Origin of the sequence: Tamlana sp. s12 (genome assembly GCF_016767215.1) — a bacterium.
GTDB classification, from domain to species: domain Bacteria; phylum Bacteroidota; class Bacteroidia; order Flavobacteriales; family Flavobacteriaceae; genus Pseudotamlana; species Pseudotamlana agarivorans.
Genome location: NZ_CP068547.1, coordinates 230,685 through 288,355 on the forward strand (window position 1 = coordinate 230,685; position 57,671 = coordinate 288,355).

Below are 57,671 nucleotides of genomic sequence, written 5' to 3' on the forward strand. Positions count from 1 at the left end.
TATAAAAATATTTGAAGAAAAAGGCTTTCCTACGAAAAAGGAAGAAGCTTGGAAATACACCTCTTTAAATAAATTATTAAAAGAAGATTATAGCGTTTTCCCAAAGCAAGAAAATGCCATAGATTATAAAGATGTTAAAAAATATTTCATCCACGAAATCGACACATATCATGTGGTTTTCATCGATGGAAAATATTCTTCACATTTATCGAACACCACACATGATGGTATCGATGTGTGTTTAATGTCTTCTGCTTTAACAAATCCGAAATACCGCTTAATTATTGAAAACCATTTCAATAAAGCAGCGACTACCGATAGTTTACCATCGTTAAACACGGCGTTTTCACAAGAAGGTGTTTATGTACACATTCCTAAAAATAAAATTGCCGATAAACCAATTCAGTTTATCAATTTTTCAACAGGTAACGAATCGGCTACATTACTTCAGCCTCGTAATTTAATTGTTGCTGAAGAGAATGCGCATGTTCAAATTATCGAGCGTCACCAAAGTTTAACAGAAAACCCTGTTTTAACCAATAGTGTAACCGAAATTTTCACTAAAAAACGTGCTATTGTCGATTATTACAAAATTCAAAATGATGCCGAAAATGCCTCACTAATTGACAATACCTTCATTAAGCAACAACGTGAAAGTATTGCTTCGGTACATACATTCTCATTTGGTGGAAAATTAACTAGAAACAATCTTAATTTCTTCCAAGAAGGAGAACGCATCGATTCTATATTAAAAGGTGTCACTATTCTTGGCGACAAACAACATGTCGATCACAATACTTTGGTACACCATATCGAACCTAATTGTGAGAGTCATCAAGATTACAAAGGTATTTTTGGGGATAGCTCTACAGGGGTTTTCAACGGAAAAATTATTGTAGAAAAAGAAGCCCAAAAAACCAACGCTTTCCAAGCAAACAACAATATTTTAGTAAGCGATAAAGCAACGATCAATACCAAACCACAATTGGAGATTTTTGCCGACGACGTAAAATGTTCTCACGGTTGTACCATTGGTCAGCTAGACGAAAGCGCCATGTTTTACATGCAATCGCGTGGTATTCCTAAAAAAGAAGCTAAGGCACTTTTAATGTATGCCTTTAGTAATAACGTGTTAAGTTCGGTTAAAATACCTGAAATTAAACAACGTATCAATAAAATTATAGCTAACAAATTGGGGGTTAGCATAGGTTTCGACCTTTAATTTCTCTTAAACAAATTATTTTTTGAGCTCCTTCCCGCTTTCGGTTAAAGTCCCAAAAGCGGGATCCAAGGACTCTCTGAGAGGAGCTTCAACAAACGCCTCAATCGGGGCCCAGACCAAACAAGCCATGATCAACGTAGAAGACATCAGAAAAGATTTTCCCATTCTTTCTCGCAAAGTAAATGGCAAACCTTTAGTATATTTTGATAATGCAGCAACATCACAAACCCCAAAACAGGTTATTGATGTTATTGTAGATTACTATTCAAATTACAATGCCAATATTCACCGCGGTGTTCATACTTTAAGTCAGGAGGCCACCGATTTATACGAACAAGCCCGTTATAAAATACAAGCGCATTTTAATGCCAAGTTTTCGCATGAAATTATTTTCACTTCGGGAACTACGCATGGCATCAATTTAGTCGCAAACGGATTTTCATCACTTCTAAAAAAAGGTGATGATATTATTGTATCGGCCTTAGAGCATCACTCTAATATTGTGCCTTGGCAAATGCTTTGTGAGCGTACTGGCGCCACTTTAAAAGTTATTCCTATGAATGACGATGGCGAATTGGTGATGAGTGAGTTTGATAAACTCCTTTCTGCAAATACGAAACTTGTTTTTACAAATCACGTTTCAAACGCGTTAGGCACCGTAAATCCTATTGAATACATTATTGAAAAAGCCCATGAGGTTGGAGCAGCCGTTCTTATTGACGGTGCACAATCTGCGCCACATATTAAACCTGATGTTCAAAAATTAGACGTCGATTTTTATGTGGTTTCTGCTCATAAAATGTGTGGTCCTACCGGCGTTGGCGCTTTATATGGTAAAGAAGCTTGGCTAAAAAAACTACCGCCATATCAAGGTGGTGGTGAAATGATTGCCGAAGTTACTTTTGAAAAAACCACCTATGCCGAATTGCCTCATAAGTTTGAAGCTGGTACACCTAATATTGCCGGTGGTATTGTTTTTGGAGCAGCTATCGATTATATGAACAACATCGGTTTTGAAGCCATAGCAAATTATGAAAATGAGCTACTGGAATACGCTACTGAAAAACTTTTAAACATTGAAGGTTTAAAAATTTATGGAACTTCAAAACATAAAACCTCGGTAATTTCATTCAACTTAGAAGGCATTCACCCTTACGATGTAGGTACTATTTTAGACAAACTAGGAATTGCCGTTAGAACAGGTCACCATTGTGCACAGCCTATCATGGATTACTACAAAATTCCAGGAACCGTTAGAGCTTCTTTAGCTTTTTATAATACTAAAGCGGAAATAGATAGTCTTGTGGAAGGTGTTAAAAAAGCAAAAATGATGTTGGCTTAAGGAAAACACCTTCAGTTTACTTTATTTTATGTGACTGCTCGTTATATGTCATACCATTACTTTTGAAGTCAATCTGAACCTCCTGAAATAAAAGTTTCAATAATTTATTTTAACTTCGCTAACAAACCCTTGTTAAGTTTTTGATTATGAAACTCGTAAGCATTCTTATTATAGTCTTAATGTCATTAAAAACCTGTGGTTCATTAAACACTACTAAAGCAAAAACTCAAGGTGGTGTTTCTAAAGAACAGCAAGCGACTTCCGAAGACTTAATTACTTTTGAATATCTGGCAACCACAAGAAATTCATACTATAAAATTAGAGTTATTGAAAACCTCATAGTCGTTAGCAAAAAGCGAGGAAAACCTGGACCACCTGTCATGCTTCCACAACCAGAATGGGAACGGTTACTTGAACTTCTAGATGCCATTCCACTAAGCGAAATTCCGAAATTAAAAGCACCAAGTAAAAATTATGCCTTTGACGGTGCAGCACAAACCACACTAAAAGTCACCGTTAACGAACACACCTACCAAACCCAAGCCTTCGACGAAGGCAATCCGCCAGAAGCCATTAAGGCACTAGTAAAAGAAATTACAGATCTGGCTACTAATATGGAATAAGGAAAGAGAAACCAATCGAGGTGACTTAAAAAAAATAAAAACACAAGAATCTGATATTTCAGCGGTATTTTAAAACCTTAATTTATCTAATAACTGTATATATTGTATTTTTGCTTAAAATTTGAGATTAATGAGTATAGAAGAGATACAAAATGAAATCATAGATGAATTCTCAATGTTTGAAGATTGGGAAGAACGCTACCAATATATGATTGATTTAGGGAAAGATTTACCCCTTATCGACGACCAATACAAAACGGACAGCAACATCATTAAAGGTTGCCAAAGTAAAGTTTGGGTACATGCCGAAATGCAAGACGATAAATTGGTGTTTACTGCCGATAGTGATGCCATCATCACCAAAGGTATTATTGCGATTCTGATTCGTACTTTTTCTAATCAGCATCCTAAAGATATCATTCATTCAGAAACTGATTTTATTGATAAAATCGGCCTTAAAGAACATTTATCGCCAACCCGAGCAAATGGTCTAATCAGTATGATAAAGCAATTAAAAATGTATGCTATTGCTTATCAGACCCAGTTGAAATAAAATAGATTTCCGCCTGCGCGGAAATCAAAATAAAATTATACGATTATGAGTGAAAATATAGATACCGCCGAACTCGGCGAAAAAATTGTAAATGTTTTAAAAACTATTTACGACCCTGAAATTCCAGTAGACATTTACGAATTAGGATTAATCTACGACGTTTTTGTGAATGAAGACAATGATGTTAAGATCTTAATGACCTTAACAACACCTAATTGTCCTGTTGCCGAAACCCTTCCTTTAGAGGTAGAAGAAAAAGTAAAGTCACTTGACGAAGTTAAAGATGCCGAAGTTGAAATTACTTTCGATCCACCTTGGACTCAAGAACTGATGAGCGAAGAGGCGAAATTGGAATTGGGTATGCTTTAGAATTAATTAATAGTTAAAAATTAAAAGTTAACAATTAATCCTCCTGTTTCTTCCACAAAATATCACTTAACAGTATATTCAAAAACAAACATTTATATGGCTGATGAAATCATCAATCGCGTGGCGAATAGCAAATTAATCACGATTAACTTAGAGGATTATTACCCTAAAGAAAATCGTGTATTATTTGACATTAAAGATTGGCTTTACGAAGGATTTGTGCTTCGTGAAAAAGATTTTAGAGACCAGGTTGCCAGCTTCGATTGGAGTCAATTTCAAGACCAATATATTGCCCTAACCTGTAGTTCGGATGCCATCATTCCAGGATGGGCCTATATGTTGCTTAGTATTCAATTGCAACCTTTTGCCAAAAAAATTGTAGTTGGTAGTTTGGACAACCTTGAAACGTCCATATACCAAGACGTAATAAACCAATTAGATGTTTCTGAATTTGAAGGAAAACCTATTATTATAAAAGGTTGTTCCAATAAACCTGTGCCGCAAAACGCCTACATCATGCTTGCTAACAAATTGCAGTCTGTTGCTAAATCCATTATGTATGGCGAAGCTTGTTCGTCGGTACCCTTATACAAAAACAAATAACCCTTAATATTAACAAACATTACAAATCAATCCATTTTATTAAAAACTTAAAAACTATGAAAAAAACGCTACTAATTTGTGCCTTATTTATGGGTTTTATTTCCTTAAACGCACAAACTAAAGAAGAATTAGAAGCCTTAAAATCTCAAAAAGAAGATTCTATTAGCGCACTACAATCGGAAGTTGATGCCCTTAAAAAACAAATTGATAAATTCCCAGGATGGAGCTATGGTGCATTTGGTACTATTGGTGCTAATTTATCTGAATTTAGTAATTGGTACGCTCAAGGTACGCCAAACAATTCAGCGGGTAACGTAACCATTACTGTTAATCCTTATGCTAAATTAAACAGAGAAAAATATTTCTGGTATAACACGGCTAACATTAACTTAAGCTGGGTGAAATTTGATGATAAAGACGACCCAATAGACGATGATGATTTTAGACAAGCGACCGATGTTTTTACTATCACCTCGCTTTATGGTTATAAAATTAGCAAGACACTTGCAGCCTCTACTTTAGGCGAATATAGAACCACCCTATTAAACAACTTTAACGATCCTGGGTACTTAGATTTAGGTATTGGTATTACATGGACTCCAATTTCAGATTTAGTCGTAGTGGTACACCCTTTAAACTACAACATTGTATTTAGTGATGAGAAAACTATTTTCGATTCTTCTTTAGGTGCTAAAATAGTAGCAAACTATGCTAAATCTATTGGAAAATTAAAGATAAACTCAAACTTATCGATGTTTCAATCTTACAAAAGCTCGAACTTATCTAACTGGACATGGACTAACGCTTTTGGATATGAGGTTTGGAAAGGAATTGGTTTAGGTTTTGAGTTTGGTTTAAGAGACAACAAACAAGAGGCTTTAAACTATGCTATTAATACTGAAGGCGATACAAACGCTACGTTTGACAACGTTGACAACGACTTACAAACCTATTGGACCTTTGGTTTAAGCTATGCATTTTAACACCATTACCCTATAATACTTAACTAAAGCGCCTTAATCGGCGCTTTTACTTTTTCCTTAATTTTAAACAATAACACGTATGAAAAAATCATTACATATTTTTTGTTTTTTAGTTTTGAGTAATCTTGCCATTCATGCTCAAAAAACCCCGACAGTTAAAGACACTATTATTATCCCCGAAGGCTGGACTAGCGTTGGTAAAATAAATTTACTTGTCAACCAATCGGCATTTTCAAACTGGCAACCTGGTGGCGATAACAACTTGGCTGCAAACCTATCTGTAAACTATGATTTCAACTATGATAAAGGCCCTTGGTCATGGGATAATAAAATCTTAGCGAGTTACGGACTTAACATTAACGAAGATGACGGCAGACGTAAAACAGATGACCGTTTAGAGCTTAACTCGGTTGTAGGAAGGGCTATGAAAAAAAAATACTGGAACTTTTCCTTCTATATGAACTTTAAAACCCAGTTTACCGATGGCTACGATTATAACGACGATTTTATGGGTGACAATGAATTGTACCCAACATCTGGATTTTTCAAGCCAGCTTATTGGAGTTTTGGTCCTGGTTTTCTTTGGAAAAAAAGCAACAACTTAAATGTGAATATTGCACCACTTTCATCTAGGTTCACTTTCATTACCGATGAAATATTTACCATTAACGACGATGACGAAAACAACGTTTTTTACGAGTCTAGTAATGATGTAGAAACTTTTGGTGTGCCGCCTGGAAAGAATCTATTATATGAGTTTGGTCTTAACATTAGAGCCTATTACAAGCTTGACATTATGAAAAATATATCAATGGAAAACACTTTAAGTTTGTACTCCGATTACCTTCATAAACCCTTGAATACCGATATCGATTATACTTTGAATGTGGTAATGAAAATAAACGACGTATTTTCAACCAATTTCACTTTCCAAACTGTTTATGATGACGATGCCTTTGAAGGATTTCAAATTCGTGAAGTTTTCGGACTTGGTATAAACGTTAATTTTTAACGTATAAACCACATCTGTTCAAAAAAAGAGGTCTTAAAAGTTAATTTTACGTCAATCTGAATTTATTTCAGATTCTCATAATCATTGAAGTTCAATATCATGAGATTCTGTGTCGAGCACAGAATGACGCTTGTTTTAACTTTTAAGACCTTTTTAATTTCAACTTACCCATAAGAGCTAATCGCCCTTAAACTTTTTCTTTTTATTCTTACTCTTAAACAAACGTTTAAAAAATCCATCGCGCTTTTCTGGTTCGCAATTTAAATCTGAAATAACTTGTTGAGATGACACTTCAAAATGAGCTTTGGTAATTTCCGCGAAAGCGTTATCGGCATTTAAAGCTTTATAAAACTCACCAAAAATGGGTAAAGCCGAGTTAGCGCCCTGCCCCATCCCCGTGGTTTTAAATCCGATGCTGTGATTATCATTCCCCACCCAAGTCACGGTAACTAACTTTGGTGTAATGCCTACAAACCAACCATCTTTATTATTTTGGGTGGTTCCTGTTTTACCTGCAATCTCATTTTTTAAACCGTAACTACTTCTTAATCGCTTTGCGGTACCGTGATTTACGGTGGCCTTCATCATGTGAAGCATCACTTGCCTAGTATAATCACTAAAGGCTTCCTCTTCGGCAATTTCTGGTTCAAAAGAAGCGATAACATTGCCATGATGATCTTCAATTTTAGTGATATAATACGGTTTGGCTACATGACTGTTATTTACAAAACTGGTGTAAGCACCCGTCAATTCTTTTAAATTGATTTGGGCCACACCAAGAGCCAAGGAAGGTTCATTAGGTAATTCCTTGGTGATGCCCATGCGCTTGGCTTGTTCGATAACCTTAGAAATACCAACCTTATTCAGCACCTTAACTGCAATGGTGTTTACCGAATGACTTAAAGCTTTTTCTAAAGAATAATTCTCATAAACATCCTCTTCGCTGCTACCAGAATTACTTGGTGTCCAGTTTTTATAATTGGTATAAGTCACTTCTGCCAATGAGAAATATTCACAAGGATCCATACCATTTTGAATGGCTGCCGTATACACAAAAGGTTTAAAAGTTGACCCCACTTGGCGTTCACTTTGCGAAACATGATCGTACTTAAAAAAGCGGTAATCTACACCTCCAATATAAGTTCGTACCGCTCCAGTTTTAGGGTCGACGGCCAACATGCCTGTGTTTAAAAATTTTAAAAACTGACTAATACTATCTCTTACACTCAAATTTTGAATGGTGTCACCTGCCCAAGAAAACAATTCAACATCGCGTTTTACAGCCAAGGAATCCTGAATTTGAGCATCCGATAAACCTTGCTCCTTATACAGCTTATATTTGGGTAATTTTTTAACCTCTGCATCAATTAATTTGGAGTTTGTCCAAGGTCCTGCTTTTCCATAAGAAGCCTCAAAATCCTTTTGAAGTTTAGCCATATGCGTTTTCATGGCTTCTTCCGCAAGCTGCTGCATTTTTAAATCTAAGGTGGTATATACTTTTAAACCATCTTTATATAAATCGTAAGCATCGCCATTTGAATTTTTAAGAGTATCCAAAATAGCTGATAATTCTTTTTTTACCTGCTCTCTAAAATAAGGTGCCACACCTTGGTCATGATTAAACGAGCGGTAATTTAACACCACAGGCGTTTCAGTAATAACTTCTAACGAATCGGCCGATAAGTAGCCATACTTTTCCATTTGAGAAAGTACCACATCGCGACGTTCCTGGCTGCGATCTAAATGTAATCTAGGGTTATAATAGGTATTTGCTTTTAAACTTCCTATTAAGGTTGCCGCCTCAGAAATGCTTAACTCCTTTGTTGATTTATTAAAGAATTTTTGAGAAGCACTTTCAATACCATAAGTATTATCTGAAAAAGGAACCGTATTGAAGTAAAGGGTTAGGATTTCATTTTTAGTATAAATTTCTTCCAAACGCTTGGCAATGATACTTTCTTTGAATTTATTGACTACAATTCCAAAAAACCAGTAGTCGTCTCTTCCGAAAAGGTTTTTAGCCAACTGAAGTGTGATGGTACTTCCGCCTCCAGACGATTTGTCTTGAAGCAAAATACTTTTCACGAAAACACGTAGTAAACTGACATTATCGATGCCGTCGTGATTAAAAAAACGCACATCTTCGGTAGCCACTAAAGCATCTATTAAATGCTTGGGGAAATCTTCAAACTCTAAAGGCTGCCTATCGTAGATATAATATTTACCAATAAGCTCACCGTCTTTATCTAAAACTTCTGTAGATTCTTCCTGAATGATAAAACTTAAATCTTGCGTGGTTGGCACCTTTCCGAAAAGTCCGAGATAAATACTAAAGTACAAACCCACAAAAAATAAAAAAACAGCCACTACTAAAAGTAGCAACCGTTTTATCCATTTATTCTGTAATATCTTTTTAATACTATGTTTCATAAATATCCAAGATACAAAAGGTTATTAATCTTCTTCCTCATAATCGGGGTAAAGAAAGTGGTTATAAGGAAAACGAGTCACATGAATGTCTCGTACTTCATCATACACCCGTTTTTTAAATTCTTCTAAATTTTTCTTGTTGAGCGCAGAAATAAACAAGGCATTATTGCCTACTTTACTCATCCAAGTACTTTTCCACTCTTCTAAAGAATAATGTTTTTCGGTGCGTTCGGTTGCTAAATCATCCTCGTCGATAGGTTCTTGTTGATACGCATCAATTTTATTAAAAACCATAATGGTTGGTTTATCGCTGCTATCAATTTCCCCTAAAATCTTTTCAACCGAGGCGATGTGCTCTTCAAAATTAGGATGTGAAATATCAACTACATGTAATAATAAATCGGCTTCTCGAACCTCATCAAGGGTACTTTTAAAACTATCTACCAACTGGGTAGGCAATTTTCTAATAAACCCTACCGTATCACTAAGTAGAAAAGGTAGGTTTTGAATCACTACTTTTCTAACGGTGGTATCCAAAGTGGCGAAGAGTTTGTTTTCGGCAAACACGTCACTTTTACTAATCACATTCATGAGGGTTGACTTCCCAACGTTGGTATACCCTACAAGTGCCACACGAACCATTTTACCACGGTTACCGCGTTGTACAGCCATTTGCTTATCGATGGTTTTGATACGCGATTTTAACAAGGCTATTTTATCACGAACAATACGTCTATCGGTCTCGATCTCGGTTTCACCAGGTCCGCGCATACCAATCCCCCCTTTTTGACGCTCAAGGTGGGTCCACATACCACGTAAACGCGGTAGTAAATATTCACATTGCGCCAATTCTACCTGCGTTCTCGCATAACTGGTTTGGGCACGTTGCGCGAAAATATCTAATATTAAATTGGTTCTATCTAAAACCTTAACATTTAGAATTTTACTAATATTACGCTCTTGTGCTGCCGATAACTCGTCATCAAAAATAGCTGTACTAATATTGTTCGCTTCAATGAACTCGCGCACATCTTCCATTTTCCCAGTTCCAATAAAAGTTTTAGAGTTTGGCATCTCCATTTTCTGGGTAAAACGCTTCACCGCATAGCCACCAGCGGTAAACGTTAAAAACTCCAATTCATCTAAATATTCTTTAGATTTTTCTTCATCTTGATCTTTAGTAATGATACCGATTAATACGGCTCTTTCTAAAGCGACATCCTTCTTTTCTATCATATAAATAAATATATTATACAAAGTTACACAATTGCTACCATTATAATTAAAAAAGAATTTTAGACTTACAGATATTATTAAACCTCAATTTTAAACTATAAGTCTTATTTTTGAAATTATGACAAATACCTTTGACGATATTCCAGTGCGCCACGATTTACAAGCCGTTGCTTTTTATAATCTTGAAAATTTATTCGATTTAATACATGATACTCACATTCATGATGAAGATTTTCTACCAACTTCAGCAAAACGATGGACGCATAAACGGTATGAAAATAAATTGCGGAAATTAGGTTATGCCATTTCGAATATAGGCCGAAGAGAAACAGGGAAAAACCCTGCTATTGTTGGGGTAGCTGAAATTGAAAACAAAAAGGTTTTAAACGATTTATTACAGTCGAAACACTTAGTGCATTTAAACTACAATTATGTGCACTACAACTCCTTGGACGAGCGCGGCATTGATGTGGCCTTGTTATACGACCAGGATGTTTTTAGTGTTACCCACTCCGAACCGTTTAGAATAGAACTTTTCCACGACAGTGGTTTACCCGATTACACCCGCGATATCTTACTGGTTTCTGGACTTTTAGACGGTGAAGAGATACATGTTATTGTAAACCATTGGCCATCGCGTCGTGAAGGGGAAGTCTTATCTGAACCGAAACGATTAGCCACATCGGTAAAAGTTAGCGAGATCATTTCAGGATTAAAAGCTGTTAACGAAGATGCTAAAATCATTGTTATGGGCGATTTTAATGAAGACTCCAACAACCCTGGTATTCGAGAATTGGTTAAAACCTCGAGTTTATTTAATCTTATGGAAACCTTGCGTTCCTACAACCGTGGCTCGACCTACTATAACAGAAAATGGGATTTGTTCGATCAAATATTAATCTCTACAAACTTTTTTAAAGTTTCTGAAAACAACTTTGAGTTTAGCAAAGCCAATATTTTTGATGAAGACTTCCTAAAAACCTTTAGCGGCCCCTACAAAGGCACACCTTACAGAACGTACATCGGTAAACGCTATAATGGCGGTTATAGCGATCACTTTCCGGTGTATGCTATTTTTAAGAAGTAACTGATTTATATTTAGTTTCAACTTTTTGTGTTGATAGAGAAAGTTCAACGAGAAACGAAAACCATGAATGAAGACGTTAAAAAATATCTAGATCGCCAAAAAACCTGGCAAAAGGCGCTAATAAAACTTAGAGACCTCATATTAGATTGTGAACTTGAAGAAACCTTCAAATGGAAGCACCCGTGCTATACGTATAACAAGAATAATGTGGTGCTTATTCATGAGTTTAAAGACTATTGTGGCCTCTCTTTTTTTAAAGGCGTGCTTCTAGAAGATCCTGAAAAACTTCTCATCCAGCAAACCGAAAACATGCAAACGGCTAGACAAATGCGGTTTACGAGTGTTGAAGAAATAACAGCGCTTGAACCGGTTATAAAACAATATGTAAAGGAAGCCATTGCCAAATCGGGACAAAAAATTGAAATGAAAAAAACTTCCGATTATACGGTACCTGCCGAATTGGAAGCCATTTTTAAAGACCATGCCCATTTTAAAAAGGCATTTTATAAATTAACTCCAGGGCGTCAACGTGGTTATCTATTACATTTTGACAAACCAAAACAGTCTAAAACCAAAACAACGCGTATTGAAAAAAATATGGCTCGCATCCTCGATGGCTACGGACTAACCGATTGCACTTGTGGGTTATCCAAACGTAAACCTACTTGCGATGGGTCGCATAAACAATTGGAAGACTCGAAATAATCATTATAAACACATCAGCAACCTTCTTTGTAAAAACTCGGACGTTATACATTAATCAAAAAAAAACGGCTAGAACCTAGGTTCTAGCCGTTTTTTAAATTAAAATATAGAATTTATCCTAAATTATGGATTATAAGTTAGTGACAAGAAATAAGTTTGTCCTATGTTCCCTGCTCCGATAACTTGAATATATTCCTCTCCAAATAAATTATTTGCAGAAGCTTTTACCATAGATTTAATCGCAGGTATGCGGTAGCTAATTTGAGCATCAAAAACCACGCGTTCTGGAATTGTTCCGAAAGCAAACGGTGATACCCATTCGTACTCAGAATTCCATCTTAGATTCGTGTTAAATCCAAAATTGCTAAATAACTTTTCAGATCCAAAAGTTAATTTTGCAGCATGTTCTGGAGTGTTAAATTCTGGAACGAAATCTGGATCAATCGTTTGGTCATAATCTAAAAGTTTTGTGTAATTGTAGGCACCGCTAACAAAGAATGTTTTAAAATCTCTTTCAACACCAAAACCTAAACCAATAGTTTCAATTGGTACTTCAGCATTAGTATACACTTGGTGCACTAAAAATTGTTGAGATAAAATGGCAGCTCCAATACCACCATACTCAGGTGCTATAGAGGCATCCATAAAGTAAGGTGTAACAACCTTTTTGGTATAAATAAAATCGGTGTATTTGTTATAATAACCATTTAAATCGAAAGTGAATCTACCAATTCCAGCTCTATATCCAAGTTCGAAAGATTCTACTTTTTCTGCTTTTACAGCTTCAACCTTTTTAATTTCTAATAAATCAATAGCAGGTTGCGGATTAGATGAACTAAACGTATTCGCAAATTTTTGAACCGATCCTACAGAGAAAGAACTCCCATAAATGTAATCACCTGTAATATCTACAGTTTGCTGGTCTGGCCCTAAAATAGGGTTAGTAAAGTTAATAACTTGCGAGTAATTCTCTAAATTGTCCTTTGCAGAACCAACTAAAGCAATAAATCCATAATTGGCACCATTATATAAGTCACTAGACGTCGGGTTTCTAAAACCTGTTTGGAAAGACGCTCTAAGGTTACGTGTTTTACGCTTACCTAAAGCGTAGTTAACAGATAATCTTGGTGAAAAACTCCCCTCTAAATCTGTTAATTTATCATACCTAACCGATCCAGTTAATTTTAAACGATCATCTAATAATTTCTTTTGTAGTTGTCCATAAACACCATATACGTCGTAATCAATTTTTCCGTTAGCATCGTTAAACACAGTTCCTTTAGAGTTTAAGCCATACTTTTTGAAAGTTCCTCCTAATTGAAATTCTGCAAATTTTATAATATCCTGGAAATTGTAGTTAATATCACTTTGCAATGTGTATGAATTATCTTGAAATCTCGAACCATTGGTTAAATCATTACTTGTAGTAACGGTATTAAAAGCATTGTTAAAAGCAGCGGTTCCTGGATCGAAACGTGGCTGACCACCGATAGAATTAGGTAAATTGCCATTGTAACCTTCTACAGTACTATAATCGGCAAACTCACGAGCCATTGTTAACAACGTGTTATTGTCAAAAGTTGGATTATCGTTTCTAAACGTCGATAAAGCATTATCGTAGTCTGTAAACCATTCATTATTATTTTTAGCACTTTTGCTCACGTTAATTGCGGTTCTTACCATATCGTAAGAATCTCCAGCATCATCAACCGTATAATAAGCTCTAAAAGTTAAATTACTTGATGTATAAGACAATCCTGTTTGTAATACTAAGAAGTTTTTAAGGGTTGCACGGGTGTTAGTACCACTAAAGTTTGTAGTACCATAAGAGATTTTTTGTTGTATTTTGATTTCAGAATCTAGAGTAGGTTTGATATGAAAAGACAAGTCCCCATTGAAGTTCTCAATCTTTCCGTCATTTAAATCGGCGTCATTATACCCTGTTCTACTTACAGGTCCACCTGCAGCAGCACTATTACCTGTTATTTCATCACCATATATATTTACGGCATCGAAATATTGAACTGGAGGCAAGCCTATGTCAACTATATTCTTACTATTCTTGTCATTCGCTATCCAATCGGAACCTTCAATGTAGCTTATATTCAATTTTAAGGCTACTTTATCGGTCATTTTATATGCCCATCGTAGTCCAAAATCATTAAAATCATTAACTCCAGCTGCCTCTTGGCTAGTGTATCCATGCGTATAGTATACAGATATTCCTGGTTTTTCAAACGGACTTTTACTATTAATAAACATAATACCGTTGAAGGCATTTGCTCCATATAAGGCCGATGATGCTCCTGGTAAAATTTCGATATTATCCACATCCAATTGATTTACCCCTAAGGAGTTTCCTATAGAAGCATTAAATACAGGAATTGTAAATTCTGCACCGTCTGCAATTTGTAAAAATCGTGTGTTAGTACCTTGGGCAAATCCACGTGTGTTAATGGTTTTACTTACTAAGTTGTTACTATTAAGTTGTACTTCCTTTACATTTACAAGTTCATCATAAAAGTTAGGGCTTGTTCCATTGATAATGGATTTTTCAGAAAAAGTTTCAATCGTTACCGGAGTTTCAATCTTTTTTTCTGTAGATCTAGAAGCCGCTACTACGACTTGAGTTAAATCGGTAATTTTCTCCTTATTCATTTGCACAAGCAAATTGATTCCGTTTGCTGGTTCGAATAAGGTTTTCGTTAATGTAATATATTCAATATAACTAAAAGTTACATCAACAGGGTAGCTGCCTTGATATGGAATATTAAATTCCCCAGTAAAATCTGATGAAGCTTCTATGCTGTTGTTAATTTTAATTTCTACACCAATTAATGGTGTTCCATCATCCCCTATAATTTTTCCTTTGATATAATTTTGAGAGAAGGTTGAGAGACTAACTAGTAGTAGTAATATAGTTGTTAATTTGATTTTCATGATAATTGCTTGTTGATTAATAGGTTTCTTTGTTTAAGGTCCAATCAAAGCTAGAATAGGTTAATTTGGTTTGTTCTGTAATTTGTTTGTTTTCTAAATAGTTGTTAATAAAAGTTATAAGGTTTTTAAATTCTGAAGCATGCCATTTAAAAATTGGAGAAATGATAGCCTCGTTAGTAGTGTTTGAGAAATAGTTTTTACTAGTATCGTTCACAAAAGCTTTAACAGCAGTTTCTAATTGCAATTCTAAATTTTCGGCTGTATATGGCTCTCTGTTTAGTGAAGGAGCAGACACACAAGTATTATTTAACGTAAAATAAATTCTAGGATCCTCTAAGCCTTTCATGATGGTGTTTTCAATATAATCTAGTGATACCTTTTTACCTTCAACACTAATAAAATCGACTTGGAAAGGCTTGTCAATATATTTAATAGACTTCAATGGGTAGTAGCTAGACACTAACTTTAGCACATTGATGTTGTATACGTTAATCCAATAGGCTTTTACTTCATTACTCGACCAAGTACTGGTTGGTGAAATTTTAGAAAGCCCCATTACAATGTCATCAAGTGATTCCTTATTTCTAACTAACTTGTCATAGTTTACAAAACCTTCTTCCGACACGTGTTTTTTCAGAAAGGTCTTTAAATCTGAATTATCTATCGTCTGGGAATACCCCCAACACGTACAGATAAGAAATAAGATACTGGTTAATTTAATTTTAAAGTTCATAATTTTTGATTTGGTTTTTGCTATATAATTTCTAATTTTAAGATTTATTAAACACGTATTATCGCAGTGTGCTATAGGATTTTTCACTACAAAAAATACTGGGCGAAAATATCTATTCTATGCACGCATAACAATTGGAAAGTCATTTCTACGAAATATTTATTTTAACACTATTTAAATTATCAAGTAGAAAAAATGAAGTGCTAATTAATAGGAGTAATTCACAAAAACCCTACTTTATTTAGTCTATCATAAAACGCAGCAAACCCTTAACAGACATAAGGTCGCTGTAATTTCATACAATTAAAATTTAAAAAAGATAGCTTAAGCGCATTATCCGCTGTTATACTTAAACGTTATTATTTTTAAAGGAGGTTTTTGAAGTAAAAATGACGTACCAAAGCCTATTTTATTTACTAAAGCAAATCTATTTGTGAGTTTCTAACATCATAACACTTTTGAATAACTAACTAATTATTCGTAAATGTTACTTCATTTATCATCAGCACATGAAATTATTAAATAAACACTTTTGAAATTCATAATTTCCAGCATCTCATGTGGCATCAAGGATAATTTCTGACTTGAGAATTATTAGTAGAATTCTATATACATTTTCTAAACGGCTTTAGAAAGTACAAAGGCAAGCGCTAACACCACAACGGGCAAAAACCACAGCACCCAAATGTTATAATCTAGCTTTTTATTTTTAAGCATTTTAACATTACGTATTTTTCGTTTTCTACCGCCGTACTGCATCCAATTTTTAAAATAAATAAAGATAACAACCAACACGAATAATATCCATGCTTTTGATGACGACATGGTTTGCACATTCATTTGCTTAAAAAATCCTGCAAAGAAAACGCCTAACAGTAATAGCAAACTACATTGCAGAAATGACACGTAAAACGTAGCAATCTCATTGGCTTTTTTACTTTTTTCAGCTTTGTAGTATTGAAAAAAATGAGAGAATAATTTATCGAATGTGGTCATGTTGATTTTTAAAAGTTTTCAAAGTTAAAAACTATTCGATATAATCAATACGAATATCGTCTAATTCGTAAACCCCATCGAAAGATTCTTGTCCGCCACCCGTATATTTAAAAGCGATATGCATTACGCCTGTGGCACAAGACAAATCGACCACACCAGAATTAAACCACGGCACAAAGGAATCGGAATTTTTTTATGATTTCTACGGCATTAATTAAATTGAAATTACTCTTTGTTTTCTTTATTTAAAACATAACTTAAGCATTGTTTTTCTTTCGCTTCAACATGTCCATCCCATGATATCGTACCTCTACCAGCTCCCTTAAAATGATATTTACCAGGTTTAACTTCTACTATTATTGCTCCTTCTTCACCACACTGTGGTTGACTTTCAAACTGTACCCCTAATTCTCCAAGATAAACTTTTTCAAACCATATCTTAATAGTTTTGGCCTTTTTAGAGTCAGACCAAAAAGTTATAAATCCTGATTCCATAGGTTTATCAACCGTTGTAGGCTTAGCTAAGTCATTCATAAAATAGAGTTCTAAAGTATCTGTATTCCCATTAAAGTCCAGAGTTATTAAAGATTTTCCCTTATTTATGGGTGACAACAAATGAAAAGGTCGAGATAATTTTATCCAATTCCCTACAACAAACTCCTTAATTTGATTACCTTCTATAAAAACTTTCGCTGGTGAGCAATAACTGTGATTATCTGTTGCCATAACTAAATGCCACCCATCAATGATATGATCTGGATATTGAGTGGAATTGTCATAAGTATTTTTAATGATAGCTAATTGAGATTTAGCTTTTGAAATAGCTTCCTCTCGTTTTTTTCGATTTTCCCAACTATTTCTAAAGGCAGATATCTCATTCGCAATGAACGTTAATCCTAAATTATTATTAGAATAGTTAACAGTTTGATTATACTGAATATAGTTTTGAGCAATAGTTGAAGTTGAAACTAATATTAAAAGTAATCTTAAGTATTTCATCATAAAATTTGGTATGGCTTGTTATTTAAATAAGTTATTATCTAATTATAAAAGTCCTCAAAGTTAAAAACTATTCGATATAATCAATACGAATATCGTCTAATTCGTAAACCCCATCAAAAGATTCTTGTCCGCCACCCGTATATTTAAAAGCGATATGCATCACGCCAGTACCACAAGACAAATCGACCACACCAGAATTAAACCACGGCACAAACGAATCGGAATTTTTTACCACGTAAGCAGCCGATAACACAGCCCAAGTAGCTTGAAGCACACCTGCTTCGGTACCGTCCCAATCGTTGCTGTATAGGACTTCCATAAAACTACTATCGGCTAAACTGTTTGAAGTTTTAAAACGTAAAGTTTCACCAACTTGCTCATCTAAATTTATAGGCGGTGTAATGAGCCAACCAATATTACTCGTATCACCAGAACTAGCACTTTGAAACCTTGCCGAACGCCCTAAGGATGCATTTGATGAAGTTGACGAATAAGCTTCCCAGGCTTGAGTACCTGCTTCAATATAATTGGTCCACTCCGCGATTTCTATAGGCTTATTGTTTTTCTGTGCCTCAAAATCTTCGACAAGTAAATTTCCAGAGCCGAAAGATTCGGCAAGTCCGCAATGAAGTTCTAATGGGTCACAACGTTCGGAGTTACTTAAAAGGACATCAGCAGAACTGTTTACAACTAACACATTAAAATCATCGCCATAATCCCGACTATAAATACCAGAAACACTTCCTTTTCCTTCCGGAACAATTAGTGATTTAAAATCGGCATAGGTACTGGTTTGCATCATTACTGAAACACCAGAGTCGCAGGACTCCAAAACGCGAAAACCATCAAATTCATCATAAGCTTCACTGGAAAAACTTGCACCTAATTCGAAGCGATTCAACTGCATATGTTCTAACTGAATGAGGGTGTTTTCATCTTTAGATGTTAAATCTTGTAATTGCACCACCTTAGGCTGTATCTCTGCAATTTCAGGACTTCTACTAATAATGGAAGGGATTTCGGAAGCCTGAATTTGCCCAACACGAACGCCATCACCTTTTCCAATACATAACACACCACTGTTCTCACCTACGATTAAACCGTTCATTTTTATATAAACTTTTTGTCCGAATTGAAAGGTTTCATACAAATTACTCTTATTTAAAAGCAGGCAAAACCCGAGTCTCGGATCAGCATCGGGATCACTTCCATCAGTTTTATTCTGAATGATGAGTTCTTCAAAAAAATTTCCTGATTTATCGGAAGACACCACATATCCTTCAATAAACAAATCGGTTTCAGATTTTATAACGACAGTTGAATTTCCACCGTTTATCGCCTGCTCGTAAAGTGATTTTATTGTTTTAAAAGTCGTCTTGTTTTCAGAAGGTATTTGAGGTTCCTTAATTGAAGTTTCAGGAAGTTCGTAATCATCTGTTTTTACACAGGATTGGAGCAAACCAATACACAATAAAAGTAGTAATACGAATCTAAGGCTGTTTATTATCTTCATAAAAAATCTGTATTAAAAACTAACATTCAGGTTTAAAAAATAGGTTGTCCCACGACCATACCAATATTTCGGTCCGAATACAGGGGTTGCTAGAGCTTTGTCATCTCGAAGCTCACGGTAATTGGCATTTCTGCCTTGTTCAAAACCACCAGTTTTATAACTAGTATTTAGCAAATTATTAACGCTTGCAAATAACCCCACATAGTGCTTACCCAGTTTCCAAGATTTTCCACCAACCAAATTCACCACCATATAATCATCAAACCGCTCTTGTTTGAGCAATTCCCTAGCGATATCTTCATCGTAATCATTAAAGACTTGACCGTCGTAATCAGTATTAAAATTGTAAGATCGAGTTAGCGGACTCACATCCAAAAACGTATTAGAGAAAAAATTTGCCGTAGCCCCGAACCACCAGTAATTGGGATCTCGATATTCGAAGCCGATGGAATACGCGTTTTGAGGTCCAGAGGCTAATCGATAATTTTTAAGTTTTGTTTCTCCAAAATACTTCGAGCCATTGACAAATCCAGCAGTTATAGCTTCAGCATCAGGTTCTGTTGTTAGTAATAGATTGGGATTGTTAGCATAAGTGAACTGCCCAAGCGAGGCTACACCTTTAAGTTTTAAGGTTGAAGTGACTTGGGCTTCAATACCTAGCTCGGCTCCAAGATGCTTCTTTTCAATATCTTGTAAAATCTCCTGAACAAAAACGGCATGATCCCCGCCAACGCCATCAGCAAAATAAAAAGCAATATCGTTAGCACGACCTATTTTTGTAAAATACCCCGTAAATTTAGCCTTAACTATCGAAGAGCGAAAATGATAACTAGCATCAACCGACCGGATGTTTTCAGTTGAAATTTGAGGTACGGTATTATGATTTTCTCTAGCATTGGAAAAGGTATTTTGAATGCTTGGAGCTCGTGTTAAAACTCCTAAATTGCCATCAAAAAGATGTTTCCCCGAAAATTTATATGTGAATCCGCCTTTAAAACCAAATCCTGTAAAATTCATTTTTTCCCCTTTGCCTAAAGAGGTATCTGGAAATCCGCCATTTTGATACAAACCTTCACGTTGGTATTGGGTTTGACTGAACTGTCCTGACAAATAAAAATCGATTTTGCTATACCTAAACTGCGCTTGAGCAAAAGCATTCAATGCCATAGATAAAAGGCGATAATAGTATTTAAATTTGTCTCCCTCTGTTACGAGACGATTAGGATGCTGCAAATCATTTTGCGCCTCATGACTAATAGAAGCAAAAGCATCGACATCTAAATAATGCGAAGCACCTAAAAGATCCAGTACATTAGCAAAATTTTCTGAATTCAACCCACTATAATTAACCGCCGCATTAAGGGTCGCATTATTATTTATAGCCGTATTCAAAATTGAATTTATAGTAAACTGCCTATCATCTACACGGTCTTCATACAAAGCATAAATCGCATGACCTCCTTGTGTGGCATGGGATATATTAGCCTCATACATATCGCTCCAATGTATTTGCCCATCATTTTGAAACGCTTTTAAGGCTTGATAGGCATACTCTAAATGGTCGGGATCATTCCGCTCAAAGTAACTTGGGAGTTTTTGGTAGTACGTCGGACTCGGATTAGAACCTCCTCCTTGTGGTATGCCGTCAATTAAATCGGTACCATTGTAATCCAATCGACTATTCCCCATGTTTCCAAACTGAAAAGCCATATTGGTATTAAGCGTAATTTTAGAACTTAGATTCCAATAATGATTAAGCATGAGTATGGGTTCGTTAACCTCTTTTAGTCTCGAATTTCGTTTTTCGCCATCTTGCCAACCCCAGTACTCATTGTATTTTGTGCCTTTTATGTCGTAAACTTCCTGGGTGTTTGGTGATGATTTTCCACGTATATTGGGCGTGTAAATAGCTGTAAAATTTAAACTTTGGTTTCCGTTAAATTGTTTTTCTACACTAGCAAAAAAGGAATTAGCACTGTATAAAGTAGCATCCTGATACCCTTCCGAGCCCCATCGTCTACCTAAAGACACCGTGTAAGCCCAATTATTTTTTAACAAGCCCGAAGCATATTTTGCCATAATGCGGTGCGCATAACTTCGGTTGGAGGATGAATAAGTTAATCGGCCACCAGATCGTGCTTCTGAAGGGCGTACATTAATATTGGTGCTCCCTAAAACACCACCAAAACTAGAACTGGATGGCGCCAGCCCGTAGGCCAATTCTTGATTTCTAACCACATCATTTAATCCGCCCCAATTACTCCATTGGGGTCGGCCGTTAAAACTTTTGTTCATCGCTACCCCATTTATAAGCACAGTGCTGTGGTTAGAATCTAAGCCACGAGGTCTAAAAAATGAGGCACTAAATTCAAAGGCTGCGGTACGTTGAAAAACATCTAGTGAAGCGGCTAGTAATCCTGAAATATTATCGGAAGCTAAAGTATCGTCGTGCAGTTCGTCATCAGTCAAACTAATAGTAAATAAGTCATTATTTGGTGACAAATCCCGGCTTAAAACCATATCGTTAATGTTAAGTGTTTCACCTTCGTAAACCACGATAGGGTAACGTTTTTGGCTGTAACCCTCTTTTGAAATTACAAGAATTTGTTCGCCTAGCGGAATAATTCCTTCGAGAACAAATACGCCCAAATGATTAGATTGCGTTTTAAGTGAAGTACCTTCCAGATGGATTATGGCGCTTTCAATTGGCTGAAGGGTTTCAGAATCTTTAACACTACCCATAACAAGCGTTTCTTGTGCATATATAACAAATGAAATACTTAGAAAGAAGATTAGGAGCAGCGACTGTTTCACATAAAATATTTGAAATCCAAAAATATAAAATAATACGAAATGAAAACCATTTCTTACAATTATTGTTGTAATATCTTATTTTTGAATTTAAAATTATAATCATGTCATTATTAAAATTATTTACCTGCGCCCTCCCTTTACTAATTGTGACCAACCTAAATGCACAGCAAAAAAAGTTTAAAATTCACACCATAGCCTTCTATAATCTCGAAAACTTTTTTGATACCATTAACGATCCCAATACGCTCGATGATTACAGCCCTATTATGGAACTCAAAACACATCGCCGTGAAGCTTATAAACAAAAAACAAAGAATATGGCTCGGGTTATAGCGGATATAGGCAGGGATTTTACCAACAATTCTCCGACGCTTATTGGGGTTTGTGAAATAGAAAATGAGCGTGTTTTAGAAGATTTGGTTACAGAGCCTTACTTAAAACCTAAGTCCTACAAATTCATTCATTTTGATTCGCCCGATGCAAGAGGTATTGATGTCGCTTTACTATATCAACCTGAAGTATTCATCCCTATTCAACAAAGTTCTCATGTTCTAAAAATTTACGACGAAACGACTGGAAAACGCGTTTTTACTAGAAATCAGCTTTTAGTAAGTGGTAAGCTTGAAAATGAATGGATTCATGTTATTGTTAACCACTGGCCATCGCGACGTGGTGGAGAGGCTAAAAGTAACTACAAACGGGTAGCCGCAGCAAAATTGAATAAACGTATTATCGATTCCCTCCAAATGACCGATCCGTATGCAAAAATTATCATTATGGGCGACTTAAACGATAACCCGAATAACCATAGTGTCAAAAAAACACTTAAAGCCAAAACAGATAGAAATCAGGTTGGCTTAAAAGGTATATACAATCCGTTTGCCAAATTTTATAAAGAAGGTTTTGGGACTACAGCCTATCGTGACGCCTGGAGTTTGTTCGATCAAATAATGATAACCAAACCCTTAATTGATAAAAACAACAACGGTTTCATGTTTTACAAAGCAGGTATTTACAATAAAAACGAGGTCATTCAACAAACAGGCTCCTATAAAGGTTATCCCCTTAGAAGTTGGGGCTACAGCGGGTTTACAAATGGTTTTAGCGACCATTTCCCGGTGTATCTCTATTTAATTAAGGAAGCTGATTGAGATTAACTCAACCAAGTACCCCAAGGAATTCTAGATAGCAATAACACTAAGGCTAAAGAATAAAAAATAGCTATGGTTTTAAGTTTGGCCTTTGAAGTAAGTTTTCTTTTGTGTTTAGAATAACCAATTGTAATTAAAGCAATGGCAATAATATTAACAAATGGATGCTCCACAAGATAAAGTCTCGCTAATGAATTACTCATCACCTTACCTCCTAATTCGCTCCATAACTCGAAACGTGGTGATACAAAATACAACACCAAACCAATTAGTAACTGTATATGGGATACAATTAAAGAGAATAAGCCTCTTCTAAAATCATTGTTTTCATATTCCTTATCGCCCATAGTTTTAACAATGGCAGTAACCGCGGTAATGGTTATAACAATAAGCACTAAATAAGCCCAATAAGAGTGAAGTGACAATATAATCTCGTACATAGTTGGTTATGTTTTATTTTTAAAAAATCAAAGATAATAATTATGGGCATAAAAAAACCATGCATTTCTGCATGGTTTTTAATTATTATCAATTTTAAAACAAGATTAAATGTTTCTTTGCCAAACACCATCAGTTTTAATCATGGACATATCTTCTGTGGTATTAGTACCGTTATAGATGTCGTAAGTCATAATATATTTTTGACCTTCTTCAGCATTAGGATCCATATTATCTAACAAGCTTATTAATGCTTGTTCAATCATTTCTAAACTCCAATAGTTAGCATTACCTTCTCTTCTATCAAAGTTTCCGTAATTCCCCATACTTGAAGCAGGACCTTCAAAACCAGGTTCATTAGCCAATTGAGCAGACATATAGTCATAATCTGATCTTAACAATGCATATTTTATAGTATTATCTGGAACCCAAGTGCTTCCATCATGACCAAATTGTAAAACACTTTCTATAACAGAAGAAATAGCATTCCAATTAGAACCATCATATACAAAAGGGATTAGTTCCATTTCGTTAGGTGCACCGCTAACATATAACTCATACATAGTTACAATACGATCTCCTGAACTTGCATAAGGGTATAAGGTTTTCAAGTAAATTGAGATGTTATTTTCAGCAACATCTTCATTTGAAAAATTAGGATAAGATTGCTCCATATCGTTGTATTCTTCAACAGAAAACTCACGTACCATTTCCCAGCCTTCAAGTAATACAAAATTATTTGTAAGCTCTGAAGTCGATCCTCCAGAATAATATTTATAGGTCAAGTCTACCATATCACCTCTTACGGCATCTGGAAACTTATAAACTAAAAAATCTTCCATATCATCTGGGCTATCAAAGTTTCCGTAACTAAAACCTAGGTCTTGGTAATCTTGATCGGTCACTTCATAAGCATCAGTAGATTTAATACTATTTGATTTATACAAATTATAAGTCACTAGAGCTTGCGAACCATTTCCCCAGAAAGGGTAAAGCGTTTCAAGGAAACCTGGGATTTCTTCTTTAGCTTGATCTTCAGTATCAAAACTTGTATAACTTAATCCCATTTCGGTATAGTCATCATCCTGTAATGTGTATTCCGCACTACCGACAATTGGATTTTCAACTTTATCTAGCTCATTATAGATATCTTCCATCGGGTTGCAACTCGTAAACATCGCGCCTACAGCTACTAATAAAAATAATATTTTTTTCATCTTAAATTTTTTCTTTAAAAGTTAAACTTGGCACCAACACTAAATGTTCTTCCTGCTCCATAATAGACTAAGGCCGTACTAGCTGTTGAACCTACACCGTCATTTGCATCAGAGATATATTCAACGTTAAATACATTATTCACTCTTCCTAATAAGCGAACATCAAAAGGACCCATATCGAAATTGTGTGATAAGCCTAAATCGAATAGACCATAGGCCGGTACTTTCCATGATTCACCAGCACCTTCTGTACCTCTACTACTCGGGTCGAAATACGCATATAAGTTATCATAATAGTTATAATCTAACATTAAAGTGGTTCTTTCTAAAATATCATAATTAGCACCTAATGCAAAAGTTGTTTGCGCCGCATCACCAACACGTAAATCTTTAATGTATAAATCTACTGTTTCAATTAGGTTCTGTTCATCATCAAAAATTTGAACACCTTTTACATCATTATCCCATCTCCAATCACCTAAAGAAGCCATTCCTGTAAGTCTCAAATTGTCTGTTGCTCTATATACAAAATCTAACTCTACACCTTGATGAATTGCATTTACACCTAGAATATTTGCTGTAGCTCGAGATCCATCTGGTTGGTTGAAACTATAGGTTTCTGTTCTATCTTTCCAAGATGTTCTGTAAACGTTAACATTAGCCGATAATTTTTCTGCTCTAAATCCGTATCCAAATTCCACACTAAAAATCTTTTGATTTTCGGCATCTGGATTGATGTTTTCATTGTCGAAACCAATAAATGCAGCATCAAACCCTCCAGCTTTTTCAAAATAACCAATGTTTGCAAAAACGTTATGGTTTTCGTTTAAGTTATAGTTAGCACCACCTTTAGTCATATAACCTAAGAAGTTATACCAGTCGGTAGATTGATTTGGGTCACTATCTAAATAGTTGAAGTAATCGATACGTTTGTAGCCTGTATTAGATCCTGCAACAGAAACGAAAGCAGAAAGAGCATCATAAGAATATTCTAATTGACCAAATAGTCCAATCCAATTAACTAAACCATCATTGTGGTACAGTATCTTGTCTCCAACTTGATAAGTGGCATTTGGATTATTTTCATTACTATCATCTGCATAAAATTGCCCCCCTAATAAATCGGTTAACTCTGTAAAGTGAATCCCTTTGTAGGTTCTTAAATCTAAACCTCCTGTTAATACTAAATTATCGGTAAGTTTCATATCTAAAGTAGATAATAAACCGTACCATTCGTGATCGTTACGAGATGCTCTTAAAATCGTTTCAGAACCTTGAGCTCCTAAAGCTTCATTTTCATCTACAATTTTATCAAAATCTACTGGCCCGTAAAGTCCCGTTCTATAATCACTTACACCGTTTGTTCCTAGGCCAAATTTATTTACTCCTGAGAAACCTCCACCTCCTCCAGAACCGAAGGATGCATATACTGAAGTTGATAATTTCGCACTATCTGAAATATCCCAATAGTGGTTTAATGAAATTTGCGGTTTATGATAGAAATTATCTTCTTGATGTGTTACTTGACCATTTTTATAACCCCAGTCGGCATTAAAACGTTTTCCACTTTCAGACGCTCTATAAGTTGAAATTAATTGTCTGTTTTGTCTTTGTCCATGACGTTGTTGTGCGCCAAAAGCAGTAAATGCTAATTTATGATTTTCGCCTATTTCTTTAGAAATATTAATAAAATAAGACATAGCATTAAATTCCGTTCCGTCTACATAACCGTCTCCATCTGTTTTTGATGCTGAAACGGTAGCTGCGAAACCATTATCCATCAATCCCGTTGAATATGTAGCTCCAAACTTTAAATAGCCGTCGTTACCTATAGAAGTTTCAACCGAACCACCCTCTTCAATATCGGTAGTTTTGGATATGATGTTAATAGTACCACCAATAGAAGGCACAGCTACTTTTGAAGCCCCTAAACCACGTTGTACTTGCATAGAACTAGTAACATCAGACAATCCTGCCCAGTTACTCCAATATACACGACCATTTTCCATGTCGTTAACCGGCACACCATTAATTAGAACGGCAACATTTTCCGACTCAAACCCTCTAAGGTTAATACGGCCATCACCAAAACCTCCACCGGCTTTAGTCGCATAAACTCCAGGAGTAGATTTTAAAATTTCTGGAAATTCTTGAGTTCCTAATTTCAATTGAATCTGTTCAGACTTAATAGTCGAGACAGCAACAGGCGTTTTTCTGTCTACTGCTACAGAAGCAATAATTTGAACAGCATCTAGTCCGAATTCACTAGACTCTAAAACAATTTCTCCTAAATTGGTGTCTCCAGAAATCGTAATTTCCTTTTTTAGGTAGCCAATGTAAGAGATCACAATAACCGTATTGGTTGATTTTGTTTCAAAAGAAAAGTTTCCATCAAAATCTGTTGAAACACCATGATTAGTTCCTTTTTCTACGATGTTAACACCTGGTAGCGGTGTACTGATATCCCCGTCAACGACAGTTCCTGAAATCGTACTTTGTGAGAATGCCACAGCAGAACATAACAGAACTGCCATTGCAAATAAAAATTGTGTAATTTTTTTCATGAAAGAATTAATTATTATGAATTAGTCGGGGCAAAAATACATATAAAATACTTACCAATATTAACTAAAGGTTAAGGCAATCAACATGTTATACAAAAAAATAAGGCATCATTTCTTTAAAAATGATGCCTTATTTTTATTTGACTTTTATTTTTTTAACTTAAATTCTTGTAATAATTTAATAAATTCTGTGTAGATGAATCATGTTCGTTAGATTCTGCACTGTTAAATTCCTGTAAAATTTTACTAGCTAATTGCTTCCCTAATTCTACTCCAAATTGATCGTAACTAAAGATGTTCCAAATAATCCCTTGTACAAAAATTTTATGTTCATACATGGCTATTAATTTCCCTAAACTTTCAGGTGACAACTTCTCAACATAAATAGTATTTGTCGGTTTATTCCCTTGGAAAATTTTAAACGGAATAATGGCTTCTGCAGTTCCTTCGGCAATCACCTCATCTTCAGTTTTCCCGTTTAACAAAGCCTCGGTTTGGGCTAAAAAATTAGAAGTTAATTTATCCTGATGATCTTGGTTACCGTGCAAAGATTTTGCAAACCCGATAAAATCGGCAGGAATGAGTTTTGTACCTTGGTGAATAAGTTGAAAAAAGGCATGCTGCGAATTAGTACCTGGCTCTCCCCAAATAATGGTTCCTGTTTGGTAATTGATAGGATTTCCGTTTCGATCTACACTTTTACCATTACTTTCCATAATCCCTTGTTGTAAATAAGTCGCAAACTGATTTAAATACTGAGAATAAGGAATTACAGCTTCGCTTTCTACATTAAAAAAGTTATTATACCAAACACTTATTAAAGCCAATAGCACTGGAATATTAGAATCGAAATCTTCATTTCTAAAATGCTCATCCATTTTATGAGCACCTTTAAGCAAACTATCAAAATGCTCATAGCCCATCGCTAAGCTAATGGTTAAACCTACGGCGCTCCATAATGAAAAACGTCCTCCAACCCAATCCCACATTGGGAAAATGTTGTTAGGATCAATCCCAAAGGCTTGAACTTTTTCAATATTAGTTGATACAGCAACGAAATGTTTTGCAATGTCCGATTCTTCGGCATATTCTAAAAACCACTCTTTTAACGTATTGGCATTAGACAGAGTTTCCTGCGTGGTGAATGTTTTTGACACCACAACAAATAAAGTCGTTTCAGGATTTAGATTTTTAATCACTTCATTAACGTGATCCCCATCTACATTACTTACAAAATGTGTGGTTAAATGATTTTTGTAAAATTGCAAAGCATCTACAACCATGGCTGGACCTAAATCTGAACCACCAATACCTATATTCACCACATCGGTGAATGCTTTTCCGGTGTATCCTTTTCTAACGCCGCCAACCACTTCGTTAGTAAAGGCTTTTATTTGATCTTTTACCTTATAGATTTCAGGCATGACATCCTCACCATCTACTTTAAAACTGGCTGTCTTTGGAGCACGTAAAGCGGTATGTAATACAGCTCTTCCTTCGGTTTGATTTATAATTTCTCCTGAAAACTGACTTTTAATAGCATCTTTAAGCTTCACATCATCTGCGAGCTCTAATAAATATTTTAGAGTTTCTTCGGTTATTCTGTTTTTAGAAAAATCGACATAGAAATCATCCCATTTTACTGTAAATTTATTTGCACGATCTGCATCGGAAGCAAATAAATCTTTCATATGAATGTCTTTAACAGCTTCAAAATGTTCTTGAAGCTTTTTCCATGAAGGTGTGTTTAAAGGATTAATTTTTGGTAGTGTCATGTAGTTGTTTTTGGTTTATGAAATTAAGTGTTCATTCTGCCTAACGGTTTCACCTTTTGGCTCTTCAATTAGCTCAGGTTTAATCTCGAAAGGAATATTATCTAGTTGCTCTTTTATCGGTTTAATAAACTCTAAATATTCTACTTTTAGCGAATCTGAAATAGATTGCGCTTGAGGTAGTTTTTGCTTAAACGGATCAACTTGTTTTCCATTTACCCAAAAGCGATAACATACATGAGGTCCACCAGTATTCCCGGTCATTCCAACCCATCCAATTACATCACCCTGTTTCACATATTGCCCCACTTTAACTTTACGCTTACTCATATGCAAGTACTGCGTTTCGTAGGTAGCGTTATGTCTAATTTTTACATAATTTCCATTACCACCACGACGTTCCGATTTTGTAACCGTTCCATTAGCAGTTGCCATAATTGGTGTTCCTATAGGAGCAGCAAAATCGGTACCTTTATGAGGTCTTACTTTATAGCCATAAACTGCAATTCTACGTTTTAAATTATAACGCGATGAAATTCGACTAAACTGAACCGGTGCCTTTAAAAACGCACGACGTAAATTTTTGGCATCTTCATTAAAATAATCTACTATCCCCTTATCGGAGTCGGTTTCAAAGGCAAAGGCATAAAACGGTTCGCTGTTATGCTCAAAATAAGCTGCTTTAATATTATGAACTCCCGTATAAATAGTATCATCAATATATTTATCGGTATATATAACTTTAAATCGATCTCCCTTTTGAAGTCTTCTAAAATCAATGGTCCAAGCGTAAATTTCATCAGCCAATTTAAAGGCTAACCTCGGACTCAACCCTTGTTCTTCTAAGGTTTCTGAAATACTACTGTTAATAACACCTGTAGCCGATTTTTCAATATAGCTTATTGGTTTTTGCTCGGTATAAGCTTGAATGGAGTCTTTAAAATCTACCACCACATAATCTTCCAAATTAGGTTGATATATAAAGCATTCTGGTGTTTGTAAAGAATCTTTCGCACACAAAAGTGTATATGGCTTACCTAATTGTAAACTTGTAATATCAAAAGTATTTTTTACGGCTTCTACAATATTGTGAATGGTTGAATAGCCAATATGGTTTCGACCAAGAATATGACCAAAACTATCACCACTTTTAATCGTATCACGTTTTACGACGTAATCATTTAAATTATAACCGAATTCATGAATTTCTTTGACTTCCTCAACTACAGGGGGTTCTGCTTTTACAATAGGTGTCGATTTCTTGGGGTTATCTTTACAAGCTGAAAATAAAATGATTAATCCTAAAAGTGCTGTTACTTTATATTTGTTCCCCATGCTTCTTTTTCTGTCTTTGTCCATAATTCTGGAAAAAATATTCTTTTCTGATATTTTGGGTGCATATACTTCACCCATTCACTGCCACCTGTTGCTTCGGCAGTTTTTCCACCAATATTTAAATAGTGATTTGCGGTGTTGTAATGTGCCATCACCCACTTGATATTTACTGTATAATCATAGTGGCGCATGGCTTTCACCAATGCTTTGTTTTCTTGTGCAGCCTTAGGTAGCTGTTTAAACTTGCTCCACAAATTGTTGTTTTTATAAAACCGCGTAAAATTAATAAATTCCGATTTATACTTCTGTTCAAAAATTGTTAAAGTATAAGACTTTTTCCCTGTAACAAAATCTTTTCCAGCAGCTTGCCAATACAAATGCTCAAAAGCATGTTCATAAGAGGTATTTCGATCTATGGTATCTCGAAAGCGCTTATCAATGAGGTTTATAAGCTCGGTAGATGCAAATTCTATTTTTCTATACTGCGCACTTTGAAAACCACTTGCTGGTGTTAAGGTGGTTCTAAATGCATTGTATTGTTCCAAATCCATACCGTCCTTCATGATACTAAAAGACGAAGTGAGCACATCAAAATAACGACTCACCCTCATAATTTTATCGGTAAATAATTCTGCAGTTAAGGTTTCGACTTCGGCCACTTGACTAATTTCACTAAGTACCATTTTAAACAGTAGTTCGGAAATTTGATGGTACATGATAAAAACCATTTCATCGGGAAAGTCTGTTCGTGGTTTTTGAAGACTTAACAAGGTATCGGTTTGTATGTAATCCCAATAATTAATTGGGCGGCTATGTAATAAACCTTCTAAATGCGTTTCGAGGTCTTGATCTAGCGCATCGTATTTTTCTTTTAGTTTATCTGATAAATCTTTATTAGCCATACCTATTTCTTACTCGTTTTAAAAGGGTGTTTTAAACCACTAAAATCTTCTAAATCGGCTCTTAAAGACCCAACCGCTAAATCTGCCTGTATACGTAATGGTATTTTATTTTTATCTTTAGAAACCCAAAGCGTTAAGCTTTCCTCTTCTTTAAAAACGCGCCCTGCCATCACATATGGTCTAAATTTTAAAGCTCTAACTGGCCCAAAATCTGTACTAATGGTTTCTTCTCCCAAATATCGCAATTTAAACCCGTAATTTTCATCATCAAAAAACATATCGACATGTACTTCATGACCAATTTTAATGGTTTTTGTATCTAAGTTATTTCGAAGGTAATAAAACGTAGAAACCATGTCTTGAACATTAGGTTTGGTTTCAATAACCTTTTTGGTATCCTTCTTTTTATCATGTATATAAGCCTTATTTTTCACTTGATCAAAATCGATTACCAAATCCTTGGTATGCCCACCTTCATCAATGTCTCGTACAAACTTATACGGCACTAAACTCTCCTTATCGAAATAACTCTCATAACGATCTTCTACAGCAAAAAACCATTTTATCATGCCTGTAGTCCAGCCTTTACCAACAACATGATAAACATCCTTACCTTTTACCTCCCCTTCTTTCACCGTTAAAGTGGCATTCCCTGCCTTTAACCAATTACTATAACTCATTTTAAATTTAAACCACTCACCAACTCCAAAAGCCGATTCTTCTTGTGCGATAGCAGTAGGCATAACGCCTAAAATAAATAATATAAGTAGTGTTTTTTTCATCATACGTTGGGTCGTTTGTTATACAACTTCTTAGCTGTGTTTTTATTGTTATACTTAAATTCTGGCAATTACTGTTCCATAAAACACATTGAAATTCTATTTATAAAATAGTTACCGCAAAGCTTCACGAGCAAAAACTTAAGTTTTGTCAGAAAACGACATCTAAATGTATTCAAATTTTAATCATTAAAAAAGACCTATTACGTTTAATTATAATAGATCTATTTATAATATAAATATGAATTAGTAAGACACTATTAATGAAATTGCTATAACCGAGACATTAAAACCAAAACCCTACATTAAAAAACCATTTGCGCTCTCCCAATTCTGGGGAATAAGTGTATTTAAGTTGAATAGGACCAATAAAGGTTTCAACACCATAACCTATACTGTAACCAGAATAATCGGGTAGTGTAAACCACTCGCCAGAATCGAAAATATCATCATCGATATTAGCCCAGTTCCCTTCTAGCAAAATGTGCTGTTTTCTAAAAATTTCGTAGTCGAAAGTGAGTGCTGATTTTACGTAACTATTACCTGTTAACGAAACAAAATCGTAACCTAAAAAGGGAACAAAATTATTAATTAGGTGATTTCCATAACCACCCAGAGCAAAATCTAGGGTAGGATCGGATTTATCTCCAATTTTAAAGCCGCCGCTGGTTTGAAAATTAAAGGCCAACTTTTTAGAAATACTATAAGCGTAACCCATGCTTGCTTTGGCAATAGAATAATTTTTAAAATCGCTACCTTCACTGGAAGAATACAGGTAGATATTCAATTGACCATCGAAATAAACCCCATTTCTCGGGAAATAAAAATCGTCGTACTTATCCATTTTTAATGCGCCTACAAGACCTAAATAGTTGGTACTTCCAAAGGAATAATCTTCATCATCAATCCCTGTTAAATTTTCGGTATCAATTTCAATATGCTTGTGTTCTGCCCCCATACTAAAGGCAAAATCTCGCATAAATAAAGTTTGCACATATAATTGATTCGTTTGATCTCTTAATTTCACATCAATTTTATTAAGGCCATTATCCCTTAATGGTTCATCCTCCAAAACCAGGTTCGCATTTATTTTTTTAGCAAACTGATTATAACGCGATTTAACACCTATACTCCAATAAAATCCTTTATCAATTAAATATTCAAAATTATAGCGCACATTATCTCCCAAAATCAAATCGAAAGACATCTCGTCATTTTTAAACAATAGGCGCTTTTTGGTGAGATTAAGTAAAACAGCTGTTTTGTATAAATCGTCGTAATGCACCCCCAGTTTTAAATAAGCATCTACTGAAGATTCCCTAACTCGTGCTACCAAATCGTAACCCACCGTATCTTTGGATTGTTTTAGTTGATACTCAAACGTATCAAAGTTATCGGTGGCCACCAAATTATTAACCCCTTCATTAAAATCGGCATAACTTACAGTCTCCTTTTCTTTTAATTTAAGTTTACCCAAAACGTAAGCTCTGGTGTAATGTTTAATACCATTAATCCGAATATGGTTAATAGAAATACTATCTACATTACGATATTGCAATGGTTTTTTCGCTGTTGCCTTAGTATACGCAGGTAATTTTTTAAGCACTTTCACTTTAGTTAAAGCAGCTTCTCTCCCTAAGTTTATTATTTGTTGTCCATCATCAAAGGAAATCATATTGTAATCCATAATATCTGGCTTAATATAGATATCTGTTTTCTTAACTTTAAGCCGCATATCATTAATAGTTCTGAAATTATTTATTTGAAATAATAAATCAGGAGCAGAAGATAAATGCTCACGATCGGCCAAACCGTCTTGAACATCTACACCAATAATAATATCCATACCTAAATCTCGAAGCTCATCTACTGGATAGTTATTTACAACGCCACCATCTACCAAAATGGCATCATTAATCATTACGGGCTGATAAAGTGAAGGCAAAGCACCGCTTGCCAAGATAGACTGCGCTAAATTCCCCTTATTTAAAATGACTTGTTCGCCATTTTCAACATTAGTAGCTATACAAAAAAAAGGTACTGGAAGCTTGCTAAAATCATCTATACTTCCAACTGGAAACAATAAGTTTGAAAATAAATTATAGGCATTATGTCCTTTAGAAATAGCTGATGGTAATTTTACAGAAAACTTATTAAAAGGTAATTTTACTGCATATTTTTCGGCATTCGTACGTTCGGAAAATGTTTTGGAAGTACGAGGCAATTCATCACTAATAAGATCATCAAAATTAATCACTTGAAATAGAGAATCTAATTGTTTTCCAGAATATCCCGCAGCGTATAAACCTCCAATAATGGCCCCCATACTGGTTCCTGCTATATAATCTATTTTCACCCCAAGACTATCAATCACCTTTAATGCACCAATATGAGCCAAGCCTTTTGCACCACCGCCACTCAAAACCAAACCTACTTTAGGCTGATTTTCTTGAGCATTTTGTTGCGCTTCCGCGGAAAATACAGCGAAAAATAACAAGATACATATGAGGTATTTTTGATTCAAAGTTCTATTAGGATTACAGCCTTAATTTTTTAATTTTTATGATAATGGTTATACACTTTTGAAGCTCTAGAATGCCCTATAACAGCTTCCAATTCTTCAAGTTTAGCATTTGATATACGTTTTACCGATTTAAAATGCTTTAAAAGTTCTACAATTGTTTTTTCGCCAACACCTGGTATGGTTTCTAACTCGGTATTTAAGGCCGTTTTACTTCTACGATTTCTATGATGCTCGATACCAAAACGGTGTGCTTCATTTCGTAAAAACTGAATAACCTTAAGCGTTTCACTCTTTTTATCCAAATATAGCGGGACAGGGTCATCGGGATAAAATAATTCTTCCAAACGCTTAGCAATACCTATAATGGCAATTTCCTGACGTAAACCTAAAGCGTCTAAACTTTTTAAAGCCGAAGACAACTGCCCCTTACCACCATCAATAATAATTAATTGAGGCAAGGATTGATTTTCTTCAACCATGCGCTTATAGCGTCTGTACACCACCTCTTCCATCGAAGCAAAATCATCTGGTCCTACAACCGTTTTGATATTAAAATGACGGTAGTCTTTCTTACTTGGCTTACCATCTTTAAACACCACACATGCCGCTACCGGATTTGTTCCTTGAATATTAGAATTATCAAAACACTCTATATGTCGTGGTTCTTCCGACAACCTTAAATCTATTTTCATTTGTGCCATGATCCGATTGGCGTGTCGGTCGGGATCTACTATTTTTATTTGCTTAAAACGCTCCATACGATAGTATTTTGCATTTCGTAAAGACAAATCGAGAATGTGTTTTTTATCACCTAACTTAGGCACCGTAACCTTGATATCTTCACCCAAATCTACATTAAAAGGTACGTAAATTTCTTTAGAATTGGAATTGAATCGTTGCCTTATTTCAGTGATAGCCAGCTCTAAAAGTTCGCGATCGGTTTCTTCTAATTTCTTTTTAATTTCTAAAGTATGAGATCGAATAATAGAACCGTAAGATACTTGTAAAAAGTTGATATAACCATAACTTTCATCACTCATAATCGAAAACACATCGACATTACTTATTTTAGGATTTACAATGGTCGATTTTGCTTGATAGTTTTCTAAAATCTCAACTTTTTCTTTAATTTTTTGAGCCTCTTCAAACTGCAAATTTTCAGCATAAGCTTTCATTTGAACCTTAAATTGCTGCAACGAGTCTTTAAAATTTCCTTTTAAAATCTCACGAATGGCTTTGATATTCTCATTATAAGCCACTTCAGTTTCCAATCCTTCACAAGGCCCTTTACAGTTTCCTAAGTGATATTCTAAACATACTTTATATTTCCCTGAATCTATTTTTTCTTCAGACAAATGATAATTGCAAGTTCTAAGACTATATAGCCCTTTTATCAAATCCAATAAAGTATAAACCGTTTTTAAACTGGTATAGGGACCAAAATATTCACTGCCATCTTTAAAAACACGTCGGGTGCTAAACACTCTGGGAAATCGCTCTTTTTTAATGCAAATCCAAGGGTATGACTTATCATCCTTCAGCAATACATTATACCTGGGTTGGTATTTTTTTATAAGATTGTTTTCTAATAGCAGCGCATCGGTTTCTGTATCGACAACAATATGCTTAATGTCTACAATTTTTTTTACTAAAACCCTAGTTTTCCCGCTATCGTGTGTTTTATTAAAGTAGGAACTGACTCTTTTTTTTAGATTTTTAGCCTTCCCAACATAGATAATAACGCCATCTTTATCATAGTATTGATAAACTCCTGGCTGATTGGGAAGCGTTTTTAATTGTATCTCTAGATTAGGCTGATCCATTCCCGTAAAGGTAATTCTTTTTAGATTTTAAAGGAAATTCACAGCTTTAATAAATCGCTTTAAGTATTCATAAAAACAACACTCTCAAAGCCAGAATTGTAGTAAATGTAGCCTAGTACTTTAACGTCACATTTAATCCATTATCTAAAAATAAAGCACAATAAGAATGCGCTTTAACATGTGAGAATCTGTAGATGTAAATTATTTTTTATAGATTGAAGATCATAATAGCTATTCTTTATATTTGAGTTAACTAATTCCCTACATTGCGCCACTTTTAAAAAAAATAACAATGAGTAAGAAAACCCTCGGACGCACTGATATTGTTGACTTCCCTAATCTGGAGCTCTTCAATATAGATGTAAAAATGGACACTGGAGCTTACACTTCTACCATCCATTGTTCAAAAATTATTGAAGAAGGCAGCACTTTAAGATGTATTTTTAACAGTAATACCCATAAAAATTTTGGCAAAACAGAAATAGTTTTCGACACTTTCTGGCGTACCGATGTAAAAAGCAGTAACGGTTACAAAGAAAATCGCTACAAAATCAAATCTGACATCGTCTTTTTTGGCAAAACATATAAGATTAACCTAACTTTAAGCACAAGAGACGATATGAAATTCCCAGTGCTTATTGGCAGACAGTTTCTAAAACAAAAATTTATAGTAGACGTAGATTTAATAAACGTTTCCTTTCTAAAAAAATAACATGAATATAGTCGTTCTATCAAGAAATTCGCAGTTGTACTCTACCGATCGCCTTATTGAAGAAGGCGAAAAACGAGGACATAAAATGGAAATTATCGATCCTCTAAAATGCGATATCATCATTGAAAAAGAAAAACCCACAATTTTCTATAAAGACCGGTATTTGGATTACGTAGATGCTATTATCCCAAGGATTGGCTCTTCGGTAACCTTTTATGGTTGTGCCGTTGTTAGGCAATTTGAAATGATGGGGGTTTTTACTATTGTCACTTCTGATGCTATCCAGCGCTCACGTGATAAACTACGCAGTTTACAGCGTTTAAGCAAAGCAGGAATAGGCATGCCTAAAACTGTTTTTACAAATTACTCTAGAGATGTCGAGGAAGTTATCGAACATGTTGGAGGCACGCCAGTAATCATTAAATTACTTGAAGGCACCCAAGGACTAGGCGTTGTTTTAGCCGAAACTAAAAGTGCTGCCGAATCGGTCCTAGAAGCTTTTAATGGTTTACAAGCACGTGTTATTGTTCAAGAATTTATTAAGGAGGCCGGAGGCGCTGACTTACGTGCCTTGGTGGTAGATGGACAAGTTGTTGGCGCCATGAAACGCCAAGGTAAGGAAGGAGAGTTCCGCTCCAACCTGCATCGTGGAGGTTCAGCCAATATTATAAAATTAAGTCATGATGAACTCAAATTGGCTATGAGCGCAGCGGCAGCCCTTAAACTACCCGTTTGTGGTGTAGACATGCTTCAATCATCTAGAGGCCCACTACTTTTAGAAGTAAACTCGACACCCGGATTAGAAGGCATCGAGAAAGCCACTGGTCGCAACATCGCCAAAGCCATTATATCTTTTATTGAAAAAAACAAAAGGTAATGACAAACATAAACAAAGGTGATTTACACATTCTTGGTACTACCATAAAATTGGGAGAAAGTAAGGAGGTTAACTTTAATGTGGCCAACTTACACTCTTCTACCCCAGTAAACGTTCCTATAATTATTGAACGCTCCAAAAAACCCGGGCCAACGGTTTTATTTACAGCAGGTATTCATGGTGATGAGGTAAATGGGGTTGAAATTGTTAGACAGCTCATCGCGAAAAACATAAACAAACCGAAATGCGGCACCATAATGTGTATGCCTGTTATTAATATTTTCGGGTTTATAAACTTAACACGTGAGTTTCCCGATGGTCGTGATTTAAACCGTGTTTTCCCTGGTAGCCCTACGGGCTCTCTTGCAGGACGCGTGGCTCACAAACTGATTAATGATGTGATACCGAATGTAGACTTTATAATCGACTTTCATACCGGGGGATCGGGGCGCTTTAATGCACCTCAACTTCGTTTTGAAAAATCGAATGAAGAGCTTATCGCTTTAGCCAAAGTTTTTGGAGCGCCTTTTGTACTTTACTCCAAAAATTTATCGAAATCTTTTAGAGCTACCTGTTCGAAATTAGGAAAACCAATATTACTTTTTGAAGGCGGTAAATCTTTTCATATTGATGATGTGGTTACAAATTCAGGTGTTAATGGTTCCAAGCGTATTTTGAAACACCTGGGTATGCTTAACACCAATATAAAATCGTCTAAACCGCGACATGATTGTGTATTTATTGATGACAGCAAATGGATACGAGCCAAATACTCAGGGATGTTTAAAGCCTCTATTCATATTGGAGCATATGTATTAAAAGGCGATGTTTTAGGTCATATTACCGACCCATACGGAAAGTTTAATTACTTTGTAAAAGCATCAAATTCGGGTTATATTATTAATGTTAATGAAGCGCCCGTCGTATATCAAGGCGATGCATTATTTCACATTTCAAAAAAATTAAAACGTGTATTAACATAGGCAATTTGAGTTCTACATGGTAACGATAGTACAAAATCTGAAATTACTGGTTTAATAACCACTTGTCATTTCGACAGAAGGAGGAACGACTGACGAGAAATCTTCCTATAGCAAGATTCTTCCTCATGCTTCGTCTGAATGACAGCACTCCAAAAACAAAACAATTGTATTCATTAAAAACAAATAGAGTTAATTCAAATTAATGGTAGTCAGACAAGCCAACCGAACTAAATAAACATGAATAAGTTAGCATTAAGAAAAAAATATAAGGCGCTTCGAGCAGAACTCACCGAAGCACAATTGGAAGATTTAAGTTTACTCATTTCTAATCAGCTTTTACATTTACCCATTTGGAGCTATACTTTTTACCATATCTTTTTAAGTATTGCTGAACAAAAAGAAATAAACACCGATTATATCCTGAATATTTTATCGGGAAAGGACAAAAATATTCTGATTTCTAAATCTGATTTTACTACCGGCGCCATGCATAGTTTCTTGCTCACGGACAACACCGTGATTAAAAAAAATAGCTATAACATTCCTGAACCGGTAGATGGTATTGAAATAGAGAACAGTAAAACTGACGTTGTTTTTGTTCCGCTTTTAGCTTTTGATAACAAAGGCAATCGTGTTGGTTATGGTAAAGGTTTTTATGATCGCTTTTTAGCACAATGCAAACCTGGTACCGTAAAAATAGGCCTATCTTTTTTTGAAGCTGAAACTGAGACTATTGAAACTTTTGAAACAGACGTTAAATTAGATTTCTGTGTAACACCACATAAAACATATCGATTTTAATCGTTACAGCTTTCGCAGTACGTTGCTCGTAAATAGGCATCATCTAACAATTGAAAGGTCACACCTCCATCTTCAACAGCATTAAAGAGCTCACAAAAACGCTTGTGATTCATATTATAAGCATTGAGTAAAATAGAACGATAATCGGTATCCTGAGTAAGTTCTTTATTAACTAAAGTCAGGTTTAAGTAATAGTAAAGTAAATCTTCGTCTACATCGATACTTTTTGCCTTATTTTCCAACAGCTTAACAGCATAATCTAGATTTGCATAGTAGGTAAAAAATTGTGCTAAACTTAAATAGTCGTAGTCAGATAAAGTAAATTCGCTATAGTGCTTATCAATAAAACCAACAGCTTTGTCTTTATTGTCATAATCGCGTTTTCTCATGTACTCTTCAGCTTTAACAATATTGTAATTAACAAGCATTCTGGTAATAAGCGCATGGTCAATGCCATAAGTTTTCAAGGCATTGATATCATTTTTAATCTGATTATCATCAACATCTTGCCATTTATGACGCCATAATATAATTTTAACAGCTGTAATATTGTACTTAACGTGAGCATCCTGGGGTACTAATTTTTCAAGTTCTAATAACGCATTATACACGTTTAGCGCTTGCCTTTTATCTATCATATATAAAAAGGACATGTTTTTATTAAGCAAATTAGCGTATTTCTCCTGCTGAGGAACTTCCATTTTTCTTAAAAATAATGGCGAAACCGTGCCTCCTTTAATTTTCTCAAAAATGGAATTCTGAATCGCTATAGCTTCTTCTAAATCATCGGAGGATAGTGAGGCATGAAACTTTTCAAGTAAAATATCTTCAGACATGGTTTTGTACTTGTCTTTGCGCTCCAGTTCCAAATCGACAACGGCCTTACGGTGACGTTCCAAAATAGGTTCCATTTTCTCACTTACACCAGCAGCAAGCTCTCTTTTAATTTGATCTTTACTTAAGGTATTTAAATTTTCATAGGGTGTTCCTTTAATATCATTAAAAAATTCCACCCAATTCTCGGAAGATGAAACTGTCGTCTCAATAGTAGGTTGTTGAAACGACTGCAATGAAGCCACAATACTATTGGCGCGTTGCTCTTGCAGTTCCAAATTACGCTCTAAACTCCCTTCAACCGAAGCATAGGCCTTAATATTTATAGCAGTTATATTATAATCGGTAAGTCTTAATGAATCGTATATAGGTTTTATATCTTCTTGGGAATATTCAGCTTTGTCTTTTTCAAAAGGAATTTTAAACTTCAAGGTTTTATTCTTAAGATCATAGCCCTCTTGACCTTTGGCTTGAATTTTTCTAGTTGAATAACTTAATGAATCCAAGTACATCCCCATATCGAGCAAATCCCAAGGGTAAGATTCCAAATCGTATAACAGATTATATCGACAAAGTGTTTTATTACCTAAAAAGAGGATGTTATATTCTATAGGCTCTTTAATTTCCATATCGGAAACACGACCCACATGCACACGATAGGCTTTATCGCCATGAGGCCTTAAGGCTTTCCGTAATCGTGAGCCATAGAGTGGACGCATCAATCGACCACGAATTTGTTTGTTTTCTATAGAATCTATACTACAATCATACTTACTTTTTGTAACCAAATCTATGGCAATACCATCACTTTCAGTTGCAAATAATTTATTAAACCAGTCCTTATCATTCACTTCAAAGTACAGGTTATTCCCGTCTCTTTTTATGGAAAACTTAACCTCCTTGGGTTTGTTTTTAAAAGTTTCAAAACAGGATTTACATTTTTGATTTCTCTCATTGGCACTCCTAGGAAAAACAATATCGTAATGGTTTTGGACATATACTTTCTGAAAAGTAAAAACAAGTACAAGAGCTAAAAGTAGGCGGTTCGGCTTCATTTATAAGGCTTTAAACCCCAAATATAGGAAAACCCTTATCAGAAGAAAATTCTTGACCGAATAAATTTACGCTTCGGCTTTAGAAAAAGCCTTTTTATTAAATACAATCAGCATAATAAAGCCTGTACTTATAGCCACATCGGCAATATTAAACACAGGTTCGAAGAAGTTAAAACGCTTGCCGCCATACACAGGAAGCCAATGTGGCAAGTCTACTTCGATTAAAGGAAAATATAGCATATCGACCACTCGGCCATGTAATAAAGTATCGTAACCTCCCGTTTCTGGTAGAAACGTTGCAACCTGATTGAAACTATGGTCAAATAAAACACCGTAAAATACCGAATCGATGATATTACCCAAAGCGCCTGCAAAAATTAAGGCAATGGCCACGATTAATATAATGGAGCTCCGTTTTTTGGTGGCATCATATAACCAATACCCAATTCCGAAAATAGCAAACACCCGAAATAAAGTTAAGGCCACTTTAGCGCTTCTATCGGAGATTAAGGATGTAAAATCGCTAATTTTGGTACCCCAAGCCATGCCGTCATTTTCAATAAAATAGATTTTAAACCATGAAAACACATCAACACTTTCATGTAAAGCAAAATGTGTTTTAATGTAGATCTTACTAATTTGATCAATAAGTAAAATAACAATGATAATAAAAATCGATTTCTTTAAAGACATGGACAGAAATTAGAAGTCTATAAAGCTTTAAAAACTTTATACATAAATGGTGAAATTTTAAAATAGGTAAGAGCTAAAAATAAAAAGGCTGTCTCAAAAGTGATGTCATTCTAGTTTGTTAGTTTGAGTGTGTCAAAACCTTTAATGTAATAGTACATTGAGATATTTTGACAACTTCAATATGACATATAAAATACTTTTCAGACAGCCTATATAGCTATATTAAAAAACTTATTGTTGCATGTTTTTTGCTTCAATGCTTAAAGTCGCATGAGGCACAAGCTCTAATCGTTTTTTATTAATTAATTTTCCTGTAACACGGCAAATACCATAAGTTTTATTCTCGATACGAATAAGGGCGTTTTTTAAATCACGAATAAACTTTTCTTGACGAATAGCCAATTGAGAATTCGATTCTTTACTCATAACAGCACTACCTTCATCAAAAGCCTTAAAAGTAGGTGATGTATCTTCAGTGCCATTGGTTGAATCATTCATGTAGGCACTTTTAATAAGGTCTAAATCGTATTTCGCCTTTTCAATTTTTTCTGTAATTAGCGCTTTAAACTCTGCTAAATCTGCATCCGAATATCTTACGTTATCTGCCATAATATTAATGTTTTTCAATAAACAGTTTGGTATTGACATCATCAAAAGCAATTTCTATACCACCGTCTAAATTTTCAACTATTTCTAGTTCTTTGGTTAAAGTTTCCGACTTAATATAAGCCACATTTGCCTCTACAGCGTTTACAATTTGCTCATCTCTAAGAAGTTTAACAGCAATATTGTCTGTAACTTCAAAGCCTGAATCTTTTCGTAAATTTTGAATGCGGTTAATTAACTCTCTGGCAATCCCCTCTTTACGCAAGTCTTCCGAAATAGTTACATCTAAAGCTACGGTTAAAGCACCTTCATTTGCTACCAACCACCCCTCGATATCTTGGGAGGTAATTTCAACATCTGAGCGTTCTAATGTAATATTTTTTCCATTAATATCAACTTCTAAACTGCCATTTTGTTCAATTTTGTTAATATCTTCAGGTGTAAAGTTAATTACTGCTCCAGCAATGGCTTTCATATCTTTTCCAAAGCGCGGCCCTAACACTTTAAAGTTCGGTTTAATCTGTTTTACTAAGATATCCGACGCATCTTCCAGAAGCTCAATCTCTTTAACATTCACTTCGTGTTTTATCAATTCTGAAACCGCTGCGATTTCTTCTTTTTGCTGAAGAGAATTTACAGGAATCATAATTTTTTGAAGTGGCTGACGTACTTTAATTTTTTCCTTAGCTCTTAAAGACAAGACTAAAGAAGATATGATTTGTGCGTTTTCCATTTTACGCTCCAAGCTTTTATCGACAAAAGCACTATCAAAAACAGGGAAATTTGCTAAATGCACACTTTCAAACTGCTCTTTTTGGGTCACCGAATTTAAATCTAAATACAGTCTATCCATAAAGAACGGAGCAATAGGCGCACCTAATTTAGCTATGGTTTCCATACAGGTATAAAGCGTTTGATAAGCCGAAATTTTATCCTGCTCATAATCGCCTTTCCAGAATCGCCTTCTACTTAAACGTACATACCAGTTACTCAAATAATCTTGAGTGAAATCTGAAATCGCTCTAGCAGCTCTTGTTGGCTCGTAATCGGCATAAAAAGCATCCACTTTCTGGATTAAGGTATGTAATTCTGAAAGTATCCAACGGTCTAATTCAGGACGTTCTGCTAACGGAATATCGGCTTCAGCATAACTAAACTTATCCAGATTTGTATATAAACTGAAGAATGAATAGGTATTATAAAGTGTTCCGAAGAATTTACGTTTTACCTCTTCTACCCCTTCAATATCAAATTTTAAGTTATCCCAAGGATTCGCATTGGCAATCATATACCAACGGGTGGCATCGGCACCGTAATTGCTTAAAGTTTCAAAAGGATCGACGGCATTCCCTAAACGCTTGGACATTTTTTGTCCGTTTTTGTCGAGTACCAATCCGTTAGACACCACATTTTTATAGGCTACAGAATCGAATACCATAGTAGCAATAGCGTGAAGCGTGTAAAACCATCCACGTGTTTGATCGACACCTTCAGCAATAAAATCGGCTGGGTACGATTTTTTATCGTCTATTAAATCTTTGTTTTCAAATGGGTAATGCCATTGTGCATAAGGCATAGATCCTGAATCGAACCATACGTCAATTAAATCGCTTTCGCGGAACATTTTCTGACCGGTAGGCGATACTAACACAATGTTATCGACAATATTTTTATGAAGATCGAGTTTCGCGTAATTTTCTTCTGAATTGTTTCCTACTTCAAAATCTTCGAAAATATCCTTTTCTAAAACTCCTGCTGAAACAGCCTTAGCCATTTCACTTTTTAATTCTTCAACAGAACCAATGCAAAGTTCTTCCTTACCATCTTCAGATCTCCAAATTGGCAACGGAATACCCCAGTAACGCGAGCGTGATAAATTCCAATCGTTCGCATTGGCAAGCCAGTTTCCAAAACGACCAGTTCCTGTAGCTTTTGGCTTCCAGTTAATGGTGTCGTTATGCGCTACCATTTTATCTTTTACATCGGTAACTTTAATAAACCAAGAATCTAACGGGTAGTATAAAATTGGTTTATCGGTACGCCAACAGTTTGGATAACTGTGTTTATATTTTTCAACCTTAAAGGCTTTATTTTCTTCTTTTAATTTGATCGCGATTTCAACATCCACCGAACGCTCTGGCGCTTCACCGTCGTTGTAATATTCGTTTTTCACGTATTTACCAGCAAACTCACCCATTTCTGGTCTAAATTTACCTTGTAAATCTACAAGAGGCACTAAATTGCCATTCTCATCTTTCACCAACATAGGCGGTACTTCTGGAGTCGCTTGTTTTGCAACCAAGGCATCGTCGGCACCAAATGTCGGCGCGGTATGTACGATTCCTGTACCGTCTTCGGTAGTCACAAAATCACCAGCAATGACGCGAAATGCATTTTCCGGATTATCATTTGGCAGCGTATACTTTAAAAGCTGCTCGTATTTTATTCCTACTAAATCCTTACCAATACATTCACTAATGATTCTATACGGGATTTTTTTATCGCCTTGTTTATAAGCTGAAATTTCAGAAGCCTCTTCGACTAATTTGAATTTCCCAGAAAACTGATAGCTTACTAATTTTTTAGCCAATACCACTTTAACAGGCTCAAAAGTATACTGGTTATAGGTTTCAACCAATACATATTCTATTTTCGGACCAACGGTTAATGCCGTGTTACTAGGAAGCGTCCATGGTGTTGTCGTCCATGCCAAAAAGTGAATATCTCCTTGATTTTGGAAGAATTCTGGAAGACTTTCGGTTACAGCTTTAAACTGTGCCACGATAGTTGTATCGGTAACATCCTGATAAGTTCCTGGCTGATTTAACTCATGAGAACTTAAGCCTGTTCCTGCTTTTGGAGAATACGGTTGAATGGTATAGCCTTTGTAAAGCAAACTTTTGTTGTAAATCTGCTTTAGTAACCACCAAACAGACTCCATATATTTTGGTTCATAGGTAATGTATGGATCGTCCATATCTACCCAGTAGCCCATTTTTTCAGTTAAGTCATTCCAAACATCGGTATAACGCATCACGGCTTTTCTACAAGCGGCGTTATAATCTTCAACAGAAATGCTTTTACCAATATCTTCTTTAGTAATACCTAATTCTTTCTCCACGCCCAACTCAATAGGCAAACCATGGGTGTCCCAACCAGCTTTACGCTTTACTTGAAAACCTTTCATGGTTTTATAACGTGGAAAAATATCTTTAATCGCACGCGCTAAAACGTGGTGCACTCCGGGAAGCCCGTTTGCAGATGGTGGCCCTTCGAAAAACACGTAGGGTTCTTTACCTTCTCTAGTGGTTACACTTTTCTCAAAAATGTTGTTCTCTTGCCAATATTGTAAAATGTCACTTGCTACATTTGGCAAGCTAAGACCTTTATATTCAGGAAATTTAGCGTTCATTTACTTGTATTTCTAATAAGTCCGCGAATTTAAGGAATTATACTTGAATTTACTGGCTTTTAGAAGAAAAATACAAGGGTTTAACAGTATGCAAAGTCCGCCTTTTACAAACCGATTTCTGTTATCCTGAAAAGATTGAAAACTGATTAAACTAGAAAATCCACTAAATCTTCCATTTTGGAAATAAGCTGAATTTTAATTGCAGTATTTTGAAGCGAAATCTTGTTATATTTAGAAACAAAAATGGTAGCAAAACCTAATTTTTCAGCTTCTAAAATACGCTGTTCCACACGCTGAACGGGTCGTATTTCACCTGAAAGACCAACCTCGGCAGCAAAACAGTAATCTTTGGGAATAGACACATCTTCATTGGATGACAAAATAGAAGCTACAACCGCCAAATCGATAGCCGGATCATCTACAGTGATACCACCAGTAATGTTTAGAAAAACATCTTTTGCACCCAAACGAAAGCCAGCACGTTTCTCTAAAACAGCCAAAAGCATATTTAAACGCTTGGCATTAAACCCTGTTGCCGAACGTTGCGGTGTACCATAAACCGCAGTACTAACCAAGGCCTGAACCTCAATCATTAAAGGACGCATACCTTCTAAAGTTGCTGCAATAGCATTACCCGATAGCTCTTCGTCTTTCTTTGATATTAATATTTCTGAAGGATTGGTCACCTCTCGAAGTCCAGAACCTTGCATTTCATAAATCCCCAATTCGTTCGTAGAACCAAAACGGTTTTTATGAGCTCGTAAAATTCGGAATACATGGTTACGATCGCCTTCAAATTGCAAAACGGTATCTACCATATGTTCCAAAATTTTTGGACCAGCGATATTTCCATCTTTAGTAATATGCCCAATAAGCAGCACCGGAGTCGCCGTTTCTTTAGCAAATTTTATAAGTTCGGTAGTACATTCTTTTATCTGAGAAATGCTCCCTGAGGAAGATTCAATATAGTCGCTATGCAGGGTTTGAATGGAATCTATGATCACAATATCAGGCTCCAAAGCTTCTATTTGCTTAAAGATATTTTGAGTTTTTGTTTCTGTTAAAATGTAACAATTACTGTTATTGGGATTAACACGTTCGGCACGCATTTTAATTTGTTTCTGACTTTCTTCTCCAGAAACGTAAAGCGTTTTGTAAGGCAAGCCTAAAGAAACCTGAAGCAACAAGGTACTTTTTCCAATACCCGGCTCTCCTCCTAAAAGTGTTAAAGATCCAGGCACAATACCACCTCCCAAAACGCGGTTTAATTCCCCATCAAAAGTGTTTAATCGTGGCTCTTTCGAGGTATCAATTTCACTCACTAACAATGGCACAGCCGCTCGTTTTGATGCTGTTGTTGGTGTTTTCCAATCGCTTTTTTCAGCCTTTTGCACCAATTCTTCTACAATGGTATTCCACTCTTTACAAGCAGTACATTGCCCTTGCCATTTTGCGAATTGTGTTCCGCAATTCTGACAAAAAAATGTGGTTTTAACCTTGGCCATAAAATCTTTTTATTTTAACAGAAACAACGCGATTAGTTATATCCAAAATCCGCTTTAATAAGGTCAGCTCTATCCATCACTTCATCCTTAGTAATTCCTGCAATTTCATCTAAAGTATAAGCCGACTGGTAAGTTCTCATAGCACGTTTAGTTTCACCTGTTTCCTCATAAAAACGTCCAATGTAATAACCTCCCAATAAAGTTTCAGGATAAGATTTTCTAGCCATTTTACCTAATTCCTCATAGTACTCGTAAGCCTCTTTCTTTTCGATGGCAGCAGCAATAGCTTTAAAATCATTAATCAAAATAGGTTTTTCAATACCTAAAACCGAACTAATTTCTTGATATTTTTCTTGAAGATATACTACAGGCGAAGTTTCCAATTCAAGAATAACTTCCTTATATTCTTTTTTAGAAATAGGCTGATAGATTTTAAACATTTTTTCTAAAGCTACAGGAATAGCATTTGTTGGAACTGAATAATGCGAAACATCTTTAAAGTTATTAAAATTATACTCTAACTGCTCATTTTCAATACCTGCAATATCTGAATTTAAAGCATCAGTCATCGACTTAATGGTTTCTGTATCGTAATCTGTATTTGCTAAATAATAAAAGGTTTTAGATGGCACTTTTCGTAAAGCTTCTGGCAAATAATCCAACATATTTGGCGCCAAATCTGGACTTATAGCCACATAAGATTGAAATAACGGTTGCGGTTTTAACAGATAGTAATTAATGAAATTTGCAGATTCACTATGACCTATTATAGCCTTAAAACTTCCTGTTTTAAATGATTTTTCAATAAACGGAATCAATTCCAACCCGATAAACTCAAAAAATGCTGCTCCAGAATCAATAGGCAATGAATTTTGCTCGGAATACATACAATCGTCATAACGCTTATTTAATTGGTTTACACCCACCACAACGGCTGGCGGCATATCTTCCCAATACGTAAAATAAGAAACGTTTCCTGCAACAGCTTCAAACATGTAATCGGCATCTAAAACAATAATTAAAGGATAGTTCCCTTGATCTTTATTATAACCTTGAGGCAGTTGAATTTTCAGCTGACGATCTTCTCCCAATTTTGAAGAAGTGATGGTTTGATATTTAACCTGTGCCCCCACATAACTCACTGACACGGCAAACAATAAAACAAAAAGTAGGTTTTTCATATTAAATAATTAGATTTTGGTTCGGTAGGCCAAGGTAATAAATAAACCGAGAGTTTAAAAGCAAAGTTTTAGGAAGTACAAACTTCGTATTACCCCTTGATTTTGATACGTTTTCTATTGTAAATAGGTAGGTAGATTAACGATAGTCCGCCACAAACAATTATAACTAATGTTTGAGATGCCCACATGATCCATCCGTAAGCAATACTAGGTTCTTCGGGAATTCCAAATAAAGAAAAGGCTGCATAAACTGCTAAAGGGTAGGACCCAATCCCCCCGTTAGTGGCAGCAATACTAAAACTTGCAGAAATGAACCCAACTAGTACTGCTCCGGGCGCAACCACCCCTAGTTCGCTAATTGCAAAAGTGGTTATATAAAACATAAGTACGTACATCCCCCAAATAAAAAGGGTATGAAAAATATACGCCCATTTGTTTTTCATTTTGAAGATACTTAAAACCCCTTCAATTAAGCCTCCAACAAAAGTTTTAATTTTTAAAGCAATTGCAGACTGACTTCTAGTCACAAAAAAGGCAACAATTAAAAACAAGATAAGACCAACCACTAAGAGCAGTATAATCTTAAGCGGATTAAACTTCTGAATTAAAAAGCCATATATAAAATCGAATTGAAGAAAAAGCGTAATCAGCATAATCCCCATCATAACAACCATATCGGCGATACGTTCGGCGACAATAGTTCCGAAACCTTTTTCAAAAGGAACGCCTTCATAATTCGTTAATAGTGAGGCTCGAGCAACCTCTCCCGCTCTTGGTATGGTATAATTAATTAAATACGCTGCAAAAACAGCCATAAAACTATTTCCAAACTTTACATGATAACCTATGGGAGACAGCATAAATCGCCAACGGTAAGCCCGTGACATATGACTTAACAACCCCAAAAACATGCCCAACACAATCCATGAATAGTTTGCGTTTTGCACATAAACTAAAAGTTTATCAATAGAAACTTTAGACAGAGAATACCAGATTAAAAAAACTCCCAATAACAATGGGAGTATAATCTTTAACAGATTTTTTATTTTCTGATTCAATAAATTATTTTAACAAGTTTGTCGCTTCATCAGGAAAAACTAAAGCAGGCTTAAACCCTTTAGCTTCTTCAATATCCATCATCGCATAGGTAATTAATATTAAAGTATCGCCAACTGCTACTTTTCTTGCTGCTGCTCCATTTAAGGTAATTTCTCCAGTATTTCGAGGTCCTGGAATACAATACGTTTCTAAGCGCTCGCCATTATCATTATTTACAATTTGAACTTTTTCTCCTTGAATAATATTGGCGGCTTCCATCAAGTCTTCGTCAATGGTGATACTACCTATATAATTGAGTTCTGCACCGGTGCATTTAACTCTATGAATCTTAGATTTTACTACGTGAATTTGCATGAGGCAAAGGTAATTAATTTAGAGCGATATTATCGATTAGTCTGATGTCATCAGCATAAACAGCAATAAAAGCTCTGTATTTTTTTTGTTTTTCTTTTTCTGTAATTGTTTTTAATGTGTTTTCATCGGCGATAATAAAATACTCCAAATCCAACAACGGATGTGCAGAAAACTGATTTTCAACCCATTCCGACACATCACTAGCACTTTCTGTGCCAAATTTCTCTTTGGCAGATGTTAAAGTTTTATAAATAAAAGGGGCTGCTTCTTTATAATCTGGCTTAAGTCTGACATTACGTGAACTCATTGCTAATCCATTCAATTCCCGATAAATAGCACAAGGCACAATAACTATAGGCATGTCATGTTTCTCTACCATTTTTTTAATGATAGCCAACTGCTGAAAATCCTTCTCTCCGAAATAAGCTTTCTCAGGTTTAACAATTTCAAACAAACGCTTTACTATGGTACCAACACCGTCAAAATGTCCAGATCTAAATTTACCCTCCATTTCAAACTCCAAACCATCGAAATCGAATTTTTGAGCTACCAATTCACCTTCATAAACATCATTAATAGTTGGCGCATAAACCATTATTCGTTGGGCATTTACTGCTTCTAGAAGCGCAACGTCGGTTTCTAAAGTTCTAGGGTATTTTTCTAAATCATCCTTATTATCAAACTGGGTTGGATTCACGAAAATACTCACCACCACTAGATCATTCTCAACCAAAGCTTTTTTCACCAATTCAAGATGACCTTCATGCAAAGCTCCCATGGTAGGCACCAAACCAACGGTTTTATTTTGTGCTTTCACAGCATCAAGCGCTGCTGTAATTTGTTGTTTTTCTGAGTAAACTTCCACGATTTAATATAAAATTAACGGGTGCAAACTTAAGATTTTACAAGCAATTTGCATAAAATTTTGTATTTTTGCGTGTTTTTTATTTTCAATTGCTAAAAGAATCACCTTTACAAGGTTTCTCGATATAAGATGAAATCCGTAAATTTTACGTTAGTAAAGGCTTTTTAAAGTCAACAAAAACCATCATATGAAAGATAAGAGGATATTATATGTATCATCTGAAGTAGTGCCCTATTTACCTGAAACCGAAATTTCTTCAATGTCATTTGAAGCGCCTAGATTAGTGAACCAGCAAGGCGGACAAATTAGAATATTCATGCCTAGGTATGGCAATATAAATGAGCGAAGACACCAATTACACGAAGTTATACGACTATCTGGTATTAATTTAGTTATTAACGACTTAGACATGCCGTTAATTATTAAAGTAGCTTCAATACCAAAAGAACGCATTCAAGTTTATTTTATAGATAACGACGAATATTTCAAAAGAAAAGCAACGTTAACTGATGAAGCAGGAAAATTATTTCCAGACAACGACGAACGTGCCATTTTTTTCGCAAAAGGCGTTATTGAAACGGTGAAGAAATTAAATTGGGCGCCCGACATTATTCATGTTCATGGTTGGTTAGCTTCTTTATTACCGCTTTATTTCAAGGAATATTATAAAGATGAACCGTTATTTAACGAAAGTAAAATTGTAACCTCGGTATACAATCAAAGTTTCAACGGGACGTTAAATGAAGAAATGATTAATAAAATCAAGTTTGACAATATCGATAACGATTCGGTTAAACCACTGGAGGAACCAACATATACAAACTTAATGAAGGTTGCTATTGATTATTCAGACGCTTTAATTATTGGTTCTGAAACCATTCCAGAAGATTTAGAAACCTACTTAAAAGCATCCGATAAACCTATTTTAGAATATAAATCGAAAGATGAATTTGGTGAAGCTTATACAACATTCTTCAACGAAACCGTTTTAGGCTAAGATCAAAGTCATTACATTTTATGAAAAAGACAATTAAATTCCTTCGATACCCTATTGTTTTTCTTCTTTTGGTTAGCGCTTTTATTAGCTGCGATAAAGATTTTAACGTTATAGAAAGTGATGTTCTTAGCGATGAGAACGCAAATTTTAACACTAAAGACACGCTTTGGCCTATAATTGCTTATAACAAAAAACTAGATTCATTACAAATTAACAACCTAGGGAATACGGGTAATGCTGGTTCGGGAGGAAATTTACTTGGTGTATTTAACGATCCTGCATATGGTTTAACAACAGCAAGCATTGTATCGCAATTGGTACCTGCTACACTTTCTCCAGATTTTGGTGAAAACCCTGTTTTAGATAGTGTGGTTTTAAAAATCCCTTATTACAGTACTATTGATAGTTATGATGACGACAATAATCCAGAATATAAATTAGATTCTTTGTACGGAAAAAGCGATTCCTCTATTAAGTTAACAATCTATCGAAATAATTATTTTCTAAGAGATTTTGATCCAACTAGTACAGAAAACACAGCACAAAACTATTATTCGAACGGAAGCAGCTCAGTTAATTCAGTACTAAATGGTACTTCTGTTATTAACTTCGACGATCATATTGCAGACCCGATCACACCCATATATTCCGATCCTTCTTTTATTCCTGAGAGCAAAGCCACTATAACAACGGTAGGTGAAGACGATGAAGAGGTCGTTACTAGAGAATCCCCGGCATTTCGCGTAAAATTGGATACCACTTATTGGAAAACAACCATTATTGATAAAGCAGGTGACCCTGTACTAAGCAGTAACAATAATTTTAAAAATTATTTTCGCGGACTTTATTTTAAAACGGAAGCCATCAACGCAGATGGAAGTATGTTACTCCTAAACTTAGCCGCTACTAATGCGAATATCACCTTGTATTACACCTCTGGTGAAGCTGAAAGCAGAACTCAGAATACTTATATTTTGAATTTCTCAGGTAATATTCTTAATACTTTTATTAACAATTATAACATCACACTAACCAATGGTGATAAAACCTCAGGCGATGACCAACTGTACTTAAAAGGCACCGAAGGATCCATGGCTGTAGTCGAGCTATTTAGCGGACAGGTGGATTGCGATGGTGATGGTGTTTTAGATATGGATGCTATTGATTGTTTTAAGCAAACTTATAGAAGATTGGATGAGAACGGCAATTATATTAAAGACCCTATAACCAATAGGTTTGAAGTAAAAAAATTGATCAACGAAGCCCAACTTATAGTTACCGAAGCAGATAACCTGCCTTCAGGAGGTTATGAAGATTATCATACATACGACCGTATTTATGCTTACAACTTAAAAACCAATAACCCTACTTTAGATTACTCCATTGGTGATGCTACAACAAATGCTGCAGACCCATTAAACTCCAAAATTATAAGTTTAGGGCAACGTAGCGATGATGGCGTTTTCAAAATTCGTTTAACCCAACACCTTAATAATATTTTATTTACAGATTCCATTGCAGAAGATACCCCTACTAAACTAGGGCTAGTACTTTCTACAAATGTAAATTATACCGATACCGGGATAATTTTAGACAGTGGTGACGAAGTAACAGAGGTACCAAGAGCTTCCATCATTTCGCCACGTGGAACCATTATTCAAGGTAGTACACCTGCGATTCCTGTAGAATCTAGACTTCGATTGAGAATATTTTCTTCCGAAGCCAAAGAATAAAAACCATGAATCAACCATTTTTGTGACTTTCATCGTATAAAATGAAAGCTTCACATAATAAATGTGATTCATTACGCTTTATTTTACATATTTGTCAGGAATTATTAACTTCAATATCAAAATATAATATATGTGCGGAATTGTTGGATATATTGGACCTAGAAAAGCCTACCCAATTATAATAGAAGGTTTGAAACGATTAGAGTACCGAGGATATGATAGTGCTGGAATTGCATTATTTGACGGTAAAGATTTAAAAGTTTCAAAAACTAAAGGTAAAGTTGCCGATTTAGAGGCACAAGTTGAAAAAGAGATCACAACCAGTGGTAACGTTGGAATTGGACACACAAGATGGGCTACCCATGGCGTTCCAAATGACGTCAATTCACACCCTCACGTTTCAAACTCAGGTAATCTAGTGATTATCCATAACGGAATCATTGAAAATTACGAATCGTTAAAACTTGAATTGATCTCGAGAGGATACACATTTAAATCTGATACTGATACTGAAGTACTTGTAAACTTAATTGAAGAAATTCAAAAACAAGACAACTTAAAACTAGGTAAAGCCGTTCAAGTGGCATTAAACCAAGTTATTGGTGCCTATGCCATTGCAGTTTTCGATAAAAATAAACCTGAAGAAATTGTTGTTGCGCGACTAGGCAGTCCTTTAGCTATTGGAATTGGAGATAATGATGATGAATTTTTTATCGCAAGTGATGCGTCTCCGTTTTTAGAATACACTAAAAATGCCGTGTATCTTGAAGATGAAGAAATGGCCATTATCAGATTCCATAAAGGCATTAAAATTAGAAAAATCAAGGATGATTCTGTAGTAGAAACCTTCGTTCAAGAATTACAGATTAACTTAGAACAAATTGAAAAAGGTGGTTTTGACCATTTCATGCTTAAAGAAATTCATGAACAACCTAAAGCCATTACCGATACCTATAGAGGACGTTTATTAAGAAACGAAGCCATAATTAAAATGGCAGGTGTTGAAGATAACATGAAAAAGTTTCTTAATGCCAATCGCATTATTATTGTGGCCTGTGGAACCTCATGGCATGCTGGTTTAGTTGCAGAATATATATTTGAAGATTTAGCACGTATACCTGTCGAAGTAGAATACGCTTCTGAATTTAGATACCGTAATCCTGTAATTAATGAAGACGATGTGGTTATCGCCATTTCACAATCGGGAGAAACGGCCGACACCTTAGCAGCCATAAAACTAGCTAGGTCAAAAGGAGCATTCGTTTTTGGTGTATGTAATGTCGTAGGCTCGTCTATAGCTCGAGAATCAGATGCAGGAGCCTATACGCATGCTGGCCCAGAAATTGGTGTAGCTTCTACAAAAGCTTTTACAACTCAAATTACCGTTTTAACTCTAATCGCTTTAAGACTTGCACGTGCTAAAGGTACAATTAGTAGTTCCGATTTTAGAACACATTTACTTGAATTAGAATTAATACCGAAAAAGGTTGAAAAAGCCTTAGAATCGGACGATAACATTAAAGCCATTTCTAAAATTTACAAAGACGCCAAAAACTTTTTGTACTTAGGTCGAGGCTATAATTTCCCAGTAGCTCTTGAAGGCGCTTTAAAACTAAAAGAAATTTCATATATACATGCTGAAGGGTATCCTGCTGCCGAAATGAAGCACGGTCCTATTGCATTAATTGATGAAAATATGCCTATCGCTGTAATTGCTACTAAAAAAGGACATTACGAGAAAGTGGTAAGTAACATTCAAGAAATTAAATCCCGAAAAGGAAAAATTATTGGTATCGTAACGGAAGGTGATACCCAAGTTAGAGGCTTAGCTGATCATGTGATTGAAGTTCCTGAAACTTTAGAATCACTTTCTCCATTACTTACTACGATTCCTTTACAACTCCTATCGTACCACATTGCTGTAATGCTAGATAAAAATGTTGATCAACCACGAAATTTAGCAAAATCAGTTACTGTTGAATAAACAATAACGTAAATAACATTATTTAAAAATGCCATGATTTCAATAAATCATGGCATTTTTCTGTTTAAAAGTGTTTATTTCACAAAAAAACCATCTTTTTTTTACGATATTTTATTATGCATACATAGATTTTTATATTTTTAACAATGAACATTATTTCGTTCTTTTACTGATTATTATTTTTAACCTAAACTAAACAAACTAAATGAAAAAAATTCTCCCACTAATTTTGCTGTTTATTTGTGGCTTGACCTACGGACAAACAATCATTTCAGGAACGGTAGTTGATGATGGTAATTTACCAATTCCCGGCGCTAACATCATTGTGGTTGGTGCCGCTGTTGGTACCGTTACCGATTTTGATGGTAAATTTATTTTAAACTACTCTCAAGACCCACCCTTCTCCATTCAAGCCAGCAGCGTTGGATTTGAAACAGTTACTAAAACAGTTAATACAAATAATGAAACTATTAATTTCGTATTGACAGAAGGAACCGCTTTAGATGAAGTTGTCATATCAGCTTCAAGAACTCCTGAACGTATTTTCGAATCTCCTGTGACAGTCGAACGCATCGGCCTAAAAGAGATTAAAAGTACTGCTTCAGCAGATTTCTATGACGGATTAGAAAACTTAAAGGGTGTGGACGTCAACACTAACTCACTAACTTTTAAATCTGTCAACACAAGGGGTTTCGCTACTTTTTCAAACAACAGATTTATGCAACTTGTAGATGGTATGGATAACTCTACACCAGCCCTTAACTTCCCTATTGGTAACTTAGTTGGTATGACAGAAACCGATGTACTAAGTGTCGAACTTCTCCCAGGAGCATCTTCGGCTTTATACGGAGCAAACGCCTTTAACGGTATTCTATTTATGCGCAGTAAAAACCCATTCGAATATCAAGGATTAAGTGCTTCACTTAAAAGAGGAGTTACTTCTCAAGAAGCTGCTGGTACAAATCCTTATACAGATTTAAGCATACGAGCCGCTCATAAGTTTAGCGAAAAATTTGCAGCTAAAGTTAATTTTGGATACTTAGAAGGTACAGATTGGGCAGCCACTAGTGAAGTAGACAGGAACATGGAAGGAGGCACTAGAGAAACCGATCTAAACTATAACGGTATTAACATTTATGGTGATGAAGTATCTCAAAACCTAAAACAAGTTGCTATTTTATTAGAATCGGCAATCAATCCTGCAACTGGGCAACCTTATTTACCAGCTGGTGCAAGCACTTTAGCTCCTTCTGTACAGGTAAGTAGAACAGGTTATAATGAAAAATATCTTACCAGTAATGAGGCTAAGAGCATAAAGGCTGACTGGGGCTTATACTACCGTCCGTTTGAAA

General features: G+C 35.3%; 46 protein-coding genes (2 of these 46 cut by a window edge). 19 read left to right on the forward strand and 27 right to left on the reverse strand.

Going from position 1 to position 57,671, the window contains the following annotated elements; genetic code table 11:
* From sufD to JJL45_RS01060, 8 genes are all read left to right on the forward strand, one after another.
* Positions 1 to 1,222 carry the 3' portion of a Fe-S cluster assembly protein SufD gene (gene sufD, locus JJL45_RS01025; protein ID WP_068601328.1) on the forward strand. 92 nt of this gene lie to the left of the window's left edge, so the window shows 1,222 of its 1,314 coding nt (coding positions 93–1,314); its start codon lies off the left edge, out of view; its stop codon occupies positions 1,220 to 1,222.
* Positions 1,223 to 1,349: 127 nt separating this feature from the next.
* Positions 1,350 to 2,564, forward strand: a complete 1,215-nt coding sequence (locus JJL45_RS01030) for an aminotransferase class V-fold PLP-dependent enzyme (RefSeq protein ID WP_067144907.1) — start codon at positions 1,350 to 1,352, stop codon at positions 2,562 to 2,564.
* Between the two features lie 146 nt (positions 2,565 to 2,710).
* Positions 2,711 to 3,187: a hypothetical protein gene (locus tag JJL45_RS01035; RefSeq protein WP_068601327.1), complete on the forward strand. Its 477-nt coding sequence runs from the start codon at positions 2,711 to 2,713 to the stop codon at positions 3,185 to 3,187.
* Positions 3,188 to 3,317: 130 nt separating this feature from the next.
* The gene (locus JJL45_RS01040) at positions 3,318 to 3,740 is read left to right on the forward strand and encodes a SufE family protein (protein WP_068601325.1); all 423 of its coding nucleotides are present in this window, start codon (positions 3,318 to 3,320) and stop codon (positions 3,738 to 3,740) included.
* 45 nt (positions 3,741 to 3,785) lie between these two features.
* The gene (locus JJL45_RS01045; RefSeq protein WP_067144910.1) at positions 3,786 to 4,109 is read left to right on the forward strand and encodes an SUF system Fe-S cluster assembly protein; all 324 of its coding nucleotides are present in this window, start codon (positions 3,786 to 3,788) and stop codon (positions 4,107 to 4,109) included.
* A gap of 96 nt (positions 4,110 to 4,205) precedes the next feature.
* Positions 4,206 to 4,712, forward strand: a complete 507-nt coding sequence (locus tag JJL45_RS01050; RefSeq protein WP_068601324.1) for a DUF2480 family protein — start codon at positions 4,206 to 4,208, stop codon at positions 4,710 to 4,712.
* Positions 4,713 to 4,768: 56 nt separating this feature from the next.
* The gene (locus JJL45_RS01055) at positions 4,769 to 5,695 is read left to right on the forward strand and encodes a DUF3078 domain-containing protein (protein WP_068601322.1); all 927 of its coding nucleotides are present in this window, start codon (positions 4,769 to 4,771) and stop codon (positions 5,693 to 5,695) included.
* 79 nt (positions 5,696 to 5,774) lie between these two features.
* Positions 5,775 to 6,707, forward strand: a complete 933-nt coding sequence (locus JJL45_RS01060; protein WP_068601320.1) for a DUF3078 domain-containing protein — start codon at positions 5,775 to 5,777, stop codon at positions 6,705 to 6,707.
* Positions 6,708 to 6,884: 177 nt separating this feature from the next.
* Here the strand turns inward: JJL45_RS01060 and JJL45_RS01065 are convergent, their stop codons facing one another.
* Together JJL45_RS01065 and hflX are read right to left on the reverse strand one after the other, a co-directional pair.
* The gene (locus JJL45_RS01065; protein WP_068601317.1) at positions 6,885 to 9,137 is read right to left on the reverse strand and encodes a transglycosylase domain-containing protein; all 2,253 of its coding nucleotides are present in this window, start codon (positions 9,135 to 9,137) and stop codon (positions 6,885 to 6,887) included.
* Positions 9,138 to 9,161: 24 nt separating this feature from the next.
* Positions 9,162 to 10,373 (reverse strand): GTPase HflX, encoded by a 1,212-nt coding sequence (gene hflX / locus JJL45_RS01070; RefSeq protein WP_068601315.1) that lies wholly within the window; start codon positions 10,371 to 10,373, stop codon positions 9,162 to 9,164.
* 118 nt (positions 10,374 to 10,491) lie between these two features.
* Here hflX and JJL45_RS01075 point away from each other — a divergent pair, with 118 nt between their 5' ends.
* Together JJL45_RS01075 and JJL45_RS01080 are read left to right on the forward strand one after the other, a co-directional pair.
* Positions 10,492 to 11,460, forward strand: coding sequence for an endonuclease (locus JJL45_RS01075; protein WP_068601313.1), 969 nt, complete (start codon positions 10,492 to 10,494; stop codon positions 11,458 to 11,460).
* Positions 11,461 to 11,523: 63 nt separating this feature from the next.
* Positions 11,524 to 12,165 carry a DUF1801 domain-containing protein gene (locus JJL45_RS01080; RefSeq protein ID WP_068601311.1) on the forward strand — a complete coding sequence of 214 codons (642 nt, stop codon included), beginning with the start codon at positions 11,524 to 11,526 and terminating at the stop codon, positions 12,163 to 12,165.
* 123 nt (positions 12,166 to 12,288) lie between these two features.
* Here JJL45_RS01080 and JJL45_RS01085 read toward each other — a convergent pair whose 3' ends face one another.
* From JJL45_RS01085 to JJL45_RS01115, 7 genes are all read right to left on the reverse strand, one after another.
* A complete protein-coding gene (locus JJL45_RS01085; protein ID WP_082935833.1) occupies positions 12,289 to 15,105 on the reverse strand; it encodes a TonB-dependent receptor domain-containing protein in 2,817 nt (938 codons plus the stop codon).
* Positions 15,106 to 15,121: 16 nt separating this feature from the next.
* Positions 15,122 to 15,838: a DUF547 domain-containing protein gene (locus JJL45_RS01090; RefSeq protein WP_068601309.1), complete on the reverse strand. Its 717-nt coding sequence runs from the start codon at positions 15,836 to 15,838 to the stop codon at positions 15,122 to 15,124.
* A gap of 618 nt (positions 15,839 to 16,456) precedes the next feature.
* The gene (locus JJL45_RS01095; RefSeq protein ID WP_068601307.1) at positions 16,457 to 16,834 is read right to left on the reverse strand and encodes a hypothetical protein; all 378 of its coding nucleotides are present in this window, start codon (positions 16,832 to 16,834) and stop codon (positions 16,457 to 16,459) included.
* A 31-nt stretch (positions 16,835 to 16,865) separates the two neighbouring features.
* Positions 16,866 to 17,009: a hypothetical protein gene (locus JJL45_RS01100; protein WP_202664212.1), complete on the reverse strand. Its 144-nt coding sequence runs from the start codon at positions 17,007 to 17,009 to the stop codon at positions 16,866 to 16,868.
* A 50-nt stretch (positions 17,010 to 17,059) separates the two neighbouring features.
* Positions 17,060 to 17,836 (reverse strand): hypothetical protein, encoded by a 777-nt coding sequence (locus JJL45_RS01105; protein WP_068601305.1) that lies wholly within the window; start codon positions 17,834 to 17,836, stop codon positions 17,060 to 17,062.
* Positions 17,837 to 17,903: 67 nt separating this feature from the next.
* Positions 17,904 to 19,349 carry a DUF5689 domain-containing protein gene (locus JJL45_RS01110; protein WP_068601303.1) on the reverse strand — a complete coding sequence of 482 codons (1,446 nt, stop codon included), beginning with the start codon at positions 19,347 to 19,349 and terminating at the stop codon, positions 17,904 to 17,906.
* 12 nt (positions 19,350 to 19,361) lie between these two features.
* Positions 19,362 to 22,163, reverse strand: a complete 2,802-nt coding sequence (locus JJL45_RS01115; RefSeq protein ID WP_068601301.1) for a TonB-dependent receptor — start codon at positions 22,161 to 22,163, stop codon at positions 19,362 to 19,364.
* A gap of 101 nt (positions 22,164 to 22,264) precedes the next feature.
* On the opposite strand from JJL45_RS01115, the gene JJL45_RS01120 reads away from it, so the two are divergent.
* Positions 22,265 to 23,314: an endonuclease gene (locus JJL45_RS01120; protein ID WP_068601299.1), complete on the forward strand. Its 1,050-nt coding sequence runs from the start codon at positions 22,265 to 22,267 to the stop codon at positions 23,312 to 23,314.
* A 2-nt stretch (positions 23,315 to 23,316) separates the two neighbouring features.
* On the opposite strand, the gene JJL45_RS01125 is transcribed toward JJL45_RS01120, so the two are convergent.
* The 9 genes from JJL45_RS01125 to uvrC all read right to left on the reverse strand — a co-directional run bounded on the left by JJL45_RS01125 (position 23,317) and on the right by uvrC (position 36,668).
* On the reverse strand, positions 23,317 to 23,754 hold the full coding sequence (locus JJL45_RS01125) for a hypothetical protein (RefSeq protein ID WP_068601297.1): 438 nt from the start codon (positions 23,752 to 23,754) through the stop codon (positions 23,317 to 23,319).
* Positions 23,755 to 23,859: 105 nt separating this feature from the next.
* Positions 23,860 to 24,969, reverse strand: a complete 1,110-nt coding sequence (locus tag JJL45_RS01130; RefSeq protein ID WP_068601295.1) for a hypothetical protein — start codon at positions 24,967 to 24,969, stop codon at positions 23,860 to 23,862.
* Between the two features lie 14 nt (positions 24,970 to 24,983).
* Positions 24,984 to 27,533 carry a TonB-dependent receptor gene (locus tag JJL45_RS01135; protein ID WP_068601293.1) on the reverse strand — a complete coding sequence of 850 codons (2,550 nt, stop codon included), beginning with the start codon at positions 27,531 to 27,533 and terminating at the stop codon, positions 24,984 to 24,986.
* Between the two features lie 155 nt (positions 27,534 to 27,688).
* Positions 27,689 to 29,308, reverse strand: coding sequence for a glucose-6-phosphate isomerase (gene pgi, locus JJL45_RS01140; RefSeq protein WP_068601291.1), 1,620 nt, complete (start codon positions 29,306 to 29,308; stop codon positions 27,689 to 27,691).
* A 15-nt stretch (positions 29,309 to 29,323) separates the two neighbouring features.
* The gene (locus tag JJL45_RS01145) at positions 29,324 to 30,640 is read right to left on the reverse strand and encodes a peptidoglycan DD-metalloendopeptidase family protein (protein WP_068601290.1); all 1,317 of its coding nucleotides are present in this window, start codon (positions 30,638 to 30,640) and stop codon (positions 29,324 to 29,326) included.
* Positions 30,619 to 31,542 carry a tryptophan 2,3-dioxygenase family protein gene (locus JJL45_RS01150; protein WP_068601289.1) on the reverse strand — a complete coding sequence of 308 codons (924 nt, stop codon included), beginning with the start codon at positions 31,540 to 31,542 and terminating at the stop codon, positions 30,619 to 30,621. The genes JJL45_RS01145 and JJL45_RS01150 overlap by 22 nt, the downstream gene beginning before the upstream one ends.
* 2 nt (positions 31,543 to 31,544) lie before the next feature.
* A complete protein-coding gene (locus JJL45_RS01155) occupies positions 31,545 to 32,324 on the reverse strand; it encodes a DUF3108 domain-containing protein (protein WP_068601287.1) in 780 nt (259 codons plus the stop codon).
* 283 nt (positions 32,325 to 32,607) lie between these two features.
* Positions 32,608 to 34,818, reverse strand: a complete 2,211-nt coding sequence (locus tag JJL45_RS01160) for a patatin-like phospholipase family protein (RefSeq protein ID WP_068601285.1) — start codon at positions 34,816 to 34,818, stop codon at positions 32,608 to 32,610.
* Positions 34,819 to 34,874: 56 nt separating this feature from the next.
* A complete protein-coding gene (uvrC, locus tag JJL45_RS01165; protein WP_068601283.1) occupies positions 34,875 to 36,668 on the reverse strand; it encodes an excinuclease ABC subunit UvrC in 1,794 nt (597 codons plus the stop codon).
* Positions 36,669 to 36,960: 292 nt separating this feature from the next.
* Here uvrC and JJL45_RS01170 point away from each other — a divergent pair, with 292 nt between their 5' ends.
* The 4 genes from JJL45_RS01170 (at position 36,961) to JJL45_RS01185 (ending at position 40,041) form a co-directional block, all read left to right on the forward strand.
* On the forward strand, positions 36,961 to 37,380 hold the full coding sequence (locus JJL45_RS01170) for an ATP-dependent zinc protease (protein ID WP_067144933.1): 420 nt from the start codon (positions 36,961 to 36,963) through the stop codon (positions 37,378 to 37,380).
* A 1-nt stretch (position 37,381) separates the two neighbouring features.
* Positions 37,382 to 38,257, forward strand: coding sequence for a 30S ribosomal protein S6--L-glutamate ligase (rimK, locus tag JJL45_RS01175; protein ID WP_067144934.1), 876 nt, complete (start codon positions 37,382 to 37,384; stop codon positions 38,255 to 38,257).
* Positions 38,257 to 39,240: a succinylglutamate desuccinylase/aspartoacylase family protein gene (locus tag JJL45_RS01180; RefSeq protein ID WP_068601281.1), complete on the forward strand. Its 984-nt coding sequence runs from the start codon at positions 38,257 to 38,259 to the stop codon at positions 39,238 to 39,240. Before rimK ends, JJL45_RS01180 begins: the two co-directional genes overlap by 1 nt.
* Before the next feature lie 237 nt (positions 39,241 to 39,477).
* Positions 39,478 to 40,041 carry a 5-formyltetrahydrofolate cyclo-ligase gene (locus JJL45_RS01185; RefSeq protein WP_068601279.1) on the forward strand — a complete coding sequence of 188 codons (564 nt, stop codon included), beginning with the start codon at positions 39,478 to 39,480 and terminating at the stop codon, positions 40,039 to 40,041.
* On the opposite strand, the gene JJL45_RS01190 is transcribed toward JJL45_RS01185, so the two are convergent.
* The 9 genes from JJL45_RS01190 to panC form a co-directional block, all read right to left on the reverse strand.
* A complete protein-coding gene (locus JJL45_RS01190; RefSeq protein ID WP_068601277.1) occupies positions 40,038 to 41,930 on the reverse strand; it encodes a hypothetical protein in 1,893 nt (630 codons plus the stop codon). The two genes, JJL45_RS01185 and JJL45_RS01190, sit on opposite strands and share 4 nt — an antisense overlap.
* A gap of 66 nt (positions 41,931 to 41,996) precedes the next feature.
* Positions 41,997 to 42,623, reverse strand: coding sequence for a lipoprotein signal peptidase (locus JJL45_RS01195; protein ID WP_068601275.1), 627 nt, complete (start codon positions 42,621 to 42,623; stop codon positions 41,997 to 41,999).
* Between the two features lie 231 nt (positions 42,624 to 42,854).
* Positions 42,855 to 43,232 (reverse strand): TraR/DksA family transcriptional regulator, encoded by a 378-nt coding sequence (locus JJL45_RS01200; protein ID WP_068601753.1) that lies wholly within the window; start codon positions 43,230 to 43,232, stop codon positions 42,855 to 42,857.
* A 4-nt stretch (positions 43,233 to 43,236) separates the two neighbouring features.
* Complete coding sequence (gene ileS, locus JJL45_RS01205) at positions 43,237 to 46,641, reverse strand: isoleucine--tRNA ligase (RefSeq protein WP_068601273.1); 3,405 nt, start codon at positions 46,639 to 46,641, stop codon at positions 43,237 to 43,239.
* 146 nt (positions 46,642 to 46,787) lie between these two features.
* The gene (radA, locus tag JJL45_RS01210; protein WP_068601271.1) at positions 46,788 to 48,146 is read right to left on the reverse strand and encodes a DNA repair protein RadA; all 1,359 of its coding nucleotides are present in this window, start codon (positions 48,144 to 48,146) and stop codon (positions 46,788 to 46,790) included.
* Positions 48,147 to 48,178: 32 nt separating this feature from the next.
* Positions 48,179 to 49,327 (reverse strand): alpha/beta hydrolase, encoded by a 1,149-nt coding sequence (locus JJL45_RS01215; RefSeq protein ID WP_068601269.1) that lies wholly within the window; start codon positions 49,325 to 49,327, stop codon positions 48,179 to 48,181.
* An 89-nt stretch (positions 49,328 to 49,416) separates the two neighbouring features.
* Positions 49,417 to 50,385 (reverse strand): lysylphosphatidylglycerol synthase transmembrane domain-containing protein, encoded by a 969-nt coding sequence (locus tag JJL45_RS01220; protein WP_068601268.1) that lies wholly within the window; start codon positions 50,383 to 50,385, stop codon positions 49,417 to 49,419.
* 4 nt (positions 50,386 to 50,389) lie between these two features.
* Positions 50,390 to 50,740, reverse strand: coding sequence for an aspartate 1-decarboxylase (gene panD, locus JJL45_RS01225; protein ID WP_068601266.1), 351 nt, complete (start codon positions 50,738 to 50,740; stop codon positions 50,390 to 50,392).
* A gap of 13 nt (positions 50,741 to 50,753) precedes the next feature.
* Positions 50,754 to 51,605, reverse strand: a complete 852-nt coding sequence (gene panC, locus JJL45_RS01230; RefSeq protein ID WP_068601264.1) for a pantoate--beta-alanine ligase — start codon at positions 51,603 to 51,605, stop codon at positions 50,754 to 50,756.
* A 187-nt stretch (positions 51,606 to 51,792) separates the two neighbouring features.
* Here panC and JJL45_RS01235 point away from each other — a divergent pair, with 187 nt between their 5' ends.
* The 4 genes from JJL45_RS01235 to JJL45_RS01250 all read left to right on the forward strand — a co-directional run.
* Entirely contained in the window at positions 51,793 to 52,602 is an 810-nt protein-coding gene (locus JJL45_RS01235; RefSeq protein WP_067144945.1) for a glycogen/starch synthase, read from the forward strand.
* Between the two features lie 20 nt (positions 52,603 to 52,622).
* A complete protein-coding gene (locus tag JJL45_RS01240; RefSeq protein ID WP_068601262.1) occupies positions 52,623 to 54,335 on the forward strand; it encodes a DUF4270 domain-containing protein in 1,713 nt (570 codons plus the stop codon).
* Positions 54,336 to 54,465: 130 nt separating this feature from the next.
* Positions 54,466 to 56,319, forward strand: a complete 1,854-nt coding sequence (gene glmS / locus JJL45_RS01245) for a glutamine--fructose-6-phosphate transaminase (isomerizing) (protein WP_068601260.1) — start codon at positions 54,466 to 54,468, stop codon at positions 56,317 to 56,319.
* 205 nt (positions 56,320 to 56,524) lie between these two features.
* A protein-coding gene (locus JJL45_RS01250; RefSeq protein ID WP_068601258.1) for a TonB-dependent receptor crosses the window boundary here: on the forward strand, positions 56,525 to 57,671 show its 5' portion. Its footprint extends 1,658 nt past the window's final position; only the first 1,147 of its 2,805 coding nucleotides appear in the window; it begins with the start codon at positions 56,525 to 56,527; the stop codon falls past the right edge of the window.

Excerpts from the sequence above, each read along its gene's own strand:
- JJL45_RS01185 (WP_068601279.1), top strand. The coding sequence starts at position 39,478 with ATGAATAAGTTAGCATTAAGAAAAAAATATAAGGCGCTTCGAGCAGAA.
- JJL45_RS01195 (WP_068601275.1), bottom strand. The coding sequence starts at position 42,623 with ATGTCTTTAAAGAAATCGATTTTTATTATCATTGTTATTTTACTTATT.
- JJL45_RS01065 (WP_068601317.1), bottom strand. The coding sequence starts at position 9,137 with ATGAAACATAGTATTAAAAAGATATTACAGAATAAATGGATAAAACGG.
- JJL45_RS01080 (WP_068601311.1), top strand. The coding sequence starts at position 11,524 with ATGAATGAAGACGTTAAAAAATATCTAGATCGCCAAAAAACCTGGCAA.
- pgi (WP_068601291.1), bottom strand. The coding sequence starts at position 29,308 with ATGACACTACCAAAAATTAATCCTTTAAACACACCTTCATGGAAAAAG.
- uvrC (WP_068601283.1), bottom strand. The coding sequence starts at position 36,668 with ATGGATCAGCCTAATCTAGAGATACAATTAAAAACGCTTCCCAATCAG.
- JJL45_RS01240 (WP_068601262.1), top strand. The coding sequence starts at position 52,623 with ATGAAAAAGACAATTAAATTCCTTCGATACCCTATTGTTTTTCTTCTT.
- JJL45_RS01085 (WP_082935833.1), bottom strand. The coding sequence starts at position 15,105 with ATGAAAATCAAATTAACAACTATATTACTACTACTAGTTAGTCTCTCA.
- JJL45_RS01145 (WP_068601290.1), bottom strand. The coding sequence starts at position 30,640 with ATGGGGAACAAATATAAAGTAACAGCACTTTTAGGATTAATCATTTTA.
- JJL45_RS01235 (WP_067144945.1), top strand. The coding sequence starts at position 51,793 with ATGAAAGATAAGAGGATATTATATGTATCATCTGAAGTAGTGCCCTAT.
- glmS (WP_068601260.1), top strand. The coding sequence starts at position 54,466 with ATGTGCGGAATTGTTGGATATATTGGACCTAGAAAAGCCTACCCAATT.
- JJL45_RS01125 (WP_068601297.1), bottom strand. The coding sequence starts at position 23,754 with ATGTACGAGATTATATTGTCACTTCACTCTTATTGGGCTTATTTAGTG.
- JJL45_RS01215 (WP_068601269.1), bottom strand. The coding sequence starts at position 49,327 with ATGAAAAACCTACTTTTTGTTTTATTGTTTGCCGTGTCAGTGAGTTAT.
- JJL45_RS01190 (WP_068601277.1), bottom strand. The coding sequence starts at position 41,930 with ATGAAGCCGAACCGCCTACTTTTAGCTCTTGTACTTGTTTTTACTTTT.
- JJL45_RS01095 (WP_068601307.1), bottom strand. The coding sequence starts at position 16,834 with ATGACCACATTCGATAAATTATTCTCTCATTTTTTTCAATACTACAAA.
- JJL45_RS01060 (WP_068601320.1), top strand. The coding sequence starts at position 5,775 with ATGAAAAAATCATTACATATTTTTTGTTTTTTAGTTTTGAGTAATCTT.
- JJL45_RS01110 (WP_068601303.1), bottom strand. The coding sequence starts at position 19,349 with ATGAAGATAATAAACAGCCTTAGATTCGTATTACTACTTTTATTGTGT.
- JJL45_RS01170 (WP_067144933.1), top strand. The coding sequence starts at position 36,961 with ATGAGTAAGAAAACCCTCGGACGCACTGATATTGTTGACTTCCCTAAT.
- JJL45_RS01105 (WP_068601305.1), bottom strand. The coding sequence starts at position 17,836 with ATGATGAAATACTTAAGATTACTTTTAATATTAGTTTCAACTTCAACT.
- panD (WP_068601266.1), bottom strand. The coding sequence starts at position 50,740 with ATGCAAATTCACGTAGTAAAATCTAAGATTCATAGAGTTAAATGCACC.
- JJL45_RS01155 (WP_068601287.1), bottom strand. The coding sequence starts at position 32,324 with ATGAAAAAAACACTACTTATATTATTTATTTTAGGCGTTATGCCTACT.
- hflX (WP_068601315.1), bottom strand. The coding sequence starts at position 10,373 with ATGATAGAAAAGAAGGATGTCGCTTTAGAAAGAGCCGTATTAATCGGT.
- JJL45_RS01200 (WP_068601753.1), bottom strand. The coding sequence starts at position 43,232 with ATGGCAGATAACGTAAGATATTCGGATGCAGATTTAGCAGAGTTTAAA.
- JJL45_RS01135 (WP_068601293.1), bottom strand. The coding sequence starts at position 27,533 with ATGAAAAAAATTACACAATTTTTATTTGCAATGGCAGTTCTGTTATGT.
- rimK (WP_067144934.1), top strand. The coding sequence starts at position 37,382 with ATGAATATAGTCGTTCTATCAAGAAATTCGCAGTTGTACTCTACCGAT.
- JJL45_RS01180 (WP_068601281.1), top strand. The coding sequence starts at position 38,257 with ATGACAAACATAAACAAAGGTGATTTACACATTCTTGGTACTACCATA.
- JJL45_RS01075 (WP_068601313.1), top strand. The coding sequence starts at position 10,492 with ATGACAAATACCTTTGACGATATTCCAGTGCGCCACGATTTACAAGCC.
- radA (WP_068601271.1), bottom strand. The coding sequence starts at position 48,146 with ATGGCCAAGGTTAAAACCACATTTTTTTGTCAGAATTGCGGAACACAA.
- JJL45_RS01055 (WP_068601322.1), top strand. The coding sequence starts at position 4,769 with ATGAAAAAAACGCTACTAATTTGTGCCTTATTTATGGGTTTTATTTCC.
- ileS (WP_068601273.1), bottom strand. The coding sequence starts at position 46,641 with ATGAACGCTAAATTTCCTGAATATAAAGGTCTTAGCTTGCCAAATGTA.
- JJL45_RS01090 (WP_068601309.1), bottom strand. The coding sequence starts at position 15,838 with ATGAACTTTAAAATTAAATTAACCAGTATCTTATTTCTTATCTGTACG.
- JJL45_RS01045 (WP_067144910.1), top strand. The coding sequence starts at position 3,786 with ATGAGTGAAAATATAGATACCGCCGAACTCGGCGAAAAAATTGTAAAT.
- JJL45_RS01050 (WP_068601324.1), top strand. The coding sequence starts at position 4,206 with ATGGCTGATGAAATCATCAATCGCGTGGCGAATAGCAAATTAATCACG.
- JJL45_RS01120 (WP_068601299.1), top strand. The coding sequence starts at position 22,265 with ATGTCATTATTAAAATTATTTACCTGCGCCCTCCCTTTACTAATTGTG.
- JJL45_RS01035 (WP_068601327.1), top strand. The coding sequence starts at position 2,711 with ATGAAACTCGTAAGCATTCTTATTATAGTCTTAATGTCATTAAAAACC.
- JJL45_RS01040 (WP_068601325.1), top strand. The coding sequence starts at position 3,318 with ATGAGTATAGAAGAGATACAAAATGAAATCATAGATGAATTCTCAATG.
- JJL45_RS01130 (WP_068601295.1), bottom strand. The coding sequence starts at position 24,969 with ATGAAAAAAATATTATTTTTATTAGTAGCTGTAGGCGCGATGTTTACG.
- JJL45_RS01030 (WP_067144907.1), top strand. The coding sequence starts at position 1,350 with ATGATCAACGTAGAAGACATCAGAAAAGATTTTCCCATTCTTTCTCGC.
- JJL45_RS01150 (WP_068601289.1), bottom strand. The coding sequence starts at position 31,542 with ATGGCTAATAAAGATTTATCAGATAAACTAAAAGAAAAATACGATGCG.